The organism is Rummeliibacillus sp. GQ308, from assembly GCF_059759115.1.
This window is the reverse complement of sequence record NZ_JCAXDQ010000001.1, coordinates 114,690-172,360: the sequence shown is the minus strand read 5'-3', so window position 1 is coordinate 172,360 and position 57,671 is coordinate 114,690. Positions and strand designations below refer to the sequence as shown.

Sequence of the window (57,671 nt, the reverse complement as noted above, 5' to 3'; positions counted from 1 at the left end):
ATCGGTCACACGGTTTTGTGGATAATTGTACGTACGGATACGTTCAGAGCGGTCACCTGTACCTACAGCTGATTTACGTTCTGCATCATACTCGCTTTGTGCATCTTGCTGCAATTTGTCGTACACGCGTGCACGCAATACTTTCATTGCTTTCTCTCTGTTTTTCAATTGAGAACGTTCATCTTGCATTGCTACAACAATCCCTGTAGGAATATGTGTCATACGAACAGCAGATGCCGTTTTGTTGACGTGCTGTCCACCTGCACCAGATGCATGGTAGATATCCACACGAATATCTTTATCTTGCAGATCTAATTCTACTTCTTCCGCTTCTGGCATTACGACAACAGTTGAAGTGGATGTATGAACACGTCCTTGGGATTCTGTTTCCGGAACGCGTTGTACCCGGTGTGCTCCGCTTTCAAATTTGAATTTTGAGTAAGCGCCTTGTCCGTTGATCATAAAGACAATCTCTTTGTAACCGCCAAGCTCAGTTGGGTTAGCGTTCATGATATCAATTTTCCAGCCTTGCGTTTCTGCATATTTGCTGTACATGCGGAAAAGTGAATTAGCAAATAATGCTGCTTCGTCTCCGCCTGCAGCTCCACGGATTTCCACAATAACGTTTTTGCTGTCATTCGGATCTTTCGGGATTAGTAAGATGCGCAGGCGTTCTTCATAATCAGCAATATTACTTTCAAGCTCATTTACTTCTTCTTTTACCATTTCTTTCATTTCTGCATCTAATTTATCTTCTAGCATTTCGCGTGCTTCAGCTAGTTGCTCTTTTGCAGATTTATATTCACGGTAAACTTCTACTGTTTCCTGAATATCCGATTGTTCTTTTGAATATTTCGCTAGCTTTTTCGAATCGGATACAACATCCGGGTCACTTAGAAGTTCGTTTAATTTTTCATAGCGATCTTCTACAGCTTGTAAGCGATCAAACATATATTTCACCAATACCTTTCTGTATCTGTAGTAAGTTTATTGTCCTTACGGATCAATGGTTAGCCCGTTTCAGCGAACTGTCCACAAAGCGTCCGTTTTAGTGTTACGTACCAATCAGCGGAGATTGAACAAAATCCCATGATTGGCCATCACTTTATGAAGGAAAGCAGGGTCCTGTCGACGCTGCTAAAAAGGATTCTGTTTTATGTGCTCCATTTATTAGTATAAAGAAAAACAGCAAGGCATGCTACTTTTTTGAAAATTTCATGATTTATTTTAATCCCCATATAGGCTTAATACTGAGTGGCATTAAATTTCACAACACTAAAGACTGAAGTGCTGTATTTCTGCAGAATAATCCCTATAGCGCAAATGAAAAAAGAGCAGCCAGCAGCCACTCTTCGTAACCCGTTGACGGGCATTTTCTGTCATCTCTTTATCGATTGAACGGATCAAGTTTTAACAGCGTTTCACTTTACTTGTGTTTGACTTGCCGGTACAACATGGTGGTGTCTACAGCGAGGCTCATATGCCTCCGCAGCGCCCACTAAGATAACAGGATCATCCGCCTTAGCAGGTTGTCCATTAATTAACCGCTGTGTGCGGCTTGCAGGTGATCCACATACACTGCATACTGCTTGAAGCTTTGTTACCTGCTCCGCAATCGCCATCAGTTGTGGCATTGGCCCAAAAGGAACTCCTTTAAAGTCTTGGTCAAGTCCCGCTAAAATAACTCGATATCCATGATTCGCTAGTTGTTGAACAGTAGCAATAATATCCTCTCCAAAAAACTGAGCTTCATCAATTGCTACCACATCTACATCATCTGAGAGATAGCCCCACATGTCTGTAGATTGTGAAATAGGATAAGCGATAACCGTTGTGCCATTATGGCTTACAACAGCTTCTTCGCTATAGCGATTATCTATTTTAGGTTTAAACACAACAATCTTTTGTTTTGCAAATTGCGCTCTTCGTACACGGCGAATCAGCTCTTCTGATTTCCCAGAGAACATACTACCGCAGATTACTTCAATCCAGCCATTTTGAGTCATTACATACATGAAGTAGACCCCTTTCAAAACATATATCCATCATCATATCGAAAAAGAGGACATTTTTCTGCTCTTTTTTTTCGCTCTATTTTGTGATATGTATGATTATTTTTTCTCGTTTTAACAGATAAAAACTCTCTTTAGTGAAAGAAAAGCCTACCAAAATCAGAGAGGAATTAAAAAAGCCCTCACCAAATTGTAGTGTGACTTTCATTAAACAACGTGCTTAATACTACACGAAAATAGCCTATGCCGCAAGAAAAATACCTGCCGCGCAATAGGCGCAAGGCAGGTATTAGAAGTTTTCAGTGATTTATTTAAGACCGTATTTTTTGTTGAAACGATCCACACGTCCATCAGCAGACGCGAATTTTTGACGGCCAGTATAGAATGGGTGACATTCGCTGCAAAACTCAACGTTGATGTTTTCTTTTACTGAACCTGTTTTGAAAGAATTACCGCAAGAGCATGTTACAGTAGCTTCTTTGTATTCTGGATGAATTCCTTGTTTCATGTGTAATATCTCCTCTCGCCCTGAACCATCTGGAACAGAGTATTATCGAACTGTTGCCTTACACGACCCAGTTTTTGTTTGCCGTATATGCAACACGTATGAAATGCAATAACCATAGTATAGCAAGTCCCGACAGAAGATGCAACAAATTAATTCGAGGAATTTAAATTAATCCTTTGCCATTACGTGCAGCTTTCATATCGGTATTTAGCGTATCAAAAAACTCTTCATTTGTCTTTGTATTACGCAATTTTTTCAAGAAACGCTCCGCAAAATCTGGAGAGTCCGAGAAGGTTTTTCGAATTGCCCACAGCTTATCCAACTGTTCTTTTGGAATAAGAAGTTCTTCTTTCCGCGTGCCGGAGCGGCGGATATCAATAGCTGGGAAGATACGTCGTTCAGCAAGGCTGCGATCTAGATGTAGCTCTAAATTTCCTGTACCTTTAAATTCTTCGTAAATGACTTCATCCATACGCGAGCCTGTATCGATTAAAGCTGTAGCCAAAATAGTCAAACTACCGCCTTCTTCAATGTTCCGAGCTGCACCGAAGAACCGTTTTGGTCGGTGGAAAGCCGCAGGGTCAATACCGCCTGATAACGTACGACCACTTGGTGGGATAACAAGGTTATAGGCGCGAGCAAGCCTTGTGATAGAATCCATTAAAATAATCACATCACGTTTATGTTCAACAAGACGCATAGCACGTTCAAGAACAAGTTCTGCGACTTTCACATGATTTTCTGGCAGTTCATCGAATGTAGAACTTACTACATCCGCATTTACTGAACGTTCAATATCTGTTACTTCTTCTGGTCGTTCATCTATCAATAGCACAATTAATTCTGACTCAGGGTATTTCTCCGTAATGGCATTTGCGATTTCTTTCATCAGCAATGTCTTACCCGCTTTTGGTGGAGCGACGATTAATCCCCGTTGTCCAAAACCGACTGGAGCCACTAAATCCATAATACGAGTAGATAGTTTTGACGGTGTTGTTTCTAATTTGATGTGTCTATCAGGATACAACGGCGTAAGCGCAGGGAAAAATACACGTTCTTTGGCCACTTCTGGATCCTCGCCATTGACAGCTTCAACATGTAAAAGTCCGTAGTAGCGTTCATTTTCTTTCGGCGGACGAACTTTCCCCGTTACCTTATCGCCATTTCTCAAGCTAAAACGTCGAATTTGGGATGCAGATATATAGATATCCTCAGAGCTTGGTGAATAGTTGATAGGGCGCAAGAAACCAAATCCTTCTTGTTGGATGATTTCAAGCACACCTTCCATAAAGAAATAACCTTCACTTTCGGCACGAGATTTTAAAATTGCAAAAATCAGCTCTTTTTTTGTCAACTTGCCATAATACGAAATTTTATATTCTCTAGCAAGCGCATAGAGATCTTTTAATTTCATATCTTCAAGTTGAGAAATTGTCATTGTCGTCATAGGCAATACACCACTCTTGTTTAATATTGTAAAAATCACGAAATGAGGATGAGAGTTATCCCGCACGAACGGGCAGCCCCACCTTCACTTTGGTGTAAATGAGAATTTAGGTGGGCCATAACTGCCAGTAATAGACCGATTGGGGCAGCGAAACTTTGCCAATCCGTCATAGGCTTAATTGAACCAATCGAGTTCACAGGTTCTGCATCAAGACATTTCGAGTTGATGCAGAAACAGTGGAACCGAACTAACACTCATTGTAAAGAAAGCACCTGAGTGAAGCTTCACTACTTTGTCATTGGGAATGGAATTTTAGCGAGAAGAGACCCGGCAAATGCCGGGCCAAGTAAAATAGAAGTTTAATCTTGCATAAATAGTTTTGGTTTTTTTGTTAAACTATGTCTACCTTCAACAAAACGAACAGTTCCTGATTTTGCACGCATTACAACCGACTCTGTCGTACAGTGCCCACCTTTGAATTGGACGCCTTTCAAAAGTTCGCCATCTGTTACGCCAGTTGCTGCGAAAATAGCATCATCGCCTTTAACCAAATCTTCCATCTTTAACACAGTGTTAACGGCGATACCCATTTTACGGCAGCGTTCTACTTCTTCTTCGTTAGATGGAATAAGCTTTCCTTGAAGCTCTCCGCCTAGGCATTTTAGTGCAACTGCTGCAATAACGCCTTCTGGAGCTCCACCTGTGCCGAACAGAATGTCTACGCCTGTTTCGTCAAACGCTGTGTTGATTGCTGCTGCTACATCGCCATCCGTGATGAATTTGATACGAGCACCTGCAGCACGGATTTGGTCAACGATTGGTTGGTGACGATCACGATTTAATAGTGTTGCCACTACGTCCTCGATGTTCTTATTTTTCGCTTTTGCTACCGCTTTAAGATTATCGATTACAGGTGCATCGATATCAATCTTACCTGCGGCTTCTGGTCCAACTGCGATTTTATCCATATACATATCCGGCGCATGAAGCAAGTTGCCTCGGTCGGCAATCGCAAGAACTGTGAGTGCATTCCCACTTCCTTGTGCAACAATATTTGTGCCTTCTAGCGGATCGACTGCAATATCCACTTGAGGACCAGCTGGATCTGAACCGAGTTTCTCTCCGATGTATAGCATAGGCGCTTCGTCCATCTCGCCTTCGCCAATCACTACTACCGCGTCCATTGGAATAGAATCAAATACTTGGCGCATAGCTGTTGTTGCCGCATCATCTGCTTCCATCTTTAAGCCACGGCCCATCCATCTTGCTGATGCGATTGCTGCTGCTTCTGTCACACGAACTACTTCCATAGATAAACTGCGTTTCATTTTTAACTGTTCCTCCCATTTCCATCTTGATGACTGATTCGTTTTCACACTAAATCTATTATAGCACACAGTTTTTGTTGTGCCTGATTATTTTTAGTTAAAACGCTTTGCCGCTTGGTTTGCAGATTCTGTTTCGATTGACTCTCGATGGATATCTGCTCCTAAATCCTGTAACTTAGCAATAATATCGCTGTAACCGCGCTCAATATGGAAAATATCATGGACTTCGGTATTTCCTTTTGCTAACAAGCCCGCGATAATAAGTGCTGCTCCCGCTCTCAAATCTGTTGCAGTAACTGTAGCAGCTTCTAGCTTTGTAGGACCTGTTAAAATGGCCGAACGCCCTTCTACTTTGGCAACTGCACCCATTCTGCTAATTTCGTCTATATGCTTAAAGCGAGCGGAATAAATGGTATCTGTAACGATAGAGGAACCGTTTGCTTGCGTTAATAGCACAGTGAATGGTTGTTGCAAGTCAGTCGGAAACCCTGGATATACAAGCGTTTTAATATCCACAGGTTTTAAGCTTTTAGGCTTAGGAATAAAAATTCGTTCTTCTTCTTCCATGACTTCTACGCCCATTTCACGTAGTTTTGCCGTGACTGCTTCTAAATGGAGTGGAATAACATTATCGATAGTCACGCCATCTCCAATAGCAGCCGCCATAATCATATAGGTACCCGCTTCAATGCGGTCAGGAATAATAGTATGGTTCGTGCCATGCAATTCTTCGACGCCTTCAATCCGAATTACGTTAGTTCCAGCTCCTTTGATTTTGGCGCCCATATTTGTGAGCAATGTGGCAACATCAATAATTTCTGGCTCTTTTGCTGCATTTTCAATAATCGTTTTGCCTGTTGCAAGCACTGCTGCCAGCATAATATTAATCGTTGCACCGACACTGCTAACATCTAAGTAAATTTTTGCTCCACGCAATTCTTCTGCACGCAAATAGATAGCTCCATGTTCATTAGTCACCTGCGCACCTAAGGCTTCAAAACCTTTAATATGCTGGTCAATAGGACGAGGGCCAAGATGACATCCGCCAGGCAAGCCGATAACTGCTTTTTTGAAGCGGCCTAGCATAGCTCCCATTAGGTAATACGATGCGCGCAATTTTTTGACATTGCCATTAGGCATCGGCATATCCACCATAGAACGTGGATCTATAACCATACGACCATCATCAAATTCTACATTTCCGCCAATTTCCTCAAGCAAAGTCTTTAGTGTCCAAACATCTAAAATTTCTGGCAATCCTTCGATTGTTACAGGAGAATTGGCCAAAATGGAAGCAGGGATTAAGGCTACTGCACTATTTTTTGCGCCGCTGACTTTAATCGTGCCCTTTAGAGGTTTTTCACCCGCAATTTTATACACGTCCATCTCATTCTCCTTAATTATTTATCTTTGTTTGCCCAGTCTTTCATGAAGCCTTCGATCCCTTTATCTGTCAAAGGATGATGGAATAATTGTTTCAACACTTTATATGGTGTAGTGGCGATGTGTGCGCCTGCTAGAGCAGCTTCTGTAATGTGTCGTGGGTGACGAATAGAAGCAGCGATAATTTGTGTTGGTATCTCGTGAATAGCAAAAATCTCTGCAATTTCTCTTACTAGTTCTGTACCATCTTGACCAATATCATCTAAGCGGCCTAAGAACGGAGAAACATACGTAGCACCAGCACGTGCAGCCATTAAAGCTTGGTTTGCATTAAAGATTAACGTCACATTCGTTTTGATTCCTTCTGCCGTTAGCGCAGCACAAGCAGTCAAACCTGCGGGTGTGAATGGCAATTTAACCGTAATATTCGGCGCGATTTGAGCTAATTCATGACCTTCTTTGATCATGCCCTCTGCATCTAAAGCAATAACTTCCCCACTAATAGATCCATCTACTAAATCTGCAATCTCTTTCAAACGATCATGGAATGAGATGTTTTTCTCTTTCGCTACTAGTGAAGGGTTTGTTGTTACACCTGAAAGAATCCCCCATGAGTGTGCTTCCTTAATTTCATCAAAATTGGCTGTATCAATAAAAAATTTCACTTCTATTTCCTCCTAATGATGGAAAAATGGAGAAGTCCCGGATTCAAACCGGTTCCTTCTCCCATTCCTCTCTATTTAAACTATATGCTTATGCTTTTTGAGAGCTACCGAACTCGCGCATTTTTCCGATAACAGTGGCTTTAATTGCCTCGCGAGCAGGACCTAAGAATTTACGTGGATCGTATTGTTCTTTATCCTTGTCCAAAAATTCGCGAATCGCTTTTGTAGCAGCAATTTGGTTTTCAGTATTCACGTTAATTTTTGCAGTACCCAATGAGATAGAACGTTGAATGTCTTTTGTAGGGATACCTGTTCCTCCGTGAAGTACAAGTGGAAGATCTGCCAGTTTTGAGATTTCTTCCATTTCTTTAAAGCCCAAGTTTGGTTCGCCTTTGTATGGACCGTGAACTGAGCCCAATGCAGGTGCTAAACAGTCTATTGCTGTCGCTTCTACCATCTTGCGGCATTCCTCTGGGTCAGCATACTTAATGCCGCCGATTACGCCATCTTCGTCGCCGCCTACTGTACCAAGTTCTGCTTCTACAGAAACACCGTGTGCATGCGCATACTCAACTACTTTTGAAGTGATTTCAATGTTTTCTTCAAATGGATGGTGAGATGCATCAATCATGACAGATGTAAAGCCTGCATCAATCGCCTCTTTACATTTTTCAAAACTTGAACCATGATCTAAATGAATTGCCACTGGCACAGTTGTGTTATAGCTTTCCATTAGGCCTTTAACCATTTGAACAACGGCAATAAATCCACCCATATATTTCCCCGCACCTTCAGATACGCCTAAAATAACTGGTGATTTTTCTTCTTCTGCCGCTTGTAGAATTGCTTGTGTCCATTCAAGATTATTAATATTGAATTGACCTACAGCATAGCTATTTTCTTTTGCTGTAATTAACATTTCTTTCATTGAAACCAAAGCCATTAGTAAATCCTCCTTTAGGATGTAATGTAACATGGTGTTATGTTATATTGAGTATTTCCCTTCTTATCATAACAAAAAGAATAAGCATTGACTACCGACAATACTTATTACACAACTATTTTTATCACAGTATCTCTTACTTCTAAAATATTAAATGGTTTTGCGAAAAAGTAATCTGCTCCGCAATTTTCAGCTTCATTCATCACTTCTTTGTCGCTGTCTCCTGTCATCATAATCACAGGCAAATCTGCATAAGTTTCTTTTATTTTTTTTAATATTTCCAGACCGTGCATACCTGGAATTTTCATATCTAATAACACGCAGTCTAGCATGTTATTTTCAAATATTTGTACCGCTTCTGCTCCATTAGATGCAAGAAGTGTTTCAAACCCCTCATTTTTAAAAACCTCGCTGAGAAGCATTCTGATGCCTTGCTGGTCGTCGACAATTAATATTTTTTTCATATACCTTTCTGCTACAAAAATACAGGCAAATATATTTATCTATGCTAGACATACCCTGCTTCATAAACTCTTAACCGCCAGTATATTTATCCTGTAAGCACTTTCAGAATCACCTTTTCATTATTTTCCAAACGATGGCCAATCCCAATTTATACAGAAATAAAACCTACTATAGCGAATAAGTCCCATACCATTAACAATTAACTACAGCTTAATATATGTGTGTTTTCATGCTAGTCTAGCGTGCAGTTTTTATATCCTATCTGTTGTTTTGCCTGTCCTTATAGCAGAATTCACCTCTCCTTCGATGGTTGATATATTGATGATTTTGATTAATTACAATTAAAATCTTTTAACTATTTCTGTTTCTTTTACTTTTTTGCACTTTATTGGAAATTCATAATCATTCAAGACATTTGCATTCAGCAGCGTACCGAATACAAATCTCGTCAGTTTCATTCCTCCTACACCAAAAATAGCAAACTCTATAAGAATACTAGGAGTTCGCTAAACAAGGAGCTAAATGAAATGTAGAACTCATATATTAGTAACTATTGATAAAATATCTTTCCATTTTTTAGTACTTGTATATATTGCAATTTTAAACTTTATTGTCCCCTTATTATACTCTATTCGCCCATTATTTTTATTTTCCTGCATTATTAGATAAGTTTTTATTTTAACAAACTCTCTTTCACACAAAAAAATTAAATAATATCACAATATGAGAACCATTTCAGGGCTCTATTTTGCAATTGGATTATACCCATTTATAATGAAGGTGAGGTGAATGGAATGTTAAAAATGTTATCTACCCAAATCGGCGGCTTGTTAAAGCGAGTGGCTACAGACCAAGAAGAAGCAATCGAGGAAACTGCCCGTCTGCTTGCACAAGCTGGAATTGGAGAAGGGTTTGTCTATTTTGCATGCTTTGATGAGCTAAAGGCTGTAGAAGTCAATGCTATGCAAGCTGCAGAACCTTTCCAACAATTGCGCCCTTTTACTCCGGAAGCGAATATTACGGATATTGACCGTGTATGTATCTTCGCACGAACCGCACATGATCCAAATGCATTAAAGTTAGCTCAAACTTTATACGATGCATTTATCCCCTTTGCAGTTGTGGCAAGTGAGAAAGTTGAAAATGCCGGAAAAATGGCCGACCTAGCTTATACGTATATTTCTATGGATATTAAAAAAGGATTGTTACCGAATGATTTGGGCGAGCGTATTGTCTTACCACATACGCTAACAGCTCTGTTTATCTATGAGGCGATCAAGATGTCTTATGATGAAATGGTGGATGGGCTATAATTCTAAGCCATGAGATATTTAAATTATTTTAACTAAACAATAAAGAAAAAACCAGGCTAATGTATCAGCCTGGTTTTACTTTTGTTTCATTTATTTCACAGAAGCGCCAACAAACTCGCGGAATAACGGTTGTGGACGGTTAGGACGTGAAATGAATTCTGGATGGAATTGACATGCAACAAAGAATTTTTTCTCCGGCAATTCAATAATTTCTACTAAACGATCGTCAGGAGAAGTTCCTGAGAAGACTAGTCCTTCTGCTTCCATCGCTTCACGGAACTCATTGTTGAATTCATAACGATGGCGATGACGTTCATATACTAGTTCATCATTATAGATTTCACCTGCACGAGATCCTTCTTTTAATTTACATGGATATAGGCCAAGGCGAAGTGTGCCACCTAAATCTTCTACATCGATTTGGTCAGGTAGTAATGCAATGACTGGATATTTTGTTTCTGCATCCAATTCAGCTGAATGTGCACCTTTAAGCCCAAGTACATTGCGTGCAAATTCAACTGATGCAAGCTGCATGCCTAAACAAATACCCAAGAATGGTACATCGTTTTCACGTGCATATTGGATTGCTAAAATTTTACCTTCTACTCCACGATCACCAAATCCACCTGGTACTAAAATACCGTCAGCGTCATGTAATAATTCTTTTACATTTTCTTCTGTTACGTCTTCTGCATTGATAGCATTCACTTCTATATCTGTATCATGTGCGTATCCAGCATGTTTCAATGCTTCTACTACAGAGATATAAGCATCTTGCAACTCAACGTATTTTCCGACAAGTGCAATTTTCGTTGTCTTTTTAAGGCTTTTTACTTTATCGACTAAAGCTTTCCAATCAGCCATATCTGCTTGTGGTGCTTCAATGCCAAAGTGTTCTAAAACAATGTCATCAATGTGTTGCGCTTGCAGATTTAACGGGATATCATAAAGGCTTTCTGCATCCACGCATTCAATAACTTCATGCGGTTTTACATCGCAGAATAGCGCTAGTTTTTCTTTCATTTCTGTTGGCACTGGGCGATCTGAACGTACCACCAAAATGTTTGGTTGAATACCTAATGAACGTAACTCTTTCACTGAGTGCTGAGTCGGTTTCGTTTTTAGCTCACCTGCTGCACCAATATAAGGGATAAGTGTACAGTGTAAATAAAGGACATTTTCATTTCCAAGATTGCTTTTCATTTGGCGAATTGCTTCAAGGAATGGCAATGACTCGATATCGCCTACTGTTCCGCCGACTTCTGTGATGACGATGTCTGCACTTGTTTCGCGGCCCGCACGTTGGATGCGGTCTTTAATTTCATTTGTGATATGCGGAATCACTTGTACAGTACCACCGTTGTAATCTCCGCGGCGTTCTTTTTTCAATACTGTTGAGTAAACTTTACCAGATGTCACTGTTGAATGTTTACCTAAGTTAATATCAATAAAACGCTCGTAGTGGCCTAAGTCTAAATCAGTTTCTGCGCCATCATCTGTAACGAACACTTCACCATGTTGGTATGGGCTCATAGTTCCTGGATCGATATTGATGTATGGATCAAATTTTTGAATTGTTACATTCATTCCACGGTTTTTTAACAAACGTCCAAGTGATGCTGCTGTGATCCCTTTACCTAATGATGAAACTACGCCACCAGTTACAAAAATATATTTGGTCAATGAAAATTCCTCCTAGTTAGTGCTGAAGATAGGTTTTTTAAAAAACAAAAAACGCTCCTCCCGCAAATAATTTGCAGGGGGAGCGTGAAGTTTCACGGTCAATCTCCTTTTTTAAGGAGCCCAAGTAAAAGGTTAAATGATAACTCAAAAGAAGTCAAGAAGTTAGTCTCTTTCTTTTTCTTCCAATTCATCTTCTTCATCGTCATCTTCATCTTCATCTAGTTCAAACTCTTCGTCATCCATATCGATATCTTCTTCTAACTCTTCTTCATCGATATCTTCGAGATCACCAGCATCAAATGTTTCTTCCTCTACCGCTTCTTCTTCAGCTTCATCTTCATCTAGGAATTCATCAAAGTCTTCTTCAAATTCAATTTCTTCTGCGTCGTCATCTAAATCATCTTCTTCAACGACTTTTGCTTTTTTCTTGCGCACTCTTACAGTTGGAGCTGTTTCTTCTTCTACTTGATCAATAGCATACCATTCACGAACACCCCAGCGATTTTCGCCCAAAGCAATAAAACGGCCATCGATATTCATATCTGTATAAAATTGAGCAGAAGCAGCTTTCATTTCTGCCTCTGAGCGTGCACCTAGGTCTACAATCGCTTGCATTATTTCAGTAAATGAAAGTGGTTGGTGCTTTTCCTCCAAAATTGCATATGCTAAATTAATTAATGATTCTTCTGTTAATTGTTCTTCATTTAATTCACGAAGGTTCAAATCATGCACGTCCTTTCTTGTCCTAAACATCATATCCATTTTGAACTTCTTATTACTGCTGTCACGCCTAAGGAACCAAATTTGGATCGTTCAAGAGTTCAACAGTATTGTACTATGCCAGATACTTAATCCACAACCAATACCTGACTGATTTGTATGGGCAGCCATAACTATCAATAACTTTGAGTCAACTTGTGCTTCTTTCACGCACAACGAATCCTTATATTATCTTATATTCATTGTTGCACGAATCAATTCTTCTTCTTTTCTAAGCGTAAGCGGTAATAGCCATATGCAAAAAGGTAGATCGCTAAGAGCAGGAATGAGACTGCGCCAAGTTGCTTATCATAGGTAAAATAAGTCAAAATCAAGCACAATAGTATTACTATGAAATGAATCGCGATTTTCACTGCATTCTCACTCCTTCAACAATAGTCCCATCCAATATAAGTCAAAAAGAAGAAGGCCTAATCGTAGGATTAGACACTTCCTCATATGAACAAATAAACGTTGTTTGAATAAAGCATACTCCTGATTTTATGATTCGTAAAGCCTAAAGAGCAAGAATTCAAGTGAGAATAATGAAAGGAATGTTTCAGCTACATATTTCTTCTATATTGGCCGCCAACTTCATATAGAGCATTTGTAATTTGGCCAAGACTCGCAACCTTAACTGTTTCCATTAATTCACCAAAAATATTGCCGCCATTTTTTGCTGTTTCTTTCAGCTTGCTAAGTGCAGCATCCACTTCATCCTTGTGGAGTTCCTTAAAGACTCGCAAATTCTCAATTTGTGTCTCTTTTTCCTCTTTAGAAGCTCGTGCAATTTCCATCGAGTTAATGGACTCCTGTGAAGGAGGATTTGGATTTAAATACGTATTAACACCAATAATCGGCAGTTGCCCTGAGTGTTTCAGCGATTCATAATGCATAGACTCTTCTTGGATCTTACCACGTTGGTATTGAGTCTCCATTGCTCCTAACACACCCCCGCGGTCATTCATTCTGTCGAATTCCTCAAGCACTGCCTCTTCCACTAGCTGTGTCAATTCTTCGATAATAAATGCTCCTTGCAGAGGATTTTCATTCTTAGTGAGACCATGTTCTTTTGTGATGATCATTTGAATGGCCATTGCGCGTCTCACCGACTCTTCAGTTGGCGTTGTGATGGCTTCATCATATGCATTTGTATGCAATGAATTGCAATTGTCATGCAGTGCCATCAACGCTTGCAAGGTAGTCCGGATATCGTTAAAGTCTATTTCTTGTGCATGAAGACTTCTTCCCGATGTTTGGATATGGTATTTTAATTTTTGACTACGTTCATTAGCACCATATAAATCGCGCATCGTAACAGCCCAAATTCTTCTCGCTACCCGACCGATTACACTATACTCAGGATCAAGGCCATTTGAGAAGAAGAAGGAAAGGTTTGGCGCAAAGTCATCGATGTTCATGCCACGGCTTAAATAATATTCAACATAGGTAAAGCCATTTGCTAATGTGAATGCAAGCTGTGAAATTGGATTAGCGCCCGCTTCTGCAATGTGGTATCCAGAAATCGAAACAGAGTAATAATTCCGCACTTTTTCATTAATGAAATACTGCTGGATATCCCCCATCATCCGAAGTGCAAATTCTGTTGAGAAGATGCACGTATTTTGACCTTGGTCTTCTTTTAAAATGTCAGCCTGTACAGTACCGCGAACGACATTCAACGTATTGGCTCTTGTTTCCGCAAACTCTTCCACAGTCAGTGTCCGGCCAAGCTCGCTCTCTCTCAAACGTACTTGTTGGTCAATCGCAGTATTCATAAACATGGCTAATATAATAGGCGCAGGACCGTTGATTGTCATTGACACAGAGGTTGAAGGCGCACATAAATTGAATCCGTCATATAGCTTTTTCATATCATCTAGCGTACAAATGCTGACACCTGATTCCCCTACTTTACCGTAGATATCCGGCCGTTCATCTGGATCTTCTCCGTACAATGTCACGGAATCAAATGCGGTAGATAAGCGTTTTGCATCGTCATCTTTCGATAGATAATGGAAGCGGCGATTTGTTCGTTCCGGTGTTCCCTCACCAGCAAACTGACGTTTTGGATCTTCTCCTTCGCGTTTAAACGGAAAAACACCCGCAGTATACGGGAATGCACCCGGCACATTTTCAGCATAAACAAAGCGCAAAATCTCGCCATAATCTTCGAACTTCGGCAATGCAACTTTAGGAATCTTGAGACCTGACAAACTCGTAGTCGTCAGCAATGTACGGATTTCTTTGTCGCGCACTTTCGTTACTAATTCATCGCCGCTATAGCTTTCTTTCAGCGTATGCCAATTTTTCAGTATTTGCTTAGATTCTGCAGTAAGCTGATCTTTGACACCTTCCATTAGTTGATTCAGAGACTCAACAAGTGCTTCTTCGCCATGCTTTTCTTGGACAAGCTTTAGCGTGCCTTCTAATTGATATAGTTTTCTCGCTAGATCTGCTTGCTGTGCTGCCTTTTTATGATAGCTTCTCACCGTATCGGAGATTTCACGCAAATAGTAGCGGCGGTCATTTGGAATGATGACATTTTGTTTTTGCGTTTTAACAAATTGCTCATAAGATGTTTGCCAATCATAGCCACATTTTTCGTTAATGGTTCGAATTAATGCTGCAAATAATGAGTTGGTTCCCTTGTCATTAAATTGGCTCGCAATCGTTCCATAGACAGGCATATGATCAAGATTTTCATCCCACAATTCATGGCTGCGCTGATATTGCTTTTGAACTTGGCGAAGCGCATCTTCAGACCCTTTTCTTTCAAATTTATTGATGACGATTAAATCGGCGAAATCAATCATATCGATTTTTTCTAGTTGTGTAGGAGCACCGAACTCACTTGTCATCACATACATAGATAAGTCGGACACTTCTGTAATCGCTGCATCCCCTTGTCCAATACCACTTGTTTCTACAATGATGAGGTCGAAGCCAGCGACTTTGACAATATCCAGTACATCTCCTAAAGCTGAAGATAACTCCGTATGGGAATCTCGTGTTGCTAGGCTTCGCATGTAAACCCGATTATTAAAAATAGCATTCATGCGAATACGGTCTCCAAGCAAAGCACCACCTGTTTTTTGCTTCGTTGGGTCAATTGAAACGATAGCGATCTTTTTATCAGGAAATTCATGTAAGAACCTGCGGATCAACTCATCCGTCAATGAACTTTTCCCTGCACCACCTGTACCTGTTATCCCAAGAACCGGCGTATGTTTAGATAGCTTTCTTGCACGTTCCAAAAGCGTAGCTGTTTCTTCATTATCCCCTTCTTCTGCTGCTGTAATCAGCTGTGCCAGCAACTCAGGCTTCTCAGTTGAAAGTACGTCTAATTGATCAAGAAGGCCTTCTTTGACTGTAGAAAAATCACTTCTTTCAATCATTTGATTAATCATGCCTTGCAGACCTAAAGTCATGCCGTCCTCGGGTGAAAATAGACCTTTCACGCCGTATTCATGCAACTCTTTGATTTCTTTCGGCAGGATAACGCCACCCCCACCGCCAAAAATACCGATATGCGGGGCTTTCTTTTCATTCAACAGATCATACATATACTTGAAGTATTCCATATGGCCGCCTTGATAAGAGGAAATAGCGATTCCTTGTGCATCCTCTTGAATAGCTGCGTTTACTACCTCTTCAACAGAGCGATTATGCCCAAGATGAATGACTTCCACACCGCTAGATTGCAAAATGCGTCTCATAATATTGATAGATGCATCATGCCCGTCAAAAAGGCTAGAGGCTGTGACGAATCGTACATGATTCTTCGGTTTATAGATTTCGGCTTTTACCATTTTTATAAATCCCCCTTATTGAACAAAACTTCTCTCAATCCCTTATTAAAAAGAAAAGGCAAGGCTAGTGATCCACCCACATTGCTGTTTGTGTATTCCATCCTTGCGCCGTTCCACTTAGCTCAACATACCGTTTAATAATATGTTTGTTTGCATTTTGATATAATCTTCTATTTTGTAATCTTTGCGCCATACCCATCTTCTAAATGCCCACGCCTGGCCTTGGATAACAATTTGATGTGCCAATAGTTTAATTTCCTTTGGCGAAAATTTCATTTGATCAAGTTCTACGCATCCTGACAGTAAATTTTCAAAAATGCCAGCCATTTCGATTTCTTTCGCTAATACATAATCAAGCGCATCTTTTGGCAAGGACTTTGACTCTTGGTACATTACGAGCATTTCATCTTGCATTGAATCCACAAGCATGTAATACTGCGTAATCGCTTCAATCAATCCCTCAATGCTCGCTTCTCGCTGCTGGAAAGGTCCCAATTGATGCTGAACCTCAAGATAAATACGGTCGCAAACAAGGTAAAGAATATCTTCTTTTGTGCGGATATATTCATAAAGCGTTCCGATACTAAAGCCGGCTGATTTGGCGATTTCCCTCGTAGTAGTCCGATGGAAGCCTTTTTCTTTAAAGAGGCGAACAGCGCCCTGAATCATCTCTGTGCGCCTCTTTTCAATTAAGACTTCATCCTTAATCGAGGTATGAATTCGTTTTTTTTGTTCATTTTCCATACACTATTTCAAAAGCATACGAGAGATTACAAGGCGTTGGATTTCTTGAGTTCCCTCATAGATTTGAGTGATTTTTGCATCACGCATAAAACGCTCTACAGGATAATCCTTCGTATAGCCATATCCGCCGAATACCTGCACCGCTTCTGTGGTTACTTTCATCGCTGTATCGCCAGCCATTAATTTTGCCATCGCCGATTGTTTGCCATATGGCAGGTTATTGGATTCAAGCCACGCCGCTTGGTACGTTAACAGGCGAGAAGCTTCTGTTGCAGTCGCCATATCTGCTAATTTAAATGATACTCCTTGGTTTGCAGAGATTGGCTTACCGAATTGTACACGTTCTTTGGCATACAGTGTTGCTGCATCAAGCGCACCTTGTGCAATACCTACTGCTTGCGCTGCAATGCCGTTTCGTCCGCCATCTAAAGTTTTCATTGCAATTTTGAAACCGTCACCTTCTGCACCAAGCATATTCTCCTTTGGTACACGGCAGTTATCAAAGATGATTTCAGTTGTTGGTGATGAACGAATGCCCATTTTCTTTTCTTTCTTCCCAACAGAGAAACCTTCATAATCAGCTTCTACGATAAATGCTGACGTGCCATTTTTTGCTTCTGGATCTGTCACTGCGAATACTACGTAAATATCAGCGATGCCGCCATTAGTAATAAATATCTTTGAGCCGTTTAATATGTAGTGGTCACCATCCAACTTTGCAGTTGTTTTCATGCCGCCTGCATCAGATCCCGAACCAGGTTCTGTAAGGCCATAAGCACCGATTTTCTTCCCTTCAGCCATTGGGCGAAGATATTTTTGCTTTTGTTCTTCTGTCCCAAATTTATAAACAGGCCACCCAGCAAGTGATGTGTGTGCAGATAATGTTACACCTGTTGATGCACATACTCTTGAAAGCTCTTCTACAGCAATAACATAGGCTAAATAATCAGAGCCAATACCACCGTATTCTTCTGGCCAAGGTATGCCTGTCAAACCAAGTTCCGCCATTTGATCAAAAATGGCACGGTCAAATGTTTCGTTTTCATCGCGTTCAGCAGCACTTGGCGCTACTTCATTTTCTGCAAAATCTCTCACCATTTTGCGTATCATTTCATGTTCTTCTGATAGTGTAAAGTTCATTGTCAAATCCCCTTTGTTTGATATTTACTTTCTATCTTTTTTACGTTGAATCTTAGTCCCCTATTCCAAACTCCGCGAGATAACCATTCGTTGAATTTCACTAGTGCCTTCATAAATCTCAGTCACTTTCGCATCGCGGAAATACCGTTCAACAGGATAATCTTCCGTATAGCCATAACCACCAAAAACTTGGATGGCTTCTGTTGTCACTTCGACAGCTGTTTTTGATGCAAATAATTTAGCCATTGATGCTTCTGTTCTACAAGGCTTCCCTAGCGAACGTAAATGGGCTGCTCGATATACTAACAATCTCGCTGCTTCTACAGCGGTGCCCATATCCGCCAATTTAAATGAAACGCCTTGATTGGCTGCAATCGGCTTGCCAAATTGTACACGCTCATTTGCATAGCGAACAGATTCATCCAGTGCCGCTTCAGCAATCCCTAAGCTCTGTGCCGCGATACCAATTCTTCCGACATCTAAGTTAGCCATAGCGATTTTGAACCCTTCGCCTTCTTCACCCAGCAAATTTTCTGCTGGAACTTGCATTTGCTCAAATGTTAGCTGAACTGTCTTAGAACCATGAAGGCCCATTTTCTTTTCATTTTTTCCTATAACAAGGCCTGGCGTGTCTTTATCGACGATAAATGCTGATATACCCTTTGTTCCCTGTGTTGGATCTGTCGAGGCGAACACGATATACACATCCGCTTCACCGCCATTTGTAATAAAGACCTTTGAGCCGTTCAATTCGTAGTAATCTCCATGCTTTACTGCTTTTGTTTTAAGAGATCCTGCGTCTGAACCTGCTGATGGCTCTGTTAAGCAAAATGCACCCAGATACTCCCCGCTAGCCAATTTTGGCACATAGCGTTTCTTTTGTTCTTCTGTGCCAAAGTAGAGTATCGGATTTGTTCCGACCGATGTATGCACAGACAAAATCACCCCGATGACTGCACTTACTTTAGATAGTTCATGAATGGCAATGATATAGGATGTAAAATCCATTTCTGACCCGCCATATGCTGCAGGCGCGGTAATGCCCATAAGCCCTAGCTCTCCCATTTGCGCTAGGATATCGCGTGGAAATTCCCCTTTTTCCAGTTGATCGACTTGAGGTGCAATTACTTCTCTTGCAAAATCACGAACCATCTTTTGCATCATCATTTGTTCTTCCGTGAATTGTAGATTCATGATGTCTCTCCCTTTTACATCATTTATTTAAAATGCATTCAAAAACAGATATCTATTTTTCTACTACTACTCTGATTTGAATCAAAGTGGAATTAACTCCGCTTTCCTGAGGGCGGGCGATAAGCCTCCTGGCTCGCATCACTTACTGCGGAGTCTTATCTGTCCCGCTAATCCCCAAGGAGTCTCCGATAATTCCACTTCCATATAGTTTCACAAATCAAAATAGTTGAGATGAGGGCGAAGTGCGGGCAGCTGCGCGTTCCTAGGGCGAGTGGTAAGCCTACTCGTCAGCTCCGCTTCCTGTGGGGTCTTACCTGACTCGCTAACCCCTAAGGAGTCTCCGCTGCCCGCACTTCTACAAAGTTTTAACATCAAATATTTGCTATCAATTCTCTGCAACTATACTTTTAGTGCTCTCATGATTACTAACAAGATTCTGCTCTTGAATTCCCCTTGTATTCTTTTAAACTTTCATGTAATTGCAATTTACTACTAACTATATTCGTAGAACCCTCTTCCAGATTTCTTGCCAAGCCAGCCTGCTTTGACGTATTTTCTAAGCAGTGGGCATGGACGGTATTTGCTGTCGCCGAATCCTTCGTATAGTGTTTCCATGATATATAGGCATGTATCTAGCCCGATAAAATCAGCTAGTGTGAGTGGTCCCATTGGATGGTTCATACCAAGCTTCATCACTTCATCGATTGCTTCTTTTGTTGCAACCCCTTCATAAAGTGTGAAGATCGCTTCATTGATCATTGGCATAAGGACACGATTTGCCACGAATCCTGGGAAATCATTCACTTCTACAGGTACTTTTTGAAGTTTTTTCGTTAACTCTTCAATCGAATTGTATACTTCATCAGAAGTAGCAAGCCCACGAATAATTTCGACTAGCTTCATGACAGGCACCGGATTCATAAAGTGCATGCCGATTACTTGTGCTGGTCTATTTGTCACTGCTGCTATTTCAGTAATAGGCAATGAAGATGTGTTAGAAGCAAGAATGGCATGTTGTGGTGCTATTACATCTAGTTGTTTAAAAATAGATTGCTTGATATCCATGTTTTCAACAGCTGCTTCAATCACCAAATCAACATCTTTTGCATCCTGAAGTGACAATGATTTAGTAAACCGTTGCAAGACAGCCGCTTTTTCATCTTCTGCCATACGTCCTTTTTCTACATTGCGTGACAGGTTTCGCGTAATTGTGCCAATACCTCTTTCATACGACTCTTCGCTAATGTCATTTAGCAGTACTTCTAAACCTGCTTGAGCACACACTTGGGCAATGCCTGATCCCATTTGGCCTGCGCCAATGACCATTACTTTTTGTATCGCCATCTTAGTATCCCTCCGTTGTCGGTACTTCGATCATAATCGCGTCTCCTTGGCCACCGCCCGAGCAGATAGCTGCGATACCAATACCACCCCCGCGGCGACGTAATTCATATGCAAGAGTTAAAATAACGCGCGTTCCTGATGCACCGATTGGGTGGCCTAATGCTACAGCGCCGCCGTTAACATTTACTTTTTCTTCATCCAAATTAGCAATTTTATTGCTGGCAAGCGCAACTGCTGCAAATGCTTCATTGATTTCAAAAAGGTCAATTTCTTCTAATGATTTACCTGTCTTTTCAAGTAGCTTGTTAATAACTAATCCTGGTGTTTGCGGGAAATCGTTTGGTTCTACTCCAACCTCTGCGTGCCCTAGAATAGTTGCTAATGGTTTTAAGCCATTTTCCTCTGCATACTGCTCACTCGTTACCACTACTGCACATGCACCGTCGTTAATGCCAGGGGCATTACCTGCAGTAACCGTTCCACCATCTTTAGTGAAAGCAGGTCTCAATTTGCCAAGCACCTCGATGGATGTATCTTTTCTTGGCGCTTCATCTTGATCTACTACGACCGGCTCACCTTTTCGTTGTGGAATACTAACAGCAACGATTTCTTCGCCTAGTTTACCGCCTTCAATCGCCGCAATAGCATTTTGGTGGCTACGCAGTGACCAATTATCTTGTGCTTCTCTTGTAAGTCCAAATTTTTCCGCTGTCTCGTCGCCATACGTACCCATATGTACATGATTTGGTGAGAATGCACATGAAAGGCCGTCATAGACCATGCCGTCCACAATAGCTCCGTCTCCCATACGGTAGCCGAATCGTGCTTTTGGCAAATAATACGGCGCTTGAGACATCGACTCCATTCCACCTGCTACGATCACATTTTCTTCTCCAAGCCGTATTAATTGATCTGCAAGCGTTACACTGCGCATACCAGATGCGCATACTTTATTGATTGTTTCAGTTTTTACAGTGTAAGGTATACCTGCTTTAGTAGCAGCTTGGCGCGAAGGTATTTGGCCTTGCCCTGCTTGCAACACTGTTCCCATAATGACTTCATCTACTTGTTCTGCATCTACATTTGAACGTTTTAATGCTTCTTTAATAGCAGCTCCCCCTAGATCGCTTGCTGCCAAAGAACTTAAACTTCCCCCGAATTTCCCAAACGCTGTACGTGCTCCGTCAATAATCACTGTTTTTTGCAAGTTTGACACCCCTTTTTGTCATTGGTTACGCTTACATAAAAATTGAAATGATGAGTATTTACATTTTGATTGAACGCTCGCTCAATTAACTTTTAGAAAAAAAGAGAGGGCTCCAGCTCTCTCTTTTTTTACTTGAGTTAAGTTTATAAAACTTTCAAAATTTATGCAATACTTTAATTTTTTTCTCGTTTTAAACAGTTTCTTCTAAAGGCTCTGGCACTGTTTGTATTTCGCCGCACACTGATTTTTCAAGTAGCTCAGCAATATCATATGTGCCAACCGTTTCTTCTACTTCTTTCGCTTTTGTTCCATCTGATAGCATCGTTAAGCAATATGGACAACCAGACGAGATGATAGTTGGATTAACTGCTAGCGCTTGTTCAGTACGCGCCACATTGATTCGGTTACCAACATGCTCTTCCATCCACATAAGTCCGCCACCAGCTCCACAGCACATGGCTGTATCGCGGTTTCGTTCCATTTCCACTAGCTTCACACCAGGGATTGCTTTTAAAATTTCACGCGGCGCATCATACACATCATTGTATCTGCCAAGGTAGCAGGAATCATGGAATGTAATGGTTTCATTCACTGCGTGTTGCGGTTTAATTTTTCCACTCATCACCAGCTCATATAACATTTCTGTATGGTGGAGAACTTCACCATTCCAACCAAAATCACTATATTCATTCTTAAAAATATTGTATGCATGCGGATCGATTGTGACGATTTTTGTGATGCCCGCTTTTTCAAATTCTTTGATATTTGCTTCAGCCAGCTCTTGGAATAAAAATTCATTTCCTAAGCGGCGCGGCGTATCACCTGAATTCTTTTCTTTGTTGCCCAAGATAGCGAATTTCACACCTGCTTCGTTCATCAAATGCGCGAAGGACAACGCAATTTTTTGTGAGCGGTTATCGAATGACCCCATTGAGCCAACCCAGAATAAGAACTCGAATTCTTCTCCAGCTTTTGTTGCTTCTTTTACTGTAGGAATGTGAAGATCTGGACGAGCATCTCTCCAATTTTCCTTCTCTTTACGGTTGATACCCCACGGATTGCCTTGGCGTTCGATGTTCGTCATCGCGCGTTGTGCATCCGGGTTTACGCGACCTTCTGTCATAGTTAAATAACGTCGCAAGTCAATAATCTTTTCAACATGCTCATTCATAACAGGACATTGGTCTTCACAGTTTCGGCAGGTAGTACATGCCCAAATTTCCTCTTCCGTAATGACATCACCAATCAACGACGGGCTGTATACATCTTCTATTACAGCGCCTTCTGCTCCTGCAGCCATTGCTAGTTGATTACCTTTTGTATGGCCAAAGAACATCTTTGGTACCCAAGGTTGTTGATGTGTTTGTACAGCGCCTGTAAATGTAAGATGGTCACGTAACTTTGTCATCAAATCCATCGGTGATAGCATCTTGCCTGTCCCTGTTGCTGGACACATATTTGTACAGCGCCCGCACTCAACACATGCGTATAAATCAATTAATTGGAGCTGTGTAAAATCTTCTATTTTCCCTACGCCAAATGAAGGCATCTCATCTTCTGATTCACCCTCTTCATCTTCAAGCGCATTAAAATCAATCGGAGTTAATTTCCCTGGCGGTGTCAAAGGATTGAAATATACATTGGCTGGTCCCGCGATTAAGTGCGCGTGTTTGGATTGCGGCACATAGACTAAGAAAGTCAGCAAGAATAATAGGTGGACCCACCACATAACGAAGAACACAGCAATAGCTGCCGTTGTTGGCAAGAATGCAAATGCTGTAGCAATCAACGATGCGACTGGCTCAGACCATGTTGCAGATTCTCCGTGCCAAATCATGCCCATACCATTTCCCACAAGAACGGATACCATTAAGCCACCGATAAATAGCAATACAAGGCCTGACTTAAATCCTCGTTTCAAACGTACTAGCTTTTCCACATAACGACGGTAGAACGCCCAGACAACAGCCACCAAAATCACTAAGGTGACGATTTCTTGGAAAAATGTAAAGTATGGGTATAGCGGCCCAAATGGTAGATGGGAACCCGGCTTTAACCCTTTCCATATAAAATCAATAGCGCCAAACTGAACTAGTAGGAAGCCATAGAAGAACATGACATGAATGGCACCGCTCTTCTTGTCTTTCATTAGTTTCTTTTGGCCAAAAACATACACCCAAATTTTTTCTAACCGTGCTTTAACATTGTTATCAAATTCGGTTTTCTTCCCCATTTTAATGAACTGATAACGCGTTTTTACTAAATACGTAAACAAACCTAAAGCATAAGCGACTACCCCTAAAAACAAGATCCAATTGACAATCAACAATGGATTCATGTTATTCCCCCCTTATGTTGTTACTCCCCTTTGTTTTATCTCAAGAGAATTCTGAAAATACTCTGTTTTGTCTATTGTAAAATATGAATGAGCATTCAGTCAATCACATTTCTAGGATTCTCTTAGAATTTCTGTGAAAATGATTTTCTCCTTCCGTAAACTTTTTTCTAGAAAGCGAAAGTTATATTTCAACTTGTCTAAGTATTCTATCATATTTATTTTCTCTCGCCCAATCAATTTTTCTCTAAAAAAACGCCGAGAAATCTAAAGAATGATTTCTCGGCGTATTCTTATAGGCTGTCTCGCCACCTAATCGGCAAGAGCATTTTACCAAACAGCGATTGGGCAGCAATTACTTTTTCATCCTCTAATCCAATTAGAACAACAGTTGATGGACCTGCTGAAGCGTGAGGTTCCCATGCGCAAGTAAAAGGTTTGGAACTAAAAATGCGTTTGATTTCTCCTGCTATTCCTTTCGAGCCCACCGGCCATACAGATGCAATTATATTCCCTTGCCTAGCTTTGTAAATAGATTTCAACGAAGCAACCTTTTCTTTTTCAGCCAGTAGGTTTTCTCCTACAAGCGGTTTGCCGTATGTAAACCATTTGAGCGTTTCTGGAGCTTTTGATTGATAGATTTGTTCTCCTAACATGGTAATCGCTATGCCTGATTGTAGCGTTTCAATGTTAGACTCAGTACTTCCGCTTATGGGTGGAGAAGAACATTCTATCTCATCGAATACTTGATGAATCCCTTTTAGATAGCGCATCCATACTTCGTCGCCGCTAAAGTTATGCATAAGAATGGAATGTGGTTCAGCGCCGGCAGCCCATTGCTCTAAAAGAGTCACGCGAGCCGAAAAATAACTGACCATTTCATCTGGCACATGTACTGTATCTTTTTCTTTTTGCCCAATCGCTCCTGCATTATCCGTTGTAACAATGAGTCCATTTGGTAGTTGTATAGCATTTCTCATCGACACGTGTCTCCCACTTTTCCGGTTACTTTTGTTATAGCCGGTAAGCATAATCCCGCAATAACGGCATTTATAACGGTAGCTATGAATATGCCGGGTGTAATAGCATAGTATGTTTGCGGTGAAATGAGAAAGTAAAACGGCAACGGCGCTAAAATACCGTTTGCGATGACAGCGAACAGCCATTTTAGCAGATGATGATTTCGTTGATGAAGCATAGCAAAACCATAGACTACTGCAAACATTTCGATGGCGATCAGCGCGTGGAATGGAAGCGTCATAGGAAATCCACTCAGCTCTGCAGAGACCATATGTCCAATCGCCGCAGCCACGCCTGCAATCGGGGCAGGCAATAATGCAGCACCCAAAAATGCAGGGGCTGAATCAAGCGCTGCCGAACCGATGCCAACAGGTATTTTAATCATTGCGCCAATTGCACTTAAAGCAGCAATCATCGCTGTAAATGTAAGTCTACGAAATTTCATGCGGATTAATCCTTCTCTTTACGGCCGCCATTTTTAAATACTTTCGCCCCACGGATATATTCAATATCAGCAACATTTATTCTACAATTGGCTACACGGGCAGCAGCAAATAAATAATCGGATAAACGATTGAGGTATCGTCCAACAACTAACGGCACATCGTTTTCCTCGGAATTTTTGAAAAGTGTGACAGTCAAACGCTCTGCCCGTCTTGCAATAGTGCGGGCAATATGCAAAGTAGCTGCACCAGGTGAGCCTCCTGGTAGGATAAAGCGTTCAAGTAATGGCGGCTCATCCATTAGTACATCAATTCGTTTTTCCATAACTTCGATCAGCTCATCTGTCATTTTATAATGGCGCTCTTTCATTACATTCGCCAAATCACCGCCACAATCGAACAATTCATTTTGTATATTTTGCAAATCTTCGAGGATATCTTGGAATTTCTCTTGATCTAGCTCAGTCATTGCCTTGCCGATAAATGAATTCAATTCATCAATTGTGCCATATGCTTCTACTCGCAAATCATCCTTATCCACTCTTCGGCCAATGATGCTTGTTTTCCCCTTGTCACCTGTACGTGTGTATAAATTCATTGAAATCCCCTTCTTTCTTACTTAATAGTTTCACTCAAGCCATACCAGATGCGTGTGACATGTTCACTACTCTTAAATAGCTCCTGATAAAGCCTTCCGCACGCATCCCTTAATGTTCGATCATGCCGGCTAAGAGGAACAATTCCTCGCCCCATTTCGGTTGCAATGACAATCACCTGATGTTCTTTCTCCCATAATTGTAACTGTTTTGCTATCTTTTTCGCGAGTATTAATTCATCTTTTTCCTCATCTGATTTGAGAATTTTTTCTAAATGAGAAATGACAATAGTTTTGTTCTTGGGCTCTTTTGGCAGGACACCTTCATACCACGCTACATCATTTTCATGCTGCTCAATGAGCCAATTTCTCACATACTCATGTTTGCCGTTATAGGCACCACCGATAAAAACGTGCATCTTTCTCCCTCCTCAAAAGCCCTTCTCGACTCCCACTCCAATGTATACATATCATTATGCGTGACTACCCAATCCCAAAACTGGCTTTCGTGCGGTGCATATTCCGTCAGCAAAACGCGAATCGTACCACCGTGCACTACGAGCGGGTACACTGATAAGCCTTGTGGCAACTTTTTAAAAGCTTTCTGGCAGCGATTAGTCATGATTTCTAATGTTTCGCCATCCGGCGGTGCTACTTGAGTTGAATCAGCCAACCACTTTTGATAGCGCTGGTCTCCCTTTAATTCTTCATAGGTTTTACCTTCAAACTGACCAAAGTTCAATTCCCTAAGCCCCTCGTCTTCTACATAAACCGCACCCGGAAAATAAGCTTCAGCAGTTTGCTTGCAGCGCACTAAATCGCTTCCGAAAACAACGGGATATTCCCTATTTACTACTGGCAGCTCTTCTCTTTTCAAAATGGGCTCATCTTTCCAGCCTATATACCGCTTTTCGTCGTTGCTTTTTGTTTTGGCATGGCGTATCAGATGCACAACAACAGGACAATCCATAAAACCGCCTCCATCCCTTCGATGAGAGCTCCAAGCAAATCTCCTGAACTCCCGCTAAATTGCTGAAGTGACCACCATCTATAGATCAAAGCAGCCAACACAATCATGAATAGCAGAAGAAGTATAGTCCATGTTCCACTAAGCCATATAAATAAGGCTCCTCCTGCAATCATCGAGCATGCTGTTCCAATTAACCAATATTTCATATGTAAGTGTTGTTTAAAAAAGTGAGCCAATCCCTTCTCTTTAGATGTACGTGTACAAATAAAATAAATTGACATACACAATCGTGACAAGAAAGGAACAGCAATTAGCCATATCCAATAAAAAGATGGCTTTTCGAGCAATTCTGCCAAAAAGAAGATTTTAGCTAAGATTAGAAATACCAATGATATAGCGCCAAATGCACCTGTCCGAGGATCATCCAAAATTTCTAATCGTTTTTTCTTATCTCTGTAAGAAAAATAGGCATCGCTTGTGTCTACATATCCATCCAAATGAAGCCCGCCTGAACAAATGACATAACCGCTAATCAAAATAAAACTTAAAAGTAATGGACTAATGTCTGTGTATGTATGCAACAAATAATAGACAATAGACAACACAAAGCCCATCAATGCGCCCAGCCAAGGGAAAACGACAAACATGGCCGTGACGGTCTTTTTCGTCATTGGAATTTCTTTATGAATAGGCAAAATTGAAAAAAATTGAAGTGCAAGCAGCAGACCATTTGTCATTCTAATTCGCCCCCTACTTCCATTTATGTATAAAGCCGTAATCAATTTCAATTGCTTCTGAAGCATTCTTGACAAACCACTGGTGGAGCCTGCCAATTGTCTGCTGGTATAGATGTACCTCAGGATTTGTGGAAAGAGGTTCATCTAACATTTCGTTGGAAACGATGGCGAGAGGTACTCCAATAGCGCGAATTTGTAAAATAGTGCTTTTCATCTCATCCATCCGCTGTTTGAGTCTTCCTTCTTGCTTCCAAGCAAAAACGCCTGATTCACTCTGTTCATAGAATTCATTCGATAGCCAAGTTGTGACGCAATCCCAAAGAATAGCATCTCCTTGCTTCACCTGAACCAATACCTTTTTGAAATCCGTGGGCTGTTCAATGGTTACCCATTGATGCTCTTGCATTATCCGATCATGTTTATGCCGCTCTATCCGGTTTGTCATTTCTTCATCGAAGGCTACACCCGTTGCTAAGTAGACCAAGCGATTTGCTCGCACTTCCTTTGCTAACGCCACTAATCGCTGCTCCGCATACGCACTTTTGCCGCTTCGAACACCGCCTGTTATAAATGAGAGTTTTGCTTGATCCATGCCTCCATCTCCTCTTGAAGAACTGCCATCGCGTGTTCATTCTTTATTCCTACTCGAAACCATTTACCATCCAAGCCTTTAAAGTTTTCCGTATGCCGCAGGACAATGCCTCTGTTCAGCATGTCGTGAAAAAATCTTTGAGACAAATCTGGATGAGGAAGCTTAAAACAAACATAATTAGTCACGCTCTTTGTTGTTTTGCATCCTAATTCTTGCAGAAAATGTACAAATCTCACTTTCGACTTTTTAGCGTATTCTATGGATTTATCTCTGTATTGCGTTTCGTCAATACATTTTGCTCCTATATGGGCAGCGATGCCATTAATATGCCAATGTGGTACTTTTTCGCGCAATGCTTCAATCATTGCAGGCGAGCTTACCATATAGCCTAGCCGGATTCCTGGAATTGCGTACATTTTGGTCATCGAGCGCACAATGATTAGATTTGGAAAATTCTCTATGTACGAAATCATGGATGCTTCCTCCCCAATCCAATCGATGAAGGCTTCATCCAATATTACTGTGCAGTCCATTTTTTGCCCTTCCTCTAAAAGGTGCACCAGTTCATTCCTTGGTGGCAGTACACCAGTAGGATTATTTGGTGTGCAAAGGTACAACAGATCAGCACGCTTCATATTTTCTATAATATGGCCTATTGGCAGCTTCCAATTTTCGATCTCTTCTACTGAGAGATGGATGATTTCTGTCCCGTTTGCCCTTAAAGTCGCCTCGTATTCCGAAAAGGTCGGATGAACAATCATTGCACATTTTCTTTGAAAGTATCCAGCAAGCAATGAAAAAATCTCGGCCGCACCATTCCCAAGCAATACGCGGCTCTTCGGAATGCTATGATATGCTGCAATAGCAGATAAAAATGGTTCGCCGTGCGGTTCTGGATAGCTAGAAAGTAAGTGCATATAGCCTTGCCAGTTTTCTACTACTGAGAGAGGCGGCCCTAATGGATTTACATTTTCACTGTAATCTATGATTTGTTCTGGAAGCGGAATTGCTAATTCACCGTATAACAATTGTGGATTTGCTCCATGGTTAGGCAATGACAATCATAACTCCTCCTATCATAATACCGAGTAGCCAAAAATAAGCTGTGACAGTATACATTTGATTTACGGCTAGCTGAATATGTCTCGGAGCTAACTCTACTTCCTTCTTCCCCATTGTGGCTCTTTTGGAGACAACACCTTTATAATAATTGGTTCCACCCAGTTGTACACCAAGCTGATAAGCAGTCGCTGCTTCTAAATAACCACTATTAGGGCTTGGATGCTTCTTGGCATCAGTCAACCATCCCCTCATTCGTTCAGAAAGTGAATGCTTCGACTCATTTTGCGTCGTTAAAAGGATCAGTAATCCTGTCAAACGGCTCGGGATATAGTTGAAGACATCGTCTGTATGAGCTGCTACAAAACCAAACTCTTTGAATTCCTTATTTTTGTACGCAACCATTGAATCAAGCGTATTTACAGCTTTGTACATCCAGATACCAGCTGCACCGAATAGAAAAGCCCAAAATAATGGAGCCGTCACGCCGTCGCTCGTATTTTCAGAAACTGTCTCTACCACACCTCGTGTGACTTCGCTTTCCGAAAGTTTCTCTGTATCTCTCCCGACAATCCATGAAAGCTTCATACGTGCTTGTACTAAATTGCCAGCAGTAAGAGGCTCATATACTTCCATCGCTGCTTGCTTCAAGCTTTTTTGGGCAAGTCCAAATGAAATGAGTAAACCTTCTACCAAGATGCCAAAAATGATGCCCACTTGATAGGCAATCACAACCACGGCATAAGCTGTCACAGTAGTTGCCACTACGACCAAAATAACAAGCAACGTGCCCTTCGTTTTGCGGAATCCGCCTTTATTTAATCGTTTCGTTAGCCATCCAATTAAACCGCCAATCCATTTTACTGGGTGTGGCATTCTTTTAGGATCTCCAATAAGACGGTCAAGAACGATCCCTAGCGTACAAGCAATTAAATGTGCCAGCATTTAGTCCTGCTCCTTCGCTTTTTTATAGTCTTGTAGTGCAGTACAAAGGGTTTCATAAACACCGCGACCGATGAGCTTGCCTACTGCGGTTGCACTTCCAGCATATTCATAAAAAGGACCATTTTGCGTTGCGGCGATTAGCACACTATCCGTTGATGTCCCTGTTGCAATGGTGCCAGAAACAACATCTTTAATTTGTTCTGTATACATAGCCTTTGTTTTCGCTTCCGTTATAGCAATCATCCCCTGCATGAACGATTCATCTGTCAATGAGCCATTGATAAACACCCATATATTAATAGTCCCTACATGAAATACATCTTCTCTTTTGTAAGCGCTCGCAATATCGATTGCATTGCCCACCCCAGCAGTAACTGCCACAACGATATCGGTCTCGTCGGAAGTGAATTGCCGTACCACCGCATTTTTAGCTGGCACTGCAGTCATCATGGCGACTGTATTTGTAGGAGAAAATCCTTTCTCCATTAAGTATTCTTTTAATTCATCATGCGCATCATCGCACATATATTCTGCATCAACCGTCCGGTTAACGAAATACTGATACCAGCCGACGCCTGCATTATGGACGGCAGAGGAGAAAGCCTTCAGGGGTGAAGTTGTATGTAACTCGACATACTCATCACGTATTTTTATATCTTCTGCTTTTATAGGAACACTTTCCTTCCTCTCCCCTTTTATTTCAGGCATTAATGTCATTTGGGGTTTGGGCAAAAGAGGATGTGGATAGGTCGATATAGTCGTGTGATAGACGTCTTTTATAAAGTGTTCTTTTAGCACCTCATGCGGCTCACCCATCGCATAAATTTCTCCTTTATTTAGCAAGAGAAGACGATCACAATAGAGCGCTGCCAGATTGATATCATGGAAGATGGACAGAACTGTTAATCCATTTTGGATCACTTCAAGGCGAATCATATCAAGCAGTTTTCGCTGGTGTTCGATATCCAAATGGTTAGTTGGCTCATCCAGCAACAATAAATCAGCACTCTGTGCCAGTGCTTGTGCCACATATGTACGCTGTTGCTCACCACCTGAAAGATTTTCAAGCAACTGTTTTTCGTATGAAAGAATGCCAGTGGACTCCATTGCCTTTTTAATCGCTGATTCATCCTCATCCGTCCATGTGGAAAGCCACCTATGCTGATAAGGGTAACGACCAATCGAAACCGTCTCTCGAACAGAATGCGAAAAAGCCTGGGTATGTAGTTGCGGCAGAACAGCCATTTTGCGGGCAAGCTCTTTTGCCGTATATTCCTCTCGACTCTTCCCTTCAATCTGAACATTTCCCTGATTGAACGGGAGCGTACCGCTAATAGCTTTAAGTAGCGTAGATTTGCCACTACCATTTGGGCCAAGCACCCCTAAGAATTGGCCTTTTTCCACACTAAAATTTATACCTTTTACAATTGGATGTTTCTCATCATATCCTCCTGTAAGATCTTTTACGTTTAGCATTCTGTACCCCCTATCCTTTTCGTTGCCTAAAGAAGATATAGGCGAATACCGGCGCACCAAGCAATGCCGTAATCACACCGATAGGCAGTTCTGTCGGCGCAATAATTGTTCTTGCAACTAAATCACAAAGTATGAGCAGTGATGCCCCGTTCATCAGTGAAAGTGGCAAAAGATGCTGATGATTCGCACCAAAAAGCAAGCGTGTCATATGCGGTACTACTAGCCCCACAAATCCGATGGTGCCTGATACAGAAACAGCTGCTCCCGTTAACATCGATCCACCAATCAGTAGTGTTAATTTACTTCTTCTAACATTGACACCTAAATATTTCGCCCGTTCTTCGCCAAATAGCATGGCATTCAACTCTCGTCGGTTCAGCCATAATAGAATTGTGCCCACTATGACGAACGGTAAAATCATCTTAACATATGGCCAGCCGCGCATCGATACACTGCCCATTAGCCAACTAATAATTTGTCGAAGCTCCTCGCCAGTGAGCGCGATCATCAGAGAGATAATAGAGCTTAAAAATGAACTAATGATTATGCCTGTTAATATTAGCGTTTCCATTTTCATCGCTTTGTCTACAAGCTTAGCAAATCCTAAAACCAAAAACATAGTCAATAATGCACCCATCATGCTGAATGCGGGCAACGTAAACATACCCAATACAGGTGCTGAAAGACTGAAAAAGAGCGTCATCACGGCGCCTACTGAGGCACCTGATGACACTCCTAACGTATAGGGATCAGCAAGCGGATTCTTAAGCAACCCTTGGAAAGCGGCACCTGAAATAGCTAATGATGCACCAACGAGTCCTGCTAAAATCACACGAGGCATTCGAATAGACCATAATATATTCGATGCTACCTCATCCGCATTCTTGTCCCATAACGTACTGATTGGCACTTTAACAGCGCCGGCTGATATCCCCAAAGCCATGCTCAAAAGAAGAATAGCAAGAGTTACGAGATATCCAACTACTATTTTTTTCACTTATTTAAATGCCTCTGGATAAACAGCTTTCGCCACTTCCTCAAGCCCTTCAGCAAGGCGAGGTCCTGGACGGCTAGTCTTGTCCGGATCAACTTGTACTACTCTGTCGTTTTTAATAGCCTTTAAATCTTTAAACCCTTGGCGTTTTTTTACTTTCTCTACGATATTCGGTACATAATTATATGTGATTAAGTATACATCTGGGTCACGCTTAATAATTTCCTCAGGGTCAATTTTAAACCAACCTGATTGATCATCTGCCACATTTTTAACATTCGCTAGGTTTAAGATTTCTTGCATGAATGTATCTTTACCAGCTGTATAAATCTCAGGCTCATCAGAGTTTTCAACGAATACATTGCGTTTTTTTACATCTGCTACTTTAGCCTGTACATCTTTTACTTTCGCTTTCATATCTTCTACGATTTGATCTGCTTTTGCACTTCTATTTGTAATTTTGCCGATTGTTTTAATCGACTCATATGTTTCCTCGAAGTTGCTGGCATTTTTAACGACAAATACAGGAATACCTGCATCTCGAAGTTGCTGTATACCGCTCTTTGCAGATTCGGCAATCATGCCATGCGCAAAAACAGCATCCGGTTTTAAGCTGATAATTTTTTCAATATTAAGCTCCATGCCGCCTACTTTATCTTTTTTAGTAGCAGCTTCTGGATACGTATCATTATCTGTCACGCCGATTACGTGATCATCTAATCCTAAAGCAAAAAGAATCTCAGTATTGCTCGGCATTAAAGACACAATCTTCGTTGGTTCCTGCTTAAATTCAACTTTATTGTCTGTATCATCTGTTACTGTCATTGGATATGTAGCTGTTTTGTTTTCTGATTGCGTGGTTTTGTTTTCTGCTTCTGGCTTTTTAGAGTCGGATTGGCCACAGCCTACAAGCAATGTAAATGCCATCACAAGCATAAAACCAAGCTGCCATAGTTTCTTCATTTTTTACTCCCCCTGGTGTGTAAGATTACTGTTGGTTGGAGAAAAAGGTCTTAAGCCTTTTCTCCAAAATAAAAAACTCTCGTTCACAACGAGAGGTTTGGTGATTGCAGCATTATAAAAAAGATCATAATGGCACCTATCAATCCTCGTCGATATAAACGGTGTTCTATAATCGGCAGGTATCCTGGCTCGTGATCATCGCGCATCGCACCTTCCCAAAGTTTCCCTCAGTGGCATTCTCGAATTGCTCACACTTACAGTGGCGGGACCGCATCGGCTTTTACCGATTTCCCTTTTAACCCAAATAGCTCTCTATTCGGGACCGATTAAACTATGTATTTTATTTCTTTTTATTATATCTAATATTTTGTAAATTAGGAAGAGATATTTAATAGATTATTCTAGTTAGGCAATTTCCAACTAGGTGAAGTCGTTTATCAACAAAAAAGCAGAGCAACAATATGGTGTTGTTGGCTCCGCTTTTTAAGAGTTATATTTATTACATTTTTTCTGGTGCAGAAACGCCAATCAATTTTAGCGCATTCGCAATCGTTGTGCGAACTGCTGTGATAAGTGCAAGGCGTGCTTCTGAACGGTCTTTATTTTCTTCATCTAATACTTTTTCAGCATTGTAGAAGCGGTGGAAAGTTGCGGCAAGTTCTTGAATATAGTTGGCGATACGGTGCGGTGCACGTACACGAGCAGCGTCAGCTACGATTTGCGGGAAATCGCCTACTTTTTTCAACAACTCAATATCTTTTTCTGTAGACAAAGCGTCAAGGTGTTCGATTGAAGGTACAAACCCTTTTTCTGCGCTTTGGCGCAAGATTGAGCTAATACGCGCATGAGCATATTGTGCGTAATATACAGGGTTTTCGTTTGATTGTTTAACAGCCAAATCCAAATCAAAATCTAAATGAGAGTCACCTGCACGCATAGCAAAGTTATAGCGTACTGCATCTAGGCCAACTTCTTCTACCAACTCACGAAGTGTAACTGCATTCCCCGTACGTTTAGACATTTTCACTTTCTCGCCGTTACGCATTAGGTTAACCATTTGAATGACTTCCACTTCTAATCGGTCACGGTCATAGCCAAGTGCTTCAATCGCAGCTTTCATACGTGGAATATAACCATGATGGTCTGCACCCCAGATATTGATCAATTGGTCAAAGCCACGACGTAATTTATCTTCGTGATAAGAAATATCTGGTGTTAGATAAGTGTAAGAACCGTCTGATTTTACTAATACACGATCTTTATCATCGCCAAATGTAGTAGAGCGGAACCAAATGGCACCGTCTTGTTCGAATACATGTCCGTTATCTCTTAATTTTTGAAGAGCTGTTTCCACTTTTCCGTCTTTGTAAAGTGATGTTTCAGAGAACCAAACATCGAAATCCACACGGAAATCGTGCAAATCTTTTTGTAGCTTGCCGAATTCATGCTTTAATCCATGCTCACGGAAAAACTCAAATCGTTCTTCATCTGACTTATCAAGGATTTCAGGGCCATATTCTGCTGAAAGCTCTTTAGCGATTTCAATAATGTCTTTCCCATGATATCCGTCTTCAGGCATATCGAATGGCAAACCAAGCGCTTCGCGGTATCTTGCCTCAAGAGAGTTCGCCAATTTATTGATTTGGTTACCAGCATCATTAATATAATATTCACGAGAAACATCATAGCCAGCAAAGTCTAACACATTGCACAAAGAATCGCCGACTGAAGCGCCACGCGCATGTCCTAAGTGAAGATCACCAGTTGGGTTTGCAGAAACAAATTCAACTTGGACCTTTTCCCCTTTGCCTGTGTTTGTACGGCCATAATTAACGCCTTGATCTAAGACCATCTTCACAACATCTGCTAAGTAATCTTTGCGCAATGTGATGTTCATAAAACCTGGGCCTGCAATATCGATGTTTTCAATATTTGTTTGTTCTGTTTCAAGGTTTTCAAGGATCGCTTCTGCTATCGCACGAGGTGGCTTTTTAGCCAGCTTAGTTAGCTGCATCGCCACATTCGTAGCATAGTCACCATTCTCTTTGCTTTTCGGTGTTTCAAGGTGAATATTCAAAGAACTCGCATCTTCAATGATGCCCGCTTTTTGAATAGCTGCTTTTAGCGCATCTTTAATGGCTTGTTGCACTTGTTCTACTGCGTTCATTTATTTCCCTCCGTGTACTGTAGTTCTAATATAAAGTTTCCCGCATGTTCGGAACCGATAATTAATTCGTACTGTAGATAAAATCGGCCGCTGTGCGTAGTTTCCGATGGATGGTATTTCATTTCCTTCACCTGAGTAAATAACGGTAGTTGTCCAAATTGGCTTTGATAATGGCCCCTTTGTGATTCTCCCACGACAAATGGCATGCGCATCTTAACATCACCATTGCGAATAATCATTGCATCCTTATCGCCAAACCGCAATGTTGTCCGTATATGTGAGTCCTCTTGCACTTCGGTGTATTGCAAATAGATTTGTCCGCGTTTTTCCATAAGGGTACCCTCAGACCAAAACTCAATCTGCTCAGGCTTTTCACCTTGTTGTGTGATTGTTGAAGTTATTTTTAATTGTACCGGTATTGAAAGAGCATCTGGCATAAGTGATGCCTCCATTTTCTACTTAATATAACCTTTTTATTATAGGATAGGAGAGGAGTTCATTTCAAGGTACAACTTGCGATTGAACCCCTTTCTGTCAGTTTAACCAACCTACCCTCAATGTGTCCAAAGCAAATCTATTTCAGAATAAAAATACATTTTAACATTTCTTTATGCAGATTGAAAAAATTTTTCTTCTCGCTATCTAGGTAAATGGTATAATAGATAGAAGACTTTAGGCGGTGATATTTCGTGTTTCTTGAATACGCAGTTTATTTTTCGCTATTATTTACTTTTGTCATTTCCTTTTACCTTGCCTATCAGTTACTTGAGCAATCTACTGGCATCTATAAGGAATTCCATCCATGGATTGTTGGTTTTGCTGCTTCTATTACAGGTTTGCTTTTAATGAAAGCATCCACCCATTTTAAGAGCGAATATCTAATAAACGGCGATTTGCGGAATGTGCTTTTGTTGTTATCCGGATGGCTTGGCGGCCCTATTTCTATGGGTATTGCGGCAACATTAATTGGCATAACGCGCATATATATTTCCGGTCTCTCGGAAATTTCCATCCATTCTGGAATTTTGACCATCATAGTAGGACTTATTCTCGCCTTACTAGCTTGGTGGAAACCGATTAAATTTCGGAATTTGCATTATTATTTGTTGCTTTCTATTCTTTTTTACGCTTCTAGCATTGTACTTCATGCAGAAAATTGGTTGATAAGTGCTGTACAATTATTCATTATTTCGGTTCCAGCACTATATATAACTGCTTTTGTAATACGTCTCTTAAATAATCAGTTTAATAAAATTCATACGATCGAAAAAATGGTGGAAACTGATTTTTTAACAGGCTTGCCAAATATCCGAAAATGTAAGTGCATTATAGATCGTTACATTCAAAGCGAAATTCCGTTCGCTCTGCTATTGATTGACATTGACCAATTCAGCAAGATTAACATGAAATACGGTGTCATGGTGGGCGACCAATTTTTAAGAAAGATTGGCGAATTGCTAAAAGAATTTAATAGAGAACATCCTGGTTCTACCTCTATCCGGATTAGTGGAGAAGAATTTTACTTGATATGCAAAGACTTGCCCCCTGCAACTAGCTTGCAGTATGCGTATGAAATCAGTAAATCCATCTCTAAGATTTCAGTTGATTTAGAAGACGGACGGAGTACTTCTATCTCTGTCAGTATTGGTATTGCCAACTATCCTGAGAACGGCAAATCGATTTACGAAATCGCTCAATCCACACATGATGCCTTTCGACTTGCAGCAACAAAAGGAAACAATCAAATCGTACACTATAATCAAATCCACAAAACTCCTGTGCCAATGGACGAATAGCCATTGGCGCTTTTTTTGTATTCAGATTTTTAAGATCTGTCCTGCTATTTATTCGTTTTTCATCAAATTTCGCGCTATTCTTTCCGTTTAGTTTGTGCAATCTCTTCACATACTAGTTTCAACGATAGGAAAGGAAGCGATAGGATGAACCGAGCTGAATATCATAAGCAACGAAAAAAGAAGCTGCGACTACGGCAGTTAGTCATATTGATGGTCGTGTGTGCCTCAAGCGTCATTACTGCTCTGGTCTCACTCCGTGTTTACGCTCAAATTACAGGGGCTCCATCTTTAACTGTTCCTAAGGCAACCGTTTTTTTAGATACTAGCGGGGAACAAATTGGAGATAAATTTGCCGGACAACGTCGTTACTGGGTAGGGTTAGATGATATTTCGCCTTTTGTAACAAAAGCATTGATTGCTACTGAAGACCAAAATTTTTATAAGCACAATGGTTTTGACTATACACGGATTGCAGGCGCCATCGTACAAGATGTGAAAGCAATGAAAAAAGTGCAAGGTGCTAGTACGATTACTCAACAGTATGCCCGCAATTTATATCTTTCACACGATAAAACGTGGCTTCGTAAAATGAATGAAGCCCTCTATACGTATCGATTAGAAACTTTCTATGATAAAGATCAGATTCTAGAAGGATATTTGAATACAGTTTATTTTGGTCATGGTATGTATGGAATTGAAGCTGCCAGCCGCTATTATTTCGCCAAGCCAGCAAAAGAACTTACACTTCCTGAGGCTGCATCGCTGGTAGCAATACCGAAAGGGCCGAGCATCTACTCGCCTCTGGCAAGTGAAGAAAATAATCATAACAGACAGCAGCTAATCTTGTCGTTGATGAGAAATAAAGAGATGATTACAGAAGAAGCAAAAGAACGCGCACAAAATGAAAACTTAACATTTAAATATGACGAGTGGGATAGCGATAAAATGAATGCTCCTTACTTTGTCGATACAGTTTGGGCGGAGGCTAAAAAGATTTTGGAGAAAAATGGTCGGAACATTGCAGAAGGCGGTTGGACCATCCAAACGACTTTAAATCCGCTCCACCAAAAAGCTGCAGAGGAAGCTGTAGAGAAAAACATGCCAAACTCTGGTCTTCAAGTTGGATTTGTCAGCATGGATCCTAAAACAGGATATGTGACTTCATTAGTAGGAGGCACCCATTATACAGAGAGTTCCTATAATCGTGTCACCCAAGCGAAAAGACAACCAGGTTCTGCCATTAAACCATTCTTATATGCGACGGCATTGGAAAATGATTTTTCACCGATTACGTTTATGGATGCTGAAAAAACGATTTTCACCTATGACGGTGGACGTTCAGAGTATGAACCTAAAAATGTAAATGGCAAATTTGCCAATCACCCTATTTCGCTTGCACAAGCCCTGGCCATCTCTGACAATATTTTTGCCGTAAAAACCTATGAGGAAGTAGGACATCGTAAATTCAAGCAAATGCTCAATCGCTTTGGCATTGGTGAAACCCTACAAAATACACCTTCTGTGGCACTTGGTACAACAGAAGTGACGCTGAAGGATATTACATCTGCATACAACACACTTGCTGCAGGCGGAGTTAAGAGATCACCAATTACCGTGCTCTCTATCAAGGATGGCGAAGGCAAATTAATTTATGAAGTCGAAGAAAAACGTGAAGAAAAAAGAGTGCTGAAAAAAGATGAGAATTTCATTTTAACTCAGTTGATGACAGGCATGTTTGACCCTGTGTTTAATGACTATACCCCTGCTACAGGTGTAAGTCTGCGCAACAGACAAACAAGACCTTATGCTGCAAAATCAGGTACGACCCTGACAGACCAAATGATGATCGGCTTTACGCCATCATTAACAGCGGGTGTATGGAACGGATACGACCAGGGCAAACAGCTCTCAAGTGAAGAAGATGCACGAGCTACAAAGCATATCTGGATTGACTTTATGGAAGGGGCACTGAAAGATACTCCAAGCGAACCTTTTATCGCACCAAAAGGAGTTCAATCCGCTATCATAGATGTTGAAACTGGGGGCATTGCTACAAAAGCATGTGGCAGACAGCGATTAGTATATCTCAAGAAAAAAGATATGCCCAAGAAAAAATGCACAGATCCTTCTATCGTTAATGAATTGACAAAAGAAACAGATGAAACATGGAGTCTGTTCCCGTTCTCTTTATTTGAATAACAAACTAAAAAAACTTCCATTCCAAAGGTGTCCGTTAACCTTTGGGGTGGAAGTTTTCTGCTTCAAGATGACTGCATATATCCTTTCGCCCTTGGGATGGCTAATGAGAACCATACAACTTCTCGCACAGCATATGTCCTAGCTTACATTTGCAAGCTTTAATTCTAGTGTACTTCCTTTCCAGAACACTTTCAACCACGTAATTAGAAAGTGCCAGAAAAAAGCGCATGTTCGACAAAAATTGGATCATTCAAAGCCTAAATCAGCATGTAATGAAGGGCTGCTGTTTTTCCACATCTCTTCATTAAAGTTTTTCAAAAACTCTCCAAGGACCTGTTTTGACGTCGTATCCATTTCATCAATCATAATATTTCTTTTCATGGATTTATCCATTTTGTTGACATGCTCTGCCAGTATCTTGTAGCCTCTGCGTTTTTCGCGATTGACTACCATTTCACATGCAGTCACACCAGCATAATATGGCCCGTTTTCTTTTTGTTCAATCGTTACCCATACAAGCCAGTACGGTTTGCCACCTTCAGAATCTTTACGGTCTGTTGTAAATTTGATACCCTTTTCTACTGCACTTCTTGCATGCATTGCACCAATATCTACTTCCGCTGTTTTTTCAATCACATCGATGATGACCGGAGAGACATTCTCAAGTGTGATGGAACCAATTCCAAACCCTTTGTGGCCATCGGTAGGATTGTTTTTAATTATGGTAAATTCCATTTTTTTCGGTTGCTGTTCATTTGCCATTTCATAATTCCTCCGTATACGTTATGATTACCACTATACACTACATTTTACACAAGGAGACTTCTTATGCCTATCGTAACGATTAAAATGCTTGAAGGACGTACAGACGAACAAAAACACCAGCTTGTCAAATCAGTCACAGACGCAGTATCCGAAAGTGTGAATGCGCCTAAAGAAAATATCTCTATCATTATTGAAGAGATGAAAAAAGAACACTACGCTGTAGGCGGCGTCCGTAAAAGCGAAGTCTAATAAACATTTAAAACAGACATTGAATGTGCTAATTGAAGTGGGTGTATCGAATCTGCGAGTCGAATACCCACTTTATTAAAATATTGCATCAAAAAATTTATAACATTTGTGCAGCGGAAGCCGTGACTCCTACGGAATAAGCTTAAGCGAAAGCCCCGGTTGGAGCGGAACCATTCTACTTGTACTTTTTCTAAGACTAAAAATTTCCCCTTGTCTGTTTTCTTTGCTATAAAAAAACGTGAACAAGATTCCTTGTCCACATTCTATAATTAATTTGCATTCAATTTGATTTCCTCTAATGCCTCAATAAGTGAAAATGCTTCATTCATTTCTGTCTCTGTAAATTTCAATTTTCCTTTTACCACATGCACTTTTTGAATCCGATCTTCTTTCGGAAGTTCATCAAAAAACAATAGCGTAGAAACAAGCTCCAAAAAGCGGGCACTTTTACTGTTTAGTACCTCTACGACTTCATTTAAATGCTGCTGTTCCTCGCACATATGCTTCGAAAAGTTTGTTCCTTTATCAGTCACTTGATATGTGTACTGCACATAGGACCCCTTATCTTCCATTTCTTCCGTTAAAAAACCCATCGTGCATAGCTCTTCTACGCGCAAAGTAAGCTCCTCCGAATAGGGACCATAAATATGAAATTGATATTTCTCATTGAAAGGAAACTTCATTTTTTTTGCGATATAAACCATCTTTTGCAGCTTTTTCCGTCCCGTAACACTTCCAGCTAAAGATACAAATTGTACGACTTTTGCATGTTCTTCTAGCACGTTTTTCTCCTTTCGAGAAGCTTAACCTCTCAGTACTTTTAATATTTGTTTTTTTAGCGTTTTTTGAGTACCATCCTGCAGCAAAACTTCTTCCGGAAAATATAACTTATGATCAGATCTTCGTTTCCCTGAAATAGCTTCAACAATTTCAGAGCATCTTGATAGTTCACGCGTTTTACCATTCGGCATTAACAACTGGATGGGTACGCGCTCTTCTTCTTCTCCTGGCCGGTAAAAATCGTATGGTAAATCTGAGATAGAATCGTGAACTAAATAATATTTAGGGTCAATGCCCGCTTGATAAAATAACTCTTTTAGATCACTTAATTTTTCATATTCATTTGCAGGATCAAATTCTATATATTTAAATAACTTTCTATTAATAAAACGGCGGCTTAAATCGCTTAATATCGGATCACTTTCTTGCATCCACATTTGAAAATAAGTAAGCAAAATATTTTCATCAAGTGCAATATAATCTTCTAGTTCGATATTGTTTTGGAAAAACGCCATAAAATGTGTAGGTTCTTGCTTGAATTGATAGTTTCCCTGGCTCAAGTCTTTTGCACGATGAAGAATCTTCGTTAAGATTACTTCTGCACTGCGGGAAACTGGGTGGAAATAAACCTGCCAATACATTTGATAGCGACTCATAATATAGTCTTCTACCGCATGCATCCCACTTGACTTGATGACGACCTGCTCTTCTTTTGGTCTCATGACACGTAGGATTCGTTCCATATCAAAGTGACCATAGCTGACACCTGTAAAGTAAGCATCTCGCTGCAGATAATCCATGCGATCCGCATCAATTTGGCTGGAAATCATACTGACAACTTGTTTATTCTCATATGTTTTGGCAATGACGTCTGAAACTTTTTGCGGAAATTCAGGTGAAACGCGTGTCAATACATGGTTTACCTCTGTATCTCCTAAAATAATTGCTCGTGTGAATTCCTCATGGTCTAAATCAAAAACATGTTCAAAGGAATGTGAAAAAGGGCCGTGGCCAAGATCATGCAATAATGCAGCACAAAGAACCACGAGACGTTCGCTTTCATCCCACTCTGGCATGTCTATGAAGATATCGTCTACCATTCGGCGGACAATTTCGTATACCCCCAAAGAATGGCTAAAACGACTATGTTCTGCACCATGAAACACTAAATACGTCGTACCGAGCTGTTTAATCCGTCGTAAACGCTGAAATTCCCTCGTGCCGATCAAATCCCAAATCACTTGATCTCGCACATGGATATAGCGATGTACCGGATCTTTAAACACCTTTTCTTCCGCTAATTTTTTTGTCGCATAATCCAATTCGGAACCTCCCTTTTTCTCCAAAGTGTCCTATTATGCACTATATTTCACCATTATATACGAAAAAACCACCTTATTGAAAGGTGGAATAGTAATTGTACATATTTATTCTTGATAACTTTCCGGCAGCTTCTTTTGAGACTTTAATTTAGCTACTACTTTGGGAATCAATTCTTCTTCTGTATGTGCTGCACATGGACGATTATTTACGATTGTGAATGTTTTTCGAAGACCCGGCCCACAATAAGATTGACATTTGATATCAATCACTGCATCTGGATCTACCGTCTTTAACTTAGGTATTAATGTTTTTAAATTAACGGCTTGACACTCATCGCAAACACGAAATTCGTTTGCCATTTTGTCTCCAACCCTTTCTATATCTCAATTTCAAGTTAGTATCATTCTAAAAATGAACTAATTTTTATACTTACTATACTGCATTTCCGCTGCAGGCGGACTCTCCCGCTTTCAAGTCATAACGCTCTTTTAGTTCATATTAATTATAGTGTATCGTATTTTCTATCTCTCATTCAAGACATTTTCTTTTAAACCTATTAGAAGTTATTGAATAAAAAATAGTAAAACTGTCTACGCTAATCCTATGAAACAAATAGGAGGTTTTAAACAATGAAAACGAGACAAGATGCTTGGTTACCAGAAAACGACGAACTATTGGCAGAAGCCGTTTTACGCCACGTAAAAGAAGGGAGCACACAGCTGACGGCCTTTGAAGAAGCTGGTGATGCACTTAACCGTACGGCTGCAGCTTGTGGCTTCCGCTGGAATGCAGTAGTACGCAAAAACTATGAGAAAGAACTATCTTCAGCAAAGAAAGAACGCAAGGAAAGAATGCGAGTCTACGGTACTACTGTACGAAGAAGAACAGCTGGTCTCTACTTATTGCCTAACGATAAACATAGTGAAACAACAAGGTCCATCCCTCTATCTGCCATGTCAATTGATTTAGTCATTGCGTATCTAATGCGTTTGCAACAGAGCGATTTTCATGATGAAGAGGTGACAAGATGGCGCCACCTAGCAAATATTGCAAATGATAAAGCGTCACAATTAGAAAAAGAAGTCTTACGCTTAGAAAAAGAACACCGCAACATGAAAAAAGACTATGAGCAATTCATGCAAGTAATGAATCGTGCAAGACGCCTTATGACACTTGGGACAGAGGATGAACATATCGCACCTGTCTTTACGATGGAACGCAACGGTAATCTTGTGAAAAAAGAAGATGTACCAACCGTTGGAATTGAAGAATAATATCAAGAAATAGTTTAGCTAAAGAAAAAACCGAACTATAATGTGACTTTCACTGTCGCATTTGTTCGGTTATTCTTTTTGCTCCGTTTCAGACGGCGCATTTTGTAAGAGGCGCTCCATACTCCACTTCACGCTACACTTTATTAAATTTGTTCTGACCAAGCCTCTTTATGATATCTAGCTTTTAACCTATTTCCCGGGAAATCGACAGTATTCTACTCATCTATCGGTAGCATTGATTGATTTCGTTCGAAAACTCTCTTTAAATAAAATGAATATAATTCAATTTCCTCTTCCTGAAATTGACCGATGGCTAATTGGTCACTTAGTAATGCTAATAGATTTTGCAATTCAATGACCGTTTGCTGTACTGTAATCTCTTCGCCTAATAATTCACTGAGTGAAGCCATGACCTCTGGCTTGATGTCAGGGTAATGGAATTTTGTTTGTTCCCCCCGCAAGCTGACTTGATAAAAATCTTTGATCAATGCAGCTCTCTCTACACCGCTTCCTTCTAAGCACAGATAGATTTGCACCGCGATTCCTTGGCGCATTCTTCGCTGCGAGATGCCTGCAAATTTCTTTCCATTGATGCTTAAATCATAAGAACCTGGACAATAAGAGCCGACAATTTCATACGCTTCTATTTGGTCAGCTACTTGTGGAAAGAGCATTTTGATGAGTTCTACCATAATTTCATAGCCTGTATTAATATCAATCCGTTCTTCCTGCTCTGTTAGAATTAACGAAATGTTTAGGACACCAGGATCTAACACAACAGCCAGGCCACCTGAATTCCGTACGATTGGCACGTAGCCTCGACTGCTTAATAAGTCCATGCCCTCTTTTATATGAGGTAGACGATGGTCTTGAATCCCCAGCACTACCGAATCGTTATGCACCCATGTTCGCACACTAGCAGGAGATTGTCCCTGCCCTACTAACTGGCATAATGTATCATCAGCAGCAAAAGATTCTAATGGAGAACGGTCAATACCACTCATAGATTGATCAATAAAACGCCAAACTTTTTGATGTAAATAATCTTTCATGTTCTCTTCTCCTGCATGGTTAGTATTATTATTTCATTATCTCACGAATAATACATGAATCAAAGATGTGAAAGAAACTCTCTTCTCACTCTGCGCTAACGAATACTGACTCTTGCCTCAAAACGTTCATAAAAGAGTATATCAGTAGCTTGAAGAGCTTTCACTAAGTGAAGTTTCGCTTTATTTCTGTTAAAATGAGGGAGTATTGATTTTAGAGTTTAAAGGAGTGTTTCTTACAATGATTGAAGCAGCACAAACACTTGACGGCTGGTACGTATTGCATGATTTTCGTGCAATGGACTGGACATCATGGAAATTAGTTTCGAAAGAAGAACGCAAAGCAGCTGTTGATGAATTTATTCAATATCTTGATAAGCTGAACGAAGCGGACGAAAACAAAACAGGCAGCCATGCATTCTACTCGATCGTAGGACAAAAAGCTGATTTCGTAATTATGACATTACGTGAAACAATGGAAGAATTGCAAGAACTTGAAAATGAATTCAATAAACTTGCGATTGCTGATTTCACAATCCCTACTTATTCCTATGTTTCAGTAGTGGAGCTTTCCAACTATTTAGCAGGCAAGCCTAAAGATGATGGTCCTGCTGAAGATCCATATCAAAACCCGCATGTGCGTGCACGCCTATATCCTGAATTGCCTCGTTGGGAACATATCTGTTTCTACCCAATGGACAAACGCCGCCAAAAAGGCGCTAACTGGTATATGTTAGAAATGGATGAACGTCGTAAATTAATGCACTCCCACGGACTAATCGGCCGCAGCTATGCAGGAAAAGTAAAGCAAATCATTTCTGGTTCTATTGGTTTCGATGACCACGAATGGGGCGTTACATTATTTGCACATGATGTATTGGAATTCAAAAAATTGATTTATGAAATGCGTTTTGATGAAGTGTCAGCACGCTACGCTGATTTCGGTGAATTCTTCGTCGGCAATATTATGGACAACGAAAAATTAGAGAAATTTTTAGCGATTAAAGATTAATACGAAAAGACCAGCTCTCATATTATGAGATGGCTGGTCTTTTTTAATAGGCAAATCGCTGATCCAATTCTTCAAGCTTTTCTACAATTTGCTCCTCAATTGGCTGATTCTTTGATATGCATTCATCCGCATATAGCGCTAACAGCGGATGATCACCTACCATGACACTGTGCTTCGCATGCTCAAAAACCGGAATATCATACTCATCATCACCAAAGGTAATGTATGCCCCTTTCTCAATGCCCAGCTTTTTTAATGCTTTCCACTTTTGAATGCCACATGGTGTGATATCAAGCATACCTAGTTGGTAATGTGTATGGATAATCACGTTTAATTCATCTAGTTTTTTACGCAGAATCGCCATATTAAATGACGTGACAATCGTAATCTTTACAACATGTTCAAGCTTATCTAAGGGTTTATTAACCCCAAGGCCATTAGGATCGATCGTTTCAGCAATCGGGTGGTCAGCTGGACCAGTATATGAATAATCCCACTCGCCTTCTATGAAATAAGTTACTTTATATTCTTTCATCAATAACCGAATACTCTCTAATGTTTCTTCATCAAATACAACATTCGGCTTTACGTTTCCATTATGGCAGAGAATGGCTCCATTTCGCCCTATCATTTTGTTGCCGTGAAATCTTTTGGCCAACAATGGTAACATATCGCGAATAGGACGGCTCGAAGAAAAAATAACCTCATGTCCTTTTTGGACCAAGCATTCTAAACTGTACGTAATTGAATCTGGCACAGGCTGATCTTCAAAACAGATTGTTCCCTCTAAATCAAAGACAAATTGCATGGCTCAACACTTCTTTCTATATAACATTCTCTGGAGGATTTTACCTATCAGTAGCAGGTAAGCCGTTTCTCAACAGACTTGGAAATTAACAGAGAGGCGCAGGATAATAAAGAACAAAGAAAAAAAGACTAAAGCAGGTTCCACACACCTAATCTCCCGTTTTACATTATTTCCCCTCTTCTATTCAAATTATACGTTTATGGTGGTTCTTATTTTATCTTCTACGCATATATAAAGAAGAGGAGGTTATGTTATGCCTGTCATCAAAAGTACATCAAAAGAACTTGACCTTTTAGCACGACTTATGCGGGCAGAAGCTGAAGGCGAAGGAGAACTAGGAATGTTAATGGTCGGAAACGTGGGCGTCAATCGAGTCCTTGCAGATTGTTTAGATTTCCGTGATGTGAGAAATCTTCAACAAATGGTTTTTCAGAGTCCGGGTGGCTTTGAAGCTACAACGAAGAGCTACTTTTATCAACGTGCAAGAGAGCAAGATCGTCGTTTAGCCCAAAGAACCATTAACGGAGAACGTTTTCACCCAGCAACCCGAGGACTATGGTTCTTTAAGCCAACTGGCGACTGCCCTGCGCAATGGTATGGACAATGGAACACCGGGCGATATAAATCGCATTGTTTCTATGCGCCTACAGAAGCTGACTGCCCGCAAGTATAAATAGAAGAAGGGAAGATGAAATGGTTCAATATTATTGGACACCGAACTATCAACAACAGACTTACCCAGCAGGCGGTGTGACTATTCCAACAGGCACCGTACAGACAACTCCTAGCCAGGGACCAGCAACTGGGGGTCTGCACTTGGGCAGAGAGCAGTCATACATCGAAAATATTATGCGTTTAAACAGAAGTAAGCCGGGAACTTTCCACTTTTCATTTGAGCATGCAACAGCTCAAGGACAAAATGTGGTCATTATCAGAGGGGTAATTGAAGCTGCCGGACGAGATCATGTTATTTTACGCGATATCAAAACAAATCATCGTTTTCTCATGCCGATGATTTACTTTGATTATGCGGAATTCGATGAACCGTTACAGTATTTTGACCAAACTCCTTAAAAAATGAACTGATTGAACACACCAAAAATGCCAAGTATTAAACAAACTTGGCATTTTTATTATTGACTAATACTATTTACCGAACTTTACTGCAGCAATCATAACCAATACCCAAGCAATTAAAAATAAGACGCCTCCGATTGGTGTAATTGCGCCAAGCACTTTAATTTGAGTAACTGCCAGTACATACAGGCTACCAGAGAATACAATCGTACCGATCAGCATAATCATGCCTGCACGTGATAGCAAGGGAATGGGACCAAATAAACTTTTACTCATTAAAATCCCTATCAAAATAAGACCTACTGCATGAAACATTTGGTATTGAACGGCTGTTTCATACACTGTCGCATAGTGGTCTGTCAAAACGTCTTTTAACGCATGAGCGCCAAATGCTCCGAATGCTACTGCTAAGAATGCGAGTATAGCACCAATTAAAATATAAAAACTCATTTTATATGACAATCCCTTCTAAAAATCAAATAGTGAATCACCGTTCGCATCTTCTTCTTCCAGCTTATTGGCTGTGAGCGATTTAGGCATGGAAGAAACGGATGAATGGGACAAGTCTGATGCAGTCTCCCCTATCATCTTTGGCATAACGGTATGAGGTGTCGGTGATTTGTCACTTTGCAGCGCTAGGTCACATAAAGCTCGAATAGCGGACAATTCTTCGCGCATCATAGCTTCACTACTTCTTTGGCCCGCTTGATGAATATGTTTTTCTAGTTCGCGGATGACCGCATCATAAGAAATCATTGTATACCCCTCTCCTATCCACTACTACTTCTTTTACTATTACTTTACCATGTTTCGAAGTGGAGATGAAGGGTGTCTCTACTCACTATCTGTCAAATTGAAGTCAATCGGCTCTTCGTCCCACGAGAGAAGCTGGTTATTGATTTTAGAATACGGGCGGCTACCAAAAAATCCACGGTGTGCACTTAATGGACTTGGATGGGGTGATTTAATAATCGCATGGCGAGAAGTATCAATTAATCTTTCCTTTTGCTGTGCCGGTTTTCCCCAAAGGACAAACACAATCGGCTCTTGCCGTTCTGACAGTTTTTCTATGACAGTGTCAGTAAACTGTTCCCATCCTTGATTTTTGTGCGAATGTGCTTCATGCGCTCGAACAGTCAGTACAGTGTTCAATAAGAGTACGCCTTGCTTTGCCCATTTAATCAGTGACCCATCCTTTGGTATGTCAAATCCAAGATCCTCGTGTAATTCTTTCAGCATATTTTGCAGGCTTGGCGGCTTTCGCACACCATCTTTTACCGAAAAGCTTAAACCTTGTGCTTGATTCGGACCGTGATAAGGATCCTGCCCCAGCATAACTACCTTCACTTTATGATAGGGTGTATAACGGAACGCATTCCATATATCCTCCATTGGTGGGTATACGGTATGTGTGGCATATTCTTCTTTTAAGAAATCGCGCAGCTTTTGATAGTAAGGCTTATCAAACTCTGCGCCGACGATTTCTTGCCAATCGTTTTCAAAGATTCTTTTTGGCATCGTATCACTCCTTAAATTTTACGGTCACATCATAGCCAACTAAAGAAAACATATCTGCAACAGAGTTTTTGGCATTATTTTTTGCTCTACTCAACAACCCCTGTGTTTTGGCTTCTTTGATCATTTCCCTTTTCGCTTCAGCCGTTAAACCAAAGGCTTCTTTCATATCTGGTTTGTTACGAAAAAGACCTTCGCTGGAGAATACTTGCACATTATCAAAATCTACTTCTGGTTCACCAAGAATCTTTGGGGCAGGCAAGGTAATCGTTGCTTCCTTGTTCTTTTGGTCAAGCTTTACATTTTTTTCTGAAACATCTTCGAAATCCACACCAGCTTTAACCCCACCTGGAACAACTACTAATAACTCTCTCTTTGTACCTGGCAAATCGATACCGATTTCTTTCCCGAATAACTCATTGTTCTCTTTTTCAATAATAACTTTTGTAAATGCCTCTGCTGTCGTTAATTCATTCAAATTTTGGATGCGCTCGACTAAAGAGCCCTTCTGCTCTTGGTAAGTACTTCCTTGAATCATTTTCCAAGCAGCAAAAGGTACAAGCAAAATAACTAATAAAATTAAAAGGCTGGCCCACATATATTTATTTTTTAATAGAGCCAGTACTACTATATTCCTAAAGCTGCGTCGTCGCATTGAGGTTCCCTCCACCACAGTCGCAGCCTGTTCATTATCTCGATAATACTTATTAAACAATTGAGTTAACTTTTTGTTGTTTCTTGGCATAAACTTCCTCCTTTTATACTCTTTTTCTACCATCTAGCATACTACTATTGTTATTTTAGCGGTTAGTAGACGTTTTGTCGAAATTTAAGAGTTCCTGAAAATCATTTTTAAATGAATCCTTTTAGCAGCTTTTCTGACCCTTTCATTTCTCTACATTCTGGCTATTTTTACTGGCCAGTTTAACAGCTATAATAGATGGGAAAAGAAATTATTTATGAGGCATTTATTATTGGACAACCTACACTATGTCCTATCTTGTTATGAAGGAGTGTTTAACATGTCACTAAAGAAAACATTAACGATTGCCGGATCTGATGCTTCTGGCGGAGCTGGTTTGGAAGCTGACTTGAAGACTTTCCAAGAATATGGCACTTACGGTATGGCTGCTGTAACAGTCATTGCTACTATGGATCCTGATGCAAATTGGTCACATGGTGTTTATACATTACCTATTGATGTTCTAAAAGCTCAGCTAAAAACTGCCTTTTCTACTGGAATAGATGCAGTTAAAACCGGCATGTTATCAACAGAAGAAGTCATTCTTACTGCCGGCGATGCGATTAAAGAGGCTCATCTTAAAAATGTGGTTATTGATCCTGTAATGGTATGTAAAGGGGAAGATGAAGTATTAAATCCAGGAAATGTAGATGCGATGATTTCACATTTGCTGCCGATTGCTTTAGTTACCACACCTAATCTATTCGAAGCTGGTCAATTAGCTGGCATGAAAACACCTAAAAACATTGATGAAATGAAATCAGCTGCTGAGAAAATCCATGCGATTGGCGCTAAGCATGTCGTCATTAAAGGCGGCCGCTCTATTGATCCAAACAAGGCATTTGATTTGTATTATAACGGCGAAAAACACTTTTTATTAGAAACGCCTAAAATTGAGACAACATACAATCATGGTGCTGGATGCACTTTCGCTGCTGCCATTACTGCTAATCTAGCAAATGGTCTTGATGTCAAAGAAGCGGTTATTAAATCAAAAGAATTCGTTGCTGCAGCAATTACACATGGCTGGAAATTAAATCAATATGTCGGTCCTGTAATGCATGGTGCGAAGAATGTATATGGCGCACCTGAAATTACTGTGACAGAACTGTAGTATTCTTCAATAAATAAGCTTCCACTCCAAAATGGGTGGAAGCTTTTTAATTTACTCTATGTTGGGACAAAATGTCTTTATGCTTAATATTTCAGCCAAAACTGCAATCTTTTCCTTATATAGTTGTAGAAAGTACTTAATAATAAAAAGAAAGTCATTAAAATTCCGCCAACAGCTGTTATCAGACAAATCCATTCATAAATATTGTAATGGAATATTTCCGACCACTTATAATTTCCGTCCCATTCTTCAATAATCAGGTTCATCCCGTATATACCCGAGACAACCGTAAACATCGTCAATACAAATAACAAGTAGTTTTGCCTTTTGTCTGCCGCTTTTTGTTGGTTCACATAAAGGGCATCAAGCGTTTTAGAGACCTCACTGAAAAGCTCATCGATTTTAAAAATTTCTCTCAAGCGCTTCGACATTTCACGACTTGATGAACGGCTGCTGACCTCTTGGAAGTAATATTTAGAAGAAAACATGGTAATCAACTGCATTAATTTCTCTACATAAATTTCATCCTTTTTCCAAGCGAGCTCACAATACCGGAAGGAGAGTTCGAGTAGTGTTAATTTGTAAAAGTAATGAAGTAAGATGGTGTAATAGTGAACGCCCATAAATCGAACTCTTGCTTTTTCTCTAAAAGCCTCTGTTGTATCACGATAGACAATCGTTGTTTGGACATGCTCTGTTGTTATGTCACATAACTTAGGCATATAGCGTGTGTTCACACGCGTTTTTAGGTACTCCTCCATATGCTCTGTATTGGCTGCAGAGATAAAGGGAACAGATTCTTCCGTGTACCCATCCAATTGGCTGGCTCTATAGAGTTGTTCAATTGGCAATTGATCTTCATCCAACTCAATATAATTCGTGACAAGCATTCGCTCATCTTCAAAGTAAGGAAGACTACCAAAGTAACCGTCCCGACGGTCATCATGAACCGTATATTTTTGAATTTCAGGGCAAAGATGCTTCATAATAAAATCGTGTATACAAGTAAATGGTTCTCCATCATATTGGACTTCCATCCCTAATTGGTTATTTGTTTTAGGCTCTAGAATGCGAAAGTGATGCATGAAATCAAGTGCATCGGAAAATAAATTAACATCCTCTAATTTCACACGAATCGATACAAAGCCAATTCCAAATGGACATAGGGTAATATCAATGCTAAGTATAGTAAAAAGATAGTGTCTGTCGTGAATTTGGAGGCTACCTGTCTTCGAAATTTCCTTAGAGAAACGCTGAAAACCATCATCTCGTATATTTTTCGGAAACAGCCTCCGCTCTATGTAGGATAAAAAATTTTGCTTAAGGGCAATACTTGATAATTCGATGTCACCATAAAATTCAGATTGCTGCTTCTTATCATTGAGATTAAAAAAGCTGTAGCCGTTGCCGAGCAATTCCTCAGATAGCGCTATCTCCTTTTTGGTCATAAAAGAAAATGGCAGCATAGCTGTCATCCAAGCATTTGTTATTTTTGTTTCTTCCTCTAAAACTGGTGTTGTAAAATGCATAAACTCACCTCCTACCCTTTAGTATTCCCATAGTTTGTTCTTTTATAAACATTTACTAAATGAGCAAACAGTGCGTGTGAATCGCATTTCATCCTTTTTTTCTCTATACTATAGTAGTACTTAAATCAGTGGCAGTTTATCGCTAGGTATTGCGATGAGGCCTCTTTTTGAGAGGAGCATATAATTAGATGGAAACAGTTAATCTACAAAAACTTCAGGACCTTCTGAATTCCTTTGCGAATAAAGATGTCTATATACACTTAGAAACAACGAATGGGGCTTATGCCTCTCACTTCGATGAAAAAGTATTCAATGCGGGCACATTTATCCGCAATGTACTAATTCGTTATGAACTTGGTAAAGTGACGCCTGATGTACCCCATCGCGTGGGTTTAAAACTATCGAATGGCGGCTGGGTGTATGCCCAAGGAATTACGCATTTTGAGCTCGATGATCAAAATCGCTTACTTATGGCCGGCCATGGCTATGATGGTAAATTAGCTATTGCGCTTGAAATCAGCGAAACACCATTCGCATATTAATTTCCAAACTAAAAGGAGTTTTGAATATGTTACAACCTGAACGTCAAATACTTGTTGTGTTTCCACACCCTGATGACGAAGCATTCGGAGTTTCCGGCACATTGGCGCAATATGCGAAAGCTGGCACACCTATCACATATGCTTGCCTAACTCTTGGAGAAATGGGACGCAACCTCGGCAATCCTCCATTTACAACACGCGAAGAATTGCCATTAATCCGTAAAAAGGAACTTCAAGCATCGTGTGAAGCCATTGGCATCAAAGACTTACGTATGATGGGCCTTCGTGATAAAACAGTTGAATTTGAAGATGATGAAGAAATGGTTGCCATGATGACTAATTTAATTGAGGAACTCAACCCTTCATTAATCATCACTTTCTATCCAAATTATGCGGTTCACCCTGATCATGAAGCGACTGCTAGAGCTGTCATCCGCGCTGTACGCCGCATGCCTGAGAGCGATCGCCCAAGACTATACTGCGTGGCATTCGCCAACAACACAGTAGCAGGGCTGGGTAACCCGGATATTATTAATGATATTCACGATGTGCGCGAGGAAAAAATGAACTCTATGAAAGCTCATATTTCACAAACAGGCTGGATGCTTCAAGAAGAAGAAAAACGCAAAGAAGAAGGCGCAACTGCAGAAAATAACTGGTTTACAAACGAGCATTTCTACAGCTATCGCTTTGATGAAGATTTTGAAGATAGTTTTTAACTTTTAATACGTATTGAAAAGCCCAGTTTACAAGGAAACTGGGCTTTTTTAAATCAAAGAATCCCCTATTGAGAAATATCCCCTTCCTATGTTACATTTAACTGGGATAATATTCAAAAAGGGGTAATCTATGAAAAAAATAATAATGGCATTCTTATTGATACTTGCGATCGCCGGAGGTTTTTACGTTAATAGCCTACTTAATAGTAAGCCACCCCTCCCCATTATTCGTGCTGGGGATGAAAATGTTGCGAAAGTCAGAGGCTCTTATTGTTGGGAAGGACTTATTAGCAGTGAATGTGTTGATACTATACCTCCTCCTGAACTCATTAAAAGCCAAAACCTCACACCTGCGATTGCTTCTCCCTCATCCAAATTGAAAATAGTATTTAAAAACGAACCTAAAAAGAATACGATATCCGTAAGCAAATGGCTTCCAAATAACCAAGTTGAAGATGTGGAGTTAAATAAAAATACAATTGTCTTGCCACAAGAAAAAGGAATGTATGTGTATGATGTGTCTGCAAACTGGGAGAAAGGCAGCGCAAGCTATGCTTTTGCAATTGAAATCCGTTAAAGCTTAGCCTCTTTTTTTGCTTCTATCACTTCTGATTAAATAAAAAGAAACCATAATAAAACAGTAAAGCCTAAAAAGATCAGCCCAAATATGAAGGAAAGCATTTTAAAGATCACAATATGATATTTTGGTGTTGTCAATTTCTCAGAAATTAATAAGAGAACACTAAACAACGAATCAATCCAATCTAAAGTATTAAGAATAAAATCGTCGTCCTCTTTAAATCTTTTAAAAGTTACATAAAAGGCATTGCCTGCAATAAATAATAAAAATATGGAGCTTATAATCAACATATATATATTCATTCAATATTTCTCTCCTGATCGGTAATAGCCTACAGTTGAAATGTAGGGGGATTTTTACTGTCTGGTTGCTTTATGCATTGATACCAAGCAATTGCCTTTTGTTCAATCTCCAAGACTAGCTGCTCTTTTCCTTTAATATATGACTCAATGTCGTAAGGAAAACGTTTGGAGAGGCTCACTTTCACATCTCCATATTTTTTAGCGACATCTGGATGTGACCTCAGGTAATCACGAAAAGCCAGATGACGTTTAATATTGGGGTTATCTAATTGGTAAAAATGAAGGTGATGGGTTCGAAGCTCTCCGCCTTTTTGAAAGTATCGTCTTTGATCAATCCCATTTTCTCCTTTTGACACATAACCAATGGCCATCATAGAAGTATTAAATTCATCAATTCTATTTACATCTTTGACCACAGGCATTATATCAATGATTGGCTTTGCTTTTAGTCCTTTTACAGATGTACTGCCAATATGGTGAATATCAATGATTTCGGAACCGAATATCTTATACAATAAATTTGCTTCTACCTCAAACATTGAATTCCAGCACTCGTTATATGGTTTCACTTCAACTTTTCTCATTAAGAGCCACCTCTTTGTATATGTTTAATTTGTAATCATTCCAAAAGACCTTCACGCTATTATTGTAGTTTATGAATTAGCTAAAACACTTATAGTTCTGGGCTTGAGTGACCCCAATTGTGCCATGAGTGGCCTTAATAACCTGCTGAGTGGCCCGAATCCACGCGTAAGTGACCTCAATCTATACCTGAGTAACCCTAATAATATAATTACTCCCTTTTTCCATATTCGAAAAGCCTGAAATACAGAAGTTCCTTTTCTATATAAGCTTTTAAAATGGAAACACAAAAGGTTTGCCAATCATTTTATTGGTCAAGCCTTTTATAATTAACTATTTAAAGAAGAAGCACTTTTTTAAAAGTATTCCTTCCTCTTTTCACCTGTTACAGCTTTCCATGCCAATAACCCTAAAATCAGAAAGGCAAAGGAACCTATTAATCCTACAGGTCGGATGGAAGTTAATTCTGCAGCAAAGCCTATTAAAACAGTTACAGCAACGATGAAGCCTGCTTCCACCACACTAAAAAGACTTTCAAATCTCCCCATCATCCCGACAGGAACATGATTTTGGTAGAAAGTCATATACCCTGTATTAGCAAACGTCACAGCTAACCCTATTAAAAATACGCCAGGCGTTGCACTAAAAAAGCCATTTGAACTGTAAAATATTATATAACCGATTGAGGTGAAAATTGTGCCGATGCCTATTAAAAGATTAACTGCAAGTTGTTTTGCATATATGGAATTAATAATTGAACCTATTATTATTCCACCTCCAAAGACACTTAATAAAAACCCATAATTGGTGTCTGTTATTGAAAGCACTCCTTTAGCAAAAGCTGCTTCGAGCGAATCTATTGCGGTCATGATTATAGTAGTACCACTAAATAATAAATATATTTTTACGACATAGGTATTACTTCTACTGAAATGAAAAACAACTCGAAAATCGTTTTTTATCAATTGCCATGTAATTCTTTGCCTCTCTGTTTCTTTAAGCCTCGAGTCTACATTAGGTAGCATCTTTATAATTAGAGCTGAAAACAGTAAAGCTACTGCATTTATATGGATGGCCGTATAAGGAGTACCCATCCAAAATAACATTCCAGCAATGGCAGGGCCTATTAGTGAGCCACATGAGTTGATAAAACTACGAAGTGCATTGAACTGCTGGCGATCGGTCTCAGGTATTAGTTTTGTCATATAAACCATAGAGGTAGGTTGAAAAATTGCACTTCCCATATTAATAATAAACGCTAGTATATAAACATAAAGCAGTGAAGGTAAAAATGGAATGACCGCAATACATATTGCTCGGAAAACATCTAATCCCATCATCAGTCGCCTTGTATTTACCCGATCAATTAGACTACCTGCCCAAGCATTCGAACTTATAGTTGCAATGGGATGTAGTATATATAATAGAGCAATGGCAAGTGGGGAACCTGTTTTATTCAATATAATTAAAT

The 57,671-nt window shown here is 40.2% G+C and carries 58 protein-coding genes and 1 riboswitch (2 of these 59 cut by a window edge); of the genes, 12 read left to right on the top strand and 46 right to left on the bottom strand.

The genetic code is table 11. The annotated features are described in order from the left end of the window. The 9 genes from prfA to AC6CHJ_RS00870 form a co-directional block, all read right to left on the bottom strand. A protein-coding gene (gene prfA, locus AC6CHJ_RS00910) for a peptide chain release factor 1 (RefSeq protein ID WP_147195427.1) crosses the window boundary here: on the bottom strand, positions 1–951 show its 5' portion. 129 nt of this gene lie to the left of the window's left edge; the window shows 951 of its 1,080 coding nt (coding positions 1–951); the start codon lies at positions 949–951; its stop codon lies beyond the left edge, outside the window. 470 nt (positions 952–1,421) lie between these two features. Beyond that, on the bottom strand, positions 1,422–2,015 hold the full coding sequence (locus tag AC6CHJ_RS00905) for a thymidine kinase (RefSeq protein WP_066791731.1): 594 nt from the start codon (positions 2,013–2,015) through the stop codon (positions 1,422–1,424). Positions 2,016–2,319: 304 nt separating this feature from the next. After that, positions 2,320–2,520 (bottom strand): 50S ribosomal protein L31, encoded by a 201-nt coding sequence (gene rpmE, locus AC6CHJ_RS00900; protein WP_147195431.1) that lies wholly within the window; start codon positions 2,518–2,520, stop codon positions 2,320–2,322. 163 nt (positions 2,521–2,683) lie between these two features. Beyond that, the gene (gene rho, locus AC6CHJ_RS00895; protein WP_066791729.1) at positions 2,684–3,967 is read right to left on the bottom strand and encodes a transcription termination factor Rho; all 1,284 of its coding nucleotides are present in this window, start codon (positions 3,965–3,967) and stop codon (positions 2,684–2,686) included. Positions 3,968–4,326: 359 nt separating this feature from the next. Continuing rightward, a complete protein-coding gene (gene glpX, locus AC6CHJ_RS00890; RefSeq protein ID WP_066791728.1) occupies positions 4,327–5,295 on the bottom strand; it encodes a class II fructose-bisphosphatase in 969 nt (322 codons plus the stop codon). 93 nt (positions 5,296–5,388) lie between these two features. Beyond that, positions 5,389–6,681, bottom strand: a complete 1,293-nt coding sequence (murA, locus tag AC6CHJ_RS00885) for a UDP-N-acetylglucosamine 1-carboxyvinyltransferase (protein WP_066791726.1) — start codon at positions 6,679–6,681, stop codon at positions 5,389–5,391. Between the two features lie 14 nt (positions 6,682–6,695). Further along, on the bottom strand, positions 6,696–7,343 hold the full coding sequence (gene fsa, locus AC6CHJ_RS00880; RefSeq protein WP_147195433.1) for a fructose-6-phosphate aldolase: 648 nt from the start codon (positions 7,341–7,343) through the stop codon (positions 6,696–6,698). Positions 7,344–7,431: 88 nt separating this feature from the next. Continuing rightward, a complete protein-coding gene (locus tag AC6CHJ_RS00875; protein ID WP_249775267.1) occupies positions 7,432–8,286 on the bottom strand; it encodes a class II fructose-bisphosphate aldolase in 855 nt (284 codons plus the stop codon). 107 nt (positions 8,287–8,393) lie between these two features. After that, positions 8,394–8,750: a response regulator gene (locus AC6CHJ_RS00870; protein WP_147195437.1), complete on the bottom strand. Its 357-nt coding sequence runs from the start codon at positions 8,748–8,750 to the stop codon at positions 8,394–8,396. 795 nt (positions 8,751–9,545) lie between these two features. Between AC6CHJ_RS00870 and AC6CHJ_RS00865 the strand changes: the two genes are divergently transcribed. After that, positions 9,546–10,064, top strand: coding sequence for a DUF2529 family protein (locus tag AC6CHJ_RS00865; protein WP_392995410.1), 519 nt, complete (start codon positions 9,546–9,548; stop codon positions 10,062–10,064). A 90-nt stretch (positions 10,065–10,154) separates the two neighbouring features. Here the strand turns inward: AC6CHJ_RS00865 and pyrG are convergent, their stop codons facing one another. The 23 genes from pyrG to AC6CHJ_RS00750 all read right to left on the bottom strand — a co-directional run bounded on the left by pyrG (position 10,155) and on the right by AC6CHJ_RS00750 (position 36,680). Beyond that, entirely contained in the window at positions 10,155–11,747 is a 1,593-nt protein-coding gene (pyrG, locus tag AC6CHJ_RS00860) for a CTP synthase (RefSeq protein WP_066791718.1), read from the bottom strand. A 162-nt stretch (positions 11,748–11,909) separates the two neighbouring features. Further along, entirely contained in the window at positions 11,910–12,509 is a 600-nt protein-coding gene (gene rpoE, locus AC6CHJ_RS00855) for a DNA-directed RNA polymerase subunit delta (RefSeq protein WP_244946665.1), read from the bottom strand. Between the two features lie 560 nt (positions 12,510–13,069). Continuing rightward, entirely contained in the window at positions 13,070–16,318 is a 3,249-nt protein-coding gene (gene icmF / locus AC6CHJ_RS00850; protein WP_498287003.1) for a fused isobutyryl-CoA mutase/GTPase IcmF, read from the bottom strand. Positions 16,319–16,435: 117 nt separating this feature from the next. Next, a complete protein-coding gene (locus tag AC6CHJ_RS00845) occupies positions 16,436–17,062 on the bottom strand; it encodes a TetR/AcrR family transcriptional regulator (RefSeq protein WP_498287002.1) in 627 nt (208 codons plus the stop codon). A gap of 3 nt (positions 17,063–17,065) precedes the next feature. Then, the gene (locus AC6CHJ_RS00840) at positions 17,066–18,202 is read right to left on the bottom strand and encodes an acyl-CoA dehydrogenase (RefSeq protein WP_150283446.1); all 1,137 of its coding nucleotides are present in this window, start codon (positions 18,200–18,202) and stop codon (positions 17,066–17,068) included. Between the two features lie 60 nt (positions 18,203–18,262). Continuing rightward, positions 18,263–19,396: an acyl-CoA dehydrogenase gene (locus AC6CHJ_RS00835; protein ID WP_147195449.1), complete on the bottom strand. Its 1,134-nt coding sequence runs from the start codon at positions 19,394–19,396 to the stop codon at positions 18,263–18,265. Positions 19,397–19,888: 492 nt separating this feature from the next. After that, positions 19,889–20,740 carry a 3-hydroxybutyryl-CoA dehydrogenase gene (locus AC6CHJ_RS00830; RefSeq protein WP_498287001.1) on the bottom strand — a complete coding sequence of 284 codons (852 nt, stop codon included), beginning with the start codon at positions 20,738–20,740 and terminating at the stop codon, positions 19,889–19,891. Position 20,741: 1 nt separating this feature from the next. Next, positions 20,742–21,947, bottom strand: a complete 1,206-nt coding sequence (locus AC6CHJ_RS00825; protein ID WP_147195453.1) for an acetyl-CoA C-acetyltransferase — start codon at positions 21,945–21,947, stop codon at positions 20,742–20,744. A gap of 190 nt (positions 21,948–22,137) precedes the next feature. Then, positions 22,138–24,285 carry a (Fe-S)-binding protein gene (locus AC6CHJ_RS00820; protein WP_147195454.1) on the bottom strand — a complete coding sequence of 716 codons (2,148 nt, stop codon included), beginning with the start codon at positions 24,283–24,285 and terminating at the stop codon, positions 22,138–22,140. 290 nt (positions 24,286–24,575) lie between these two features. Then, on the bottom strand, positions 24,576–25,262 hold the full coding sequence (locus AC6CHJ_RS00815; RefSeq protein ID WP_249775262.1) for a hypothetical protein: 687 nt from the start codon (positions 25,260–25,262) through the stop codon (positions 24,576–24,578). Beyond that, positions 25,259–25,747, bottom strand: a complete 489-nt coding sequence (locus tag AC6CHJ_RS00810) for an ECF transporter S component (RefSeq protein ID WP_249775261.1) — start codon at positions 25,745–25,747, stop codon at positions 25,259–25,261. Before AC6CHJ_RS00810 ends, AC6CHJ_RS00815 begins: the two co-directional genes overlap by 4 nt. A 5-nt stretch (positions 25,748–25,752) precedes the next feature. Beyond that, a complete protein-coding gene (locus AC6CHJ_RS00805) occupies positions 25,753–26,343 on the bottom strand; it encodes a cob(I)yrinic acid a,c-diamide adenosyltransferase (RefSeq protein WP_498287000.1) in 591 nt (196 codons plus the stop codon). 17 nt (positions 26,344–26,360) lie between these two features. Further along, positions 26,361–26,759 (bottom strand): bifunctional adenosylcobinamide kinase/adenosylcobinamide-phosphate guanylyltransferase, encoded by a 399-nt coding sequence (locus AC6CHJ_RS00800; protein ID WP_249775260.1) that lies wholly within the window; start codon positions 26,757–26,759, stop codon positions 26,361–26,363. Next, entirely contained in the window at positions 26,711–27,310 is a 600-nt protein-coding gene (locus AC6CHJ_RS00795; protein WP_147195461.1) for a histidine phosphatase family protein, read from the bottom strand. The genes AC6CHJ_RS00800 and AC6CHJ_RS00795 overlap by 49 nt, the downstream gene beginning before the upstream one ends. Next, entirely contained in the window at positions 27,283–28,047 is a 765-nt protein-coding gene (cobS, locus tag AC6CHJ_RS00790) for an adenosylcobinamide-GDP ribazoletransferase (protein ID WP_498286999.1), read from the bottom strand. The genes AC6CHJ_RS00795 and cobS overlap by 28 nt, the downstream gene beginning before the upstream one ends. A 13-nt stretch (positions 28,048–28,060) precedes the next feature. Beyond that, positions 28,061–28,639, bottom strand: coding sequence for a bifunctional adenosylcobinamide kinase/adenosylcobinamide-phosphate guanylyltransferase (locus AC6CHJ_RS00785; RefSeq protein ID WP_498286998.1), 579 nt, complete (start codon positions 28,637–28,639; stop codon positions 28,061–28,063). Further along, a complete protein-coding gene (locus tag AC6CHJ_RS00780; protein WP_498286997.1) occupies positions 28,612–29,700 on the bottom strand; it encodes a pyridoxal phosphate-dependent aminotransferase in 1,089 nt (362 codons plus the stop codon). The genes AC6CHJ_RS00785 and AC6CHJ_RS00780 overlap by 28 nt, the downstream gene beginning before the upstream one ends. Beyond that, entirely contained in the window at positions 29,687–30,643 is a 957-nt protein-coding gene (cbiB, locus tag AC6CHJ_RS00775) for an adenosylcobinamide-phosphate synthase CbiB (protein WP_147195469.1), read from the bottom strand. The genes AC6CHJ_RS00780 and cbiB overlap by 14 nt, the downstream gene beginning before the upstream one ends. Continuing rightward, positions 30,644–32,119 carry an adenosylcobinamide amidohydrolase gene (locus AC6CHJ_RS00770; RefSeq protein ID WP_498286996.1) on the bottom strand — a complete coding sequence of 492 codons (1,476 nt, stop codon included), beginning with the start codon at positions 32,117–32,119 and terminating at the stop codon, positions 30,644–30,646. Between the two features lie 10 nt (positions 32,120–32,129). After that, entirely contained in the window at positions 32,130–33,116 is a 987-nt protein-coding gene (locus AC6CHJ_RS00765) for a FecCD family ABC transporter permease (protein ID WP_244946666.1), read from the bottom strand. Continuing rightward, positions 33,117–34,076, bottom strand: coding sequence for an ABC transporter substrate-binding protein (locus AC6CHJ_RS00760; RefSeq protein WP_498286995.1), 960 nt, complete (start codon positions 34,074–34,076; stop codon positions 33,117–33,119). It lies immediately after the preceding gene. Between the two features lie 157 nt (positions 34,077–34,233). Further along, a riboswitch (cobalamin riboswitch) is annotated at positions 34,234–34,418 on the bottom strand. 157 nt (positions 34,419–34,575) lie between these two features. Further along, the gene (gene argS, locus AC6CHJ_RS00755; RefSeq protein WP_498286994.1) at positions 34,576–36,243 is read right to left on the bottom strand and encodes an arginine--tRNA ligase; all 1,668 of its coding nucleotides are present in this window, start codon (positions 36,241–36,243) and stop codon (positions 34,576–34,578) included. Continuing rightward, positions 36,240–36,680, bottom strand: coding sequence for a YwiB family protein (locus AC6CHJ_RS00750; protein ID WP_066791681.1), 441 nt, complete (start codon positions 36,678–36,680; stop codon positions 36,240–36,242). Before AC6CHJ_RS00750 ends, argS begins: the two co-directional genes overlap by 4 nt. A 252-nt stretch (positions 36,681–36,932) precedes the next feature. On the opposite strand from AC6CHJ_RS00750, the gene AC6CHJ_RS00745 reads away from it, so the two are divergent. After that, positions 36,933–38,039 carry a GGDEF domain-containing protein gene (locus tag AC6CHJ_RS00745; protein ID WP_147195477.1) on the top strand — a complete coding sequence of 369 codons (1,107 nt, stop codon included), beginning with the start codon at positions 36,933–36,935 and terminating at the stop codon, positions 38,037–38,039. A gap of 144 nt (positions 38,040–38,183) precedes the next feature. After that, entirely contained in the window at positions 38,184–40,238 is a 2,055-nt protein-coding gene (locus AC6CHJ_RS00740; protein WP_066791676.1) for a transglycosylase domain-containing protein, read from the top strand. A gap of 246 nt (positions 40,239–40,484) precedes the next feature. Here AC6CHJ_RS00740 and AC6CHJ_RS00735 read toward each other — a convergent pair whose 3' ends face one another. Beyond that, positions 40,485–41,000: a YwhD family protein gene (locus AC6CHJ_RS00735; protein ID WP_249775251.1), complete on the bottom strand. Its 516-nt coding sequence runs from the start codon at positions 40,998–41,000 to the stop codon at positions 40,485–40,487. Between the two features lie 66 nt (positions 41,001–41,066). Between AC6CHJ_RS00735 and thmT the strand changes: the two genes are divergently transcribed. Then, positions 41,067–41,252 (top strand): 2-hydroxymuconate tautomerase, encoded by a 186-nt coding sequence (thmT, locus tag AC6CHJ_RS00730; RefSeq protein WP_066791671.1) that lies wholly within the window; start codon positions 41,067–41,069, stop codon positions 41,250–41,252. 269 nt (positions 41,253–41,521) lie between these two features. On the opposite strand, the gene AC6CHJ_RS00725 is transcribed toward thmT, so the two are convergent. From AC6CHJ_RS00725 to AC6CHJ_RS00715, 3 genes are all read right to left on the bottom strand, one after another. Beyond that, entirely contained in the window at positions 41,522–42,034 is a 513-nt protein-coding gene (locus AC6CHJ_RS00725; protein WP_392995446.1) for a YwgA family protein, read from the bottom strand. Positions 42,035–42,055: 21 nt separating this feature from the next. Beyond that, positions 42,056–43,354: an HD domain-containing protein gene (locus tag AC6CHJ_RS00720; RefSeq protein ID WP_147195483.1), complete on the bottom strand. Its 1,299-nt coding sequence runs from the start codon at positions 43,352–43,354 to the stop codon at positions 42,056–42,058. 105 nt (positions 43,355–43,459) lie between these two features. Further along, positions 43,460–43,714, bottom strand: a complete 255-nt coding sequence (locus AC6CHJ_RS00715; protein WP_066791665.1) for a YuzB family protein — start codon at positions 43,712–43,714, stop codon at positions 43,460–43,462. Between the two features lie 270 nt (positions 43,715–43,984). On the opposite strand from AC6CHJ_RS00715, the gene AC6CHJ_RS00710 reads away from it, so the two are divergent. Beyond that, a complete protein-coding gene (locus AC6CHJ_RS00710; RefSeq protein WP_066791663.1) occupies positions 43,985–44,629 on the top strand; it encodes an RsfA family transcriptional regulator in 645 nt (214 codons plus the stop codon). Between the two features lie 215 nt (positions 44,630–44,844). Here the strand turns inward: AC6CHJ_RS00710 and lipL are convergent, their stop codons facing one another. Then, a complete protein-coding gene (lipL, locus tag AC6CHJ_RS00705; RefSeq protein WP_498286993.1) occupies positions 44,845–45,681 on the bottom strand; it encodes an octanoyl-[GcvH]:protein N-octanoyltransferase in 837 nt (278 codons plus the stop codon). 238 nt (positions 45,682–45,919) lie between these two features. On the opposite strand from lipL, the gene hemQ reads away from it, so the two are divergent. Beyond that, positions 45,920–46,690 carry a hydrogen peroxide-dependent heme synthase gene (gene hemQ, locus AC6CHJ_RS00700; protein WP_147195487.1) on the top strand — a complete coding sequence of 257 codons (771 nt, stop codon included), beginning with the start codon at positions 45,920–45,922 and terminating at the stop codon, positions 46,688–46,690. A 43-nt stretch (positions 46,691–46,733) separates the two neighbouring features. On the opposite strand, the gene AC6CHJ_RS00695 is transcribed toward hemQ, so the two are convergent. Next, on the bottom strand, positions 46,734–47,498 hold the full coding sequence (locus tag AC6CHJ_RS00695) for an HAD-IIB family hydrolase (RefSeq protein WP_147195489.1): 765 nt from the start codon (positions 47,496–47,498) through the stop codon (positions 46,734–46,736). 253 nt (positions 47,499–47,751) lie between these two features. Here AC6CHJ_RS00695 and AC6CHJ_RS00690 point away from each other — a divergent pair, with 253 nt between their 5' ends. Together AC6CHJ_RS00690 and gerQ are read left to right on the top strand one after the other, a co-directional pair. Beyond that, the gene (locus AC6CHJ_RS00690; protein WP_066791656.1) at positions 47,752–48,171 is read left to right on the top strand and encodes a cell wall hydrolase; all 420 of its coding nucleotides are present in this window, start codon (positions 47,752–47,754) and stop codon (positions 48,169–48,171) included. Positions 48,172–48,191: 20 nt separating this feature from the next. Next, a complete protein-coding gene (gerQ, locus tag AC6CHJ_RS00685) occupies positions 48,192–48,572 on the top strand; it encodes a spore coat protein GerQ (protein WP_066791654.1) in 381 nt (126 codons plus the stop codon). A gap of 72 nt (positions 48,573–48,644) precedes the next feature. On the opposite strand, the gene AC6CHJ_RS00680 is transcribed toward gerQ, so the two are convergent. From AC6CHJ_RS00680 to AC6CHJ_RS00665, 4 genes are all read right to left on the bottom strand, one after another. Then, entirely contained in the window at positions 48,645–49,025 is a 381-nt protein-coding gene (locus tag AC6CHJ_RS00680) for a DUF423 domain-containing protein (protein ID WP_066791652.1), read from the bottom strand. An 18-nt stretch (positions 49,026–49,043) separates the two neighbouring features. Then, on the bottom strand, positions 49,044–49,331 hold the full coding sequence (locus tag AC6CHJ_RS00675; protein ID WP_392995455.1) for a YwdI family protein: 288 nt from the start codon (positions 49,329–49,331) through the stop codon (positions 49,044–49,046). Positions 49,332–49,409: 78 nt separating this feature from the next. Next, positions 49,410–50,093: a uracil-DNA glycosylase gene (locus AC6CHJ_RS00670; RefSeq protein ID WP_498286992.1), complete on the bottom strand. Its 684-nt coding sequence runs from the start codon at positions 50,091–50,093 to the stop codon at positions 49,410–49,412. 4 nt (positions 50,094–50,097) lie between these two features. Next, positions 50,098–50,868 (bottom strand): DUF4230 domain-containing protein, encoded by a 771-nt coding sequence (locus tag AC6CHJ_RS00665; protein ID WP_498286991.1) that lies wholly within the window; start codon positions 50,866–50,868, stop codon positions 50,098–50,100. Positions 50,869–51,112: 244 nt separating this feature from the next. On the opposite strand from AC6CHJ_RS00665, the gene thiD reads away from it, so the two are divergent. Beyond that, positions 51,113–51,946 carry a bifunctional hydroxymethylpyrimidine kinase/phosphomethylpyrimidine kinase gene (gene thiD, locus AC6CHJ_RS00660; RefSeq protein WP_147195497.1) on the top strand — a complete coding sequence of 278 codons (834 nt, stop codon included), beginning with the start codon at positions 51,113–51,115 and terminating at the stop codon, positions 51,944–51,946. Between the two features lie 83 nt (positions 51,947–52,029). Here thiD and AC6CHJ_RS00655 read toward each other — a convergent pair whose 3' ends face one another. Further along, positions 52,030–53,475 (bottom strand): magnesium transporter CorA family protein, encoded by a 1,446-nt coding sequence (locus AC6CHJ_RS00655; protein ID WP_147195499.1) that lies wholly within the window; start codon positions 53,473–53,475, stop codon positions 52,030–52,032. 188 nt (positions 53,476–53,663) lie between these two features. Between AC6CHJ_RS00655 and AC6CHJ_RS00650 the strand changes: the two genes are divergently transcribed. The 3 genes from AC6CHJ_RS00650 to AC6CHJ_RS00640 all read left to right on the top strand — a co-directional run bounded on the left by AC6CHJ_RS00650 (position 53,664) and on the right by AC6CHJ_RS00640 (position 55,313). Further along, on the top strand, positions 53,664–54,017 hold the full coding sequence (locus AC6CHJ_RS00650) for a YojF family protein (RefSeq protein WP_066791641.1): 354 nt from the start codon (positions 53,664–53,666) through the stop codon (positions 54,015–54,017). A gap of 26 nt (positions 54,018–54,043) precedes the next feature. Further along, the gene (bshB2, locus tag AC6CHJ_RS00645) at positions 54,044–54,736 is read left to right on the top strand and encodes a bacillithiol biosynthesis deacetylase BshB2 (RefSeq protein WP_498286990.1); all 693 of its coding nucleotides are present in this window, start codon (positions 54,044–54,046) and stop codon (positions 54,734–54,736) included. Between the two features lie 130 nt (positions 54,737–54,866). Continuing rightward, positions 54,867–55,313, top strand: coding sequence for a hypothetical protein (locus tag AC6CHJ_RS00640; protein WP_498286989.1), 447 nt, complete (start codon positions 54,867–54,869; stop codon positions 55,311–55,313). 35 nt (positions 55,314–55,348) lie between these two features. Here the strand turns inward: AC6CHJ_RS00640 and AC6CHJ_RS00635 are convergent, their stop codons facing one another. The 3 genes from AC6CHJ_RS00635 to AC6CHJ_RS00625 all read right to left on the bottom strand — a co-directional run. After that, complete coding sequence (locus AC6CHJ_RS00635; protein WP_498286988.1) at positions 55,349–55,618, bottom strand: hypothetical protein; 270 nt, start codon at positions 55,616–55,618, stop codon at positions 55,349–55,351. A 29-nt stretch (positions 55,619–55,647) separates the two neighbouring features. Continuing rightward, positions 55,648–56,202, bottom strand: a complete 555-nt coding sequence (locus AC6CHJ_RS00630) for a GrpB family protein (RefSeq protein WP_249775244.1) — start codon at positions 56,200–56,202, stop codon at positions 55,648–55,650. A gap of 354 nt (positions 56,203–56,556) precedes the next feature. Next, a protein-coding gene (locus AC6CHJ_RS00625; protein WP_498286987.1) for an MFS transporter crosses the window boundary here: on the bottom strand, positions 56,557–57,671 show its 3' portion. 85 nt of this gene lie beyond the right edge of the window; only the last 1,115 of its 1,200 coding nucleotides appear in the window; the start codon falls outside the window, past its right edge; its stop codon occupies positions 56,557–56,559.

Excerpts from the sequence above, each read along its gene's own strand:
- AC6CHJ_RS00905 (WP_066791731.1), bottom strand. The coding sequence starts at position 2,015 with ATGTATGTAATGACTCAAAATGGCTGGATTGAAGTAATCTGCGGTAGT.
- rpmE (WP_147195431.1), bottom strand. The coding sequence starts at position 2,520 with ATGAAACAAGGAATTCATCCAGAATACAAAGAAGCTACTGTAACATGC.
- rho (WP_066791729.1), bottom strand. The coding sequence starts at position 3,967 with ATGACGACAATGACAATTTCTCAACTTGAAGATATGAAATTAAAAGAT.
- glpX (WP_066791728.1), bottom strand. The coding sequence starts at position 5,295 with ATGAAACGCAGTTTATCTATGGAAGTAGTTCGTGTGACAGAAGCAGCA.
- murA (WP_066791726.1), bottom strand. The coding sequence starts at position 6,681 with ATGGACGTGTATAAAATTGCGGGTGAAAAACCTCTAAAGGGCACGATT.
- AC6CHJ_RS00875 (WP_249775267.1), bottom strand. The coding sequence starts at position 8,286 with ATGGCTTTGGTTTCAATGAAAGAAATGTTAATTACAGCAAAAGAAAAT.
- AC6CHJ_RS00870 (WP_147195437.1), bottom strand. The coding sequence starts at position 8,750 with ATGAAAAAAATATTAATTGTCGACGACCAGCAAGGCATCAGAATGCTT.
- AC6CHJ_RS00865 (WP_392995410.1), top strand. The coding sequence starts at position 9,546 with ATGTTAAAAATGTTATCTACCCAAATCGGCGGCTTGTTAAAGCGAGTG.
- rpoE (WP_244946665.1), bottom strand. The coding sequence starts at position 12,509 with ATGGATATGATGTTTAGGACAAGAAAGGACGTGCATGATTTGAACCTT.
- icmF (WP_498287003.1), bottom strand. The coding sequence starts at position 16,318 with ATGGTAAAAGCCGAAATCTATAAACCGAAGAATCATGTACGATTCGTC.
- AC6CHJ_RS00845 (WP_498287002.1), bottom strand. The coding sequence starts at position 17,062 with ATGGAAAATGAACAAAAAAAACGAATTCATACCTCGATTAAGGATGAA.
- AC6CHJ_RS00840 (WP_150283446.1), bottom strand. The coding sequence starts at position 18,202 with ATGAACTTTACACTATCAGAAGAACATGAAATGATACGCAAAATGGTG.
- AC6CHJ_RS00835 (WP_147195449.1), bottom strand. The coding sequence starts at position 19,396 with ATGAATCTACAATTCACGGAAGAACAAATGATGATGCAAAAGATGGTT.
- AC6CHJ_RS00830 (WP_498287001.1), bottom strand. The coding sequence starts at position 20,740 with ATGGCGATACAAAAAGTAATGGTCATTGGCGCAGGCCAAATGGGATCA.
- AC6CHJ_RS00820 (WP_147195454.1), bottom strand. The coding sequence starts at position 24,285 with ATGAATCCATTGTTGATTGTCAATTGGATCTTGTTTTTAGGGGTAGTC.
- AC6CHJ_RS00815 (WP_249775262.1), bottom strand. The coding sequence starts at position 25,262 with ATGAGAAATGCTATACAACTACCAAATGGACTCATTGTTACAACGGAT.
- AC6CHJ_RS00810 (WP_249775261.1), bottom strand. The coding sequence starts at position 25,747 with ATGAAATTTCGTAGACTTACATTTACAGCGATGATTGCTGCTTTAAGT.
- AC6CHJ_RS00805 (WP_498287000.1), bottom strand. The coding sequence starts at position 26,343 with ATGAATTTATACACACGTACAGGTGACAAGGGGAAAACAAGCATCATT.
- AC6CHJ_RS00800 (WP_249775260.1), bottom strand. The coding sequence starts at position 26,759 with ATGCACGTTTTTATCGGTGGTGCCTATAACGGCAAACATGAGTATGTG.
- AC6CHJ_RS00795 (WP_147195461.1), bottom strand. The coding sequence starts at position 27,310 with ATGGATTGTCCTGTTGTTGTGCATCTGATACGCCATGCCAAAACAAAA.
- cobS (WP_498286999.1), bottom strand. The coding sequence starts at position 28,047 with ATGACAAATGGTCTGCTGCTTGCACTTCAATTTTTTTCAATTTTGCCT.
- AC6CHJ_RS00785 (WP_498286998.1), bottom strand. The coding sequence starts at position 28,639 with ATGGATCAAGCAAAACTCTCATTTATAACAGGCGGTGTTCGAAGCGGC.
- cbiB (WP_147195469.1), bottom strand. The coding sequence starts at position 30,643 with ATGCTGGCACATTTAATTGCTTGTACGCTAGGGATCGTTCTTGACCGT.
- AC6CHJ_RS00770 (WP_498286996.1), bottom strand. The coding sequence starts at position 32,119 with ATGCTAAACGTAAAAGATCTTACAGGAGGATATGATGAGAAACATCCA.
- AC6CHJ_RS00760 (WP_498286995.1), bottom strand. The coding sequence starts at position 34,076 with ATGAAGAAACTATGGCAGCTTGGTTTTATGCTTGTGATGGCATTTACA.
- argS (WP_498286994.1), bottom strand. The coding sequence starts at position 36,243 with ATGAACGCAGTAGAACAAGTGCAACAAGCCATTAAAGATGCGCTAAAA.
- AC6CHJ_RS00750 (WP_066791681.1), bottom strand. The coding sequence starts at position 36,680 with ATGCCAGATGCTCTTTCAATACCGGTACAATTAAAAATAACTTCAACA.
- AC6CHJ_RS00740 (WP_066791676.1), top strand. The coding sequence starts at position 38,184 with ATGAACCGAGCTGAATATCATAAGCAACGAAAAAAGAAGCTGCGACTA.
- AC6CHJ_RS00735 (WP_249775251.1), bottom strand. The coding sequence starts at position 41,000 with ATGGCAAATGAACAGCAACCGAAAAAAATGGAATTTACCATAATTAAA.
- thmT (WP_066791671.1), top strand. The coding sequence starts at position 41,067 with ATGCCTATCGTAACGATTAAAATGCTTGAAGGACGTACAGACGAACAA.
- AC6CHJ_RS00715 (WP_066791665.1), bottom strand. The coding sequence starts at position 43,714 with ATGGCAAACGAATTTCGTGTTTGCGATGAGTGTCAAGCCGTTAATTTA.
- AC6CHJ_RS00710 (WP_066791663.1), top strand. The coding sequence starts at position 43,985 with ATGAAAACGAGACAAGATGCTTGGTTACCAGAAAACGACGAACTATTG.
- lipL (WP_498286993.1), bottom strand. The coding sequence starts at position 45,681 with ATGAAAGATTATTTACATCAAAAAGTTTGGCGTTTTATTGATCAATCT.
- hemQ (WP_147195487.1), top strand. The coding sequence starts at position 45,920 with ATGATTGAAGCAGCACAAACACTTGACGGCTGGTACGTATTGCATGAT.
- AC6CHJ_RS00695 (WP_147195489.1), bottom strand. The coding sequence starts at position 47,498 with ATGCAATTTGTCTTTGATTTAGAGGGAACAATCTGTTTTGAAGATCAG.
- AC6CHJ_RS00690 (WP_066791656.1), top strand. The coding sequence starts at position 47,752 with ATGCCTGTCATCAAAAGTACATCAAAAGAACTTGACCTTTTAGCACGA.
- gerQ (WP_066791654.1), top strand. The coding sequence starts at position 48,192 with ATGGTTCAATATTATTGGACACCGAACTATCAACAACAGACTTACCCA.
- AC6CHJ_RS00680 (WP_066791652.1), bottom strand. The coding sequence starts at position 49,025 with ATGAGTTTTTATATTTTAATTGGTGCTATACTCGCATTCTTAGCAGTA.
- AC6CHJ_RS00675 (WP_392995455.1), bottom strand. The coding sequence starts at position 49,331 with ATGATTTCTTATGATGCGGTCATCCGCGAACTAGAAAAACATATTCAT.
- AC6CHJ_RS00670 (WP_498286992.1), bottom strand. The coding sequence starts at position 50,093 with ATGCCAAAAAGAATCTTTGAAAACGATTGGCAAGAAATCGTCGGCGCA.
- AC6CHJ_RS00665 (WP_498286991.1), bottom strand. The coding sequence starts at position 50,868 with ATGGTAGAAAAAGAGTATAAAAGGAGGAAGTTTATGCCAAGAAACAAC.
- thiD (WP_147195497.1), top strand. The coding sequence starts at position 51,113 with ATGTCACTAAAGAAAACATTAACGATTGCCGGATCTGATGCTTCTGGC.
- AC6CHJ_RS00655 (WP_147195499.1), bottom strand. The coding sequence starts at position 53,475 with ATGCATTTTACAACACCAGTTTTAGAGGAAGAAACAAAAATAACAAAT.
- AC6CHJ_RS00650 (WP_066791641.1), top strand. The coding sequence starts at position 53,664 with ATGGAAACAGTTAATCTACAAAAACTTCAGGACCTTCTGAATTCCTTT.
- bshB2 (WP_498286990.1), top strand. The coding sequence starts at position 54,044 with ATGTTACAACCTGAACGTCAAATACTTGTTGTGTTTCCACACCCTGAT.
- AC6CHJ_RS00640 (WP_498286989.1), top strand. The coding sequence starts at position 54,867 with ATGAAAAAAATAATAATGGCATTCTTATTGATACTTGCGATCGCCGGA.
- AC6CHJ_RS00635 (WP_498286988.1), bottom strand. The coding sequence starts at position 55,618 with ATGAATATATATATGTTGATTATAAGCTCCATATTTTTATTATTTATT.
- AC6CHJ_RS00630 (WP_249775244.1), bottom strand. The coding sequence starts at position 56,202 with ATGAGAAAAGTTGAAGTGAAACCATATAACGAGTGCTGGAATTCAATG.